General features: G+C 60.4%; 26 protein-coding genes. 8 read left to right on the top strand and 18 right to left on the bottom strand.

The window, feature by feature from the left end; translation table 11 throughout:
* A partial coding sequence (locus tag QMX88_RS16405; RefSeq protein ID WP_282371155.1) for a DUF6396 domain-containing protein occupies nt 1–237 on the top strand: 237 nt, incomplete at its 5' end.
* 51 nt (nt 238–288) lie between these two features.
* Nucleotides 289–1,326, top strand: a complete 1,038-nt coding sequence (locus QMX88_RS16400; RefSeq protein ID WP_282371154.1) for an SEL1-like repeat protein — start codon at nt 289–291, stop codon at nt 1,324–1,326.
* 327 nt (nt 1,327–1,653) lie between these two features.
* On the opposite strand, the gene QMX88_RS16395 is transcribed toward QMX88_RS16400, so the two are convergent.
* Nucleotides 1,654–3,126, bottom strand: coding sequence for an MFS transporter (locus QMX88_RS16395; RefSeq protein ID WP_282371153.1), 1,473 nt, complete (start codon nt 3,124–3,126; stop codon nt 1,654–1,656).
* A 54-nt stretch (nt 3,127–3,180) separates the two neighbouring features.
* On the bottom strand, nt 3,181–4,422 hold the full coding sequence (locus tag QMX88_RS16390; RefSeq protein ID WP_282371159.1) for a glutamine synthetase family protein: 1,242 nt from the start codon (nt 4,420–4,422) through the stop codon (nt 3,181–3,183).
* 354 nt (nt 4,423–4,776) lie between these two features.
* Here QMX88_RS16390 and vioA point away from each other — a divergent pair, with 354 nt between their 5' ends.
* Both vioA and QMX88_RS16380 read left to right on the top strand, forming a co-directional pair.
* Complete coding sequence (vioA, locus tag QMX88_RS16385; RefSeq protein WP_282371152.1) at nt 4,777–5,895, top strand: dTDP-4-amino-4,6-dideoxy-D-glucose aminotransferase VioA; 1,119 nt, start codon at nt 4,777–4,779, stop codon at nt 5,893–5,895.
* A 76-nt stretch (nt 5,896–5,971) separates the two neighbouring features.
* A complete protein-coding gene (locus tag QMX88_RS16380) occupies nt 5,972–9,481 on the top strand; it encodes a glycosyltransferase (RefSeq protein WP_282371151.1) in 3,510 nt (1,169 codons plus the stop codon).
* A 63-nt stretch (nt 9,482–9,544) separates the two neighbouring features.
* On the opposite strand, the gene QMX88_RS16375 is transcribed toward QMX88_RS16380, so the two are convergent.
* A complete protein-coding gene (locus QMX88_RS16375; protein ID WP_282371150.1) occupies nt 9,545–10,195 on the bottom strand; it encodes a NeuD/PglB/VioB family sugar acetyltransferase in 651 nt (216 codons plus the stop codon).
* A gap of 322 nt (nt 10,196–10,517) precedes the next feature.
* On the opposite strand from QMX88_RS16375, the gene QMX88_RS16370 reads away from it, so the two are divergent.
* Entirely contained in the window at nt 10,518–14,072 is a 3,555-nt protein-coding gene (locus tag QMX88_RS16370) for a glycosyltransferase family 2 protein (RefSeq protein WP_282371149.1), read from the top strand.
* A 16-nt stretch (nt 14,073–14,088) separates the two neighbouring features.
* Here QMX88_RS16370 and QMX88_RS16365 read toward each other — a convergent pair whose 3' ends face one another.
* Entirely contained in the window at nt 14,089–15,117 is a 1,029-nt protein-coding gene (locus QMX88_RS16365) for an AraC family transcriptional regulator (RefSeq protein WP_282371146.1), read from the bottom strand.
* Between the two features lie 188 nt (nt 15,118–15,305).
* Here QMX88_RS16365 and QMX88_RS16360 point away from each other — a divergent pair, with 188 nt between their 5' ends.
* Both QMX88_RS16360 and QMX88_RS16355 read left to right on the top strand, forming a co-directional pair.
* Complete coding sequence (locus QMX88_RS16360; protein WP_282371144.1) at nt 15,306–16,490, top strand: acetyl-CoA C-acyltransferase family protein; 1,185 nt, start codon at nt 15,306–15,308, stop codon at nt 16,488–16,490.
* Between the two features lie 12 nt (nt 16,491–16,502).
* Nucleotides 16,503–17,354 carry a 3-hydroxybutyryl-CoA dehydrogenase gene (locus QMX88_RS16355; protein ID WP_282371142.1) on the top strand — a complete coding sequence of 284 codons (852 nt, stop codon included), beginning with the start codon at nt 16,503–16,505 and terminating at the stop codon, nt 17,352–17,354.
* 172 nt (nt 17,355–17,526) lie between these two features.
* Here the strand turns inward: QMX88_RS16355 and QMX88_RS16350 are convergent, their stop codons facing one another.
* From QMX88_RS16350 to gabT, 14 genes are all read right to left on the bottom strand, one after another.
* Nucleotides 17,527–19,908, bottom strand: coding sequence for an efflux RND transporter permease subunit (locus tag QMX88_RS16350; RefSeq protein WP_282371140.1), 2,382 nt, complete (start codon nt 19,906–19,908; stop codon nt 17,527–17,529).
* 26 nt (nt 19,909–19,934) lie between these two features.
* Nucleotides 19,935–20,900 carry a WD40/YVTN/BNR-like repeat-containing protein gene (locus QMX88_RS16345; protein WP_282371158.1) on the bottom strand — a complete coding sequence of 322 codons (966 nt, stop codon included), beginning with the start codon at nt 20,898–20,900 and terminating at the stop codon, nt 19,935–19,937.
* 460 nt (nt 20,901–21,360) lie between these two features.
* The gene (locus QMX88_RS16340; RefSeq protein WP_282371138.1) at nt 21,361–22,320 is read right to left on the bottom strand and encodes an omptin family outer membrane protease; all 960 of its coding nucleotides are present in this window, start codon (nt 22,318–22,320) and stop codon (nt 21,361–21,363) included.
* A gap of 227 nt (nt 22,321–22,547) precedes the next feature.
* A complete protein-coding gene (locus QMX88_RS16335) occupies nt 22,548–23,285 on the bottom strand; it encodes a hypothetical protein (protein WP_282371136.1) in 738 nt (245 codons plus the stop codon).
* A gap of 104 nt (nt 23,286–23,389) precedes the next feature.
* Nucleotides 23,390–23,689, bottom strand: a complete 300-nt coding sequence (locus tag QMX88_RS16330) for a hypothetical protein (RefSeq protein WP_282371135.1) — start codon at nt 23,687–23,689, stop codon at nt 23,390–23,392.
* A 23-nt stretch (nt 23,690–23,712) separates the two neighbouring features.
* Nucleotides 23,713–24,792 carry a surface-adhesin E family protein gene (locus QMX88_RS16325; protein ID WP_282371134.1) on the bottom strand — a complete coding sequence of 360 codons (1,080 nt, stop codon included), beginning with the start codon at nt 24,790–24,792 and terminating at the stop codon, nt 23,713–23,715.
* Nucleotides 24,793–25,149: 357 nt separating this feature from the next.
* Nucleotides 25,150–26,019 (bottom strand): PoNe immunity protein domain-containing protein, encoded by an 870-nt coding sequence (locus QMX88_RS16320; protein WP_282371132.1) that lies wholly within the window; start codon nt 26,017–26,019, stop codon nt 25,150–25,152.
* A complete protein-coding gene (locus QMX88_RS16315) occupies nt 26,016–29,822 on the bottom strand; it encodes a DUF637 domain-containing protein (RefSeq protein WP_442969465.1) in 3,807 nt (1,268 codons plus the stop codon). The genes QMX88_RS16320 and QMX88_RS16315 overlap by 4 nt, the downstream gene beginning before the upstream one ends.
* A gap of 559 nt (nt 29,823–30,381) precedes the next feature.
* On the bottom strand, nt 30,382–30,945 hold the full coding sequence (locus tag QMX88_RS16310; protein WP_282371131.1) for a hypothetical protein: 564 nt from the start codon (nt 30,943–30,945) through the stop codon (nt 30,382–30,384).
* Nucleotides 30,942–45,674: a two-partner secretion domain-containing protein gene (locus tag QMX88_RS16305; protein ID WP_282371129.1), complete on the bottom strand. Its 14,733-nt coding sequence runs from the start codon at nt 45,672–45,674 to the stop codon at nt 30,942–30,944. The genes QMX88_RS16310 and QMX88_RS16305 overlap by 4 nt, the downstream gene beginning before the upstream one ends.
* 21 nt (nt 45,675–45,695) lie before the next feature.
* Complete coding sequence (locus QMX88_RS16300; RefSeq protein ID WP_442969464.1) at nt 45,696–47,396, bottom strand: ShlB/FhaC/HecB family hemolysin secretion/activation protein; 1,701 nt, start codon at nt 47,394–47,396, stop codon at nt 45,696–45,698.
* A gap of 240 nt (nt 47,397–47,636) precedes the next feature.
* Entirely contained in the window at nt 47,637–48,125 is a 489-nt protein-coding gene (locus tag QMX88_RS16295) for an Lrp/AsnC family transcriptional regulator (protein ID WP_122534823.1), read from the bottom strand.
* A 44-nt stretch (nt 48,126–48,169) separates the two neighbouring features.
* Entirely contained in the window at nt 48,170–48,844 is a 675-nt protein-coding gene (locus tag QMX88_RS16290; protein WP_282371123.1) for a 2-haloalkanoic acid dehalogenase, read from the bottom strand.
* A 51-nt stretch (nt 48,845–48,895) separates the two neighbouring features.
* The gene (gabT, locus tag QMX88_RS16285; RefSeq protein ID WP_282371121.1) at nt 48,896–50,194 is read right to left on the bottom strand and encodes a 4-aminobutyrate--2-oxoglutarate transaminase; all 1,299 of its coding nucleotides are present in this window, start codon (nt 50,192–50,194) and stop codon (nt 48,896–48,898) included.
* 214 nt (nt 50,195–50,408) lie between these two features.
* On the opposite strand from gabT, the gene QMX88_RS16280 reads away from it, so the two are divergent.
* Complete coding sequence (locus QMX88_RS16280; RefSeq protein ID WP_282371119.1) at nt 50,409–51,335, top strand: 2-hydroxyacid dehydrogenase; 927 nt, start codon at nt 50,409–50,411, stop codon at nt 51,333–51,335.
* Nucleotides 51,336–51,508 lie beyond the last annotated feature (173 nt).

The raw sequence follows: 51,508 nt of genomic DNA, 5'->3' as shown, positions 1-51,508 counted from the left end.
CTTATAAGTAACTTTTTGAAAAAAAACCACCACCTCGGCGCCAAAGGCCCGGACATCGACCAGATCGTCCCCCTCCCCCCCGCCAAACTCCCCGATTGGGACGAAACGTTCGAATGGAAGCGCAAACGCGACGCCGCCGTGCCTCCTTCTCCGCCTAGCGAAGAATTGATCGCGCGAATGTGCGAGGAGAAAGGGCTTGATCCCGCTACCGGCTGGCCGTTGAGTGGGTTGAGGTAATATTCCTCGCTACATAAGTAATCAAAGCAAATAGTAAACACAAGGAATGATATGAACTACTTCGGATCAGCAGCGTTATTAATAGTGCTGTCTTTGACAGGCTGCGACGCGAGCGATACCAAAATTACGAGACTCGTTCCTGAAAAAGCCGATTACGACGCTGCTTTCAAGCATCTGGAGTTCGAATGTATTCATGAGGCTGATCGCCTACCCCCATTGGATCCCGACGCCGAACTGTTGTATCGCTATGGGTTGCATCTCGAACAAATAAAGGGGCCGAAGCAATTTGATCTTGCTGCGCGCTATTACAGAATTTCGGCTGCACACGGTCATTACCGCGCAGCCACTAATTTGCAAGCTCTGCTATCACAAGAATTAACAACTGCCACGCAGCCAGCGAAAGAAACAATAAACTTAGTAGAAGGGTTAATGAAGGATCATATACCCGGTGCATTCTACGATATGGGGCATTACTTGGAGCTTGGCTATGGCGTTAAGCAAGATCCATCCGCCGCACGCTATTACTTCCGACGCTCCGCCGAGCTGGGAAACCCTGAAGCACAATATTACGTCGCCGAGTTGCTGGTGCGAATTAAAGGAGCCGGGATAGTAGCGTCCCAGATGCGGCGCTGCGCAATGGAGCAAAACCATCCTAAAGCGGCATTTGCTTATGGCATCGCGCGACAAAACCAGAGGGAATACCGTGCAGCCTTGGAGGCGTATCAGATTTCCGTAACAGCAGGCTATCCTACCAGCGCGCTGATACTTGAAGATGGCTTCAAAGTGATTAACCCAGAGAGTAATGATTATCTGGGCGTAGAGGAAGACTTGGAGAGATCCTACCGTTACGAACTGATCGGGGCTTTCCTGAGCAGATACGAACACCTCGGCGCCAAGGTCCCCGACATCGACCAAATCGTCCCCCTCCCCCCAGCCAAACTCCCCGAGTGGGACGAAACATTCGAATGGAAGCGCAAGCGCGACGCTGCCGTAACTCCGCCGCCACCCAGCGAAGAACTGATCGCGCGGATGTGTGAGGAGAAAGACCTTGATCCAGCAACGGGCTGGCCGTTGAGCGGATTGAAGTAATAGCACTCGGCGCAGATTGTCGGCTACATGTACTAGCGCGCTTGCCCGCGAATGGGGCCAGCCAGACAAAATCCATTTCGCAGACAGATCGCCTTCGCGAGCAAGCTCACTCCTACAGTGGCTTGTGTCGGCCAAAGTTTGAGGGTGAGACGCGGAACCTGTGGGAGTGAGCTTGCTCACGAATGCGACGGGTCAGGCAAATTCCCCATCACTGACACACCGCCTTCGCGAGCAAGGTGAAGCGCCACCCCGGTCGCCCCCACAGAGTGCTACGGCGCAGGGGAAAAAGTGGATCGCAGCAAGATCAAAAAGATCAACAAGCCTCCATCACAAAGGCCGATCCACCCCAACATCCCGACGCACTTCAACCGCCTCCTCCGGCCCAGCCGCTTCAGGTTCAGCAGCCACTTCCTCATCCATAATCGCCACCGGTCGCACGACGCCTTCACCCGACGCCACAACCCGCTCCACCATCTCTGGCTGCACTTCAGATTCAGCCGCCACATCCGGCGCCACATCCGACGAAACCTCAGGCTCAACGTCCTGCATCTGATCCTGCACCACCTGCTCATCAACCCGAGGGTCAAGGGCAACTACCAGCGGGGAGCTGGACATGCTGTCGGGCATCGCGATGTGGTGCAGCGGGGCGTCTTCGACCTGGTGCAGGTTGGTGACGGCTTTCGGACGAATACGCAGCACCAGCACAAGCGCCACGAAGCAGACGAAGGCGTAGAGCATGTTGCTGCCGAACATCTTCATCAGCACGCCGGACACCAGGGGGCCGGCACTGGCGCCGACGCCGTACGTCATCAGCAGCATGGCGGTCAGGGACACGCGGCGTTCGCCTTCGACGTGGTCGTTGGAGAAGGCCACGGCCAGCGGGTACAGGGAAAACTGCAGCAGCGAGGCCAGGAATCCCACCGCCAGCAACAGCTCCATCGGCACGCTGGGGAGGATCGCCAGGGGCAGCGAGGCCAGCACCAGCAAACCTGCTACGCCGCGAATCAGCCAGGCGCGGTCGTAGCGGTCTGACAGCTTGCCCAGCGGTCCTTGCACGATAAGGCCCGCGCCGATGCAGCTGGCCATAAACAGGCCGACATGCTCGGTCGACAGCCCCTGTTGCGCGGCATACAACGGCGCCAGACCGTAGAACGAGCCGATGATCATGCCGGCGCTCAACACGGTGGTCAGGGATTGCGGCACCCGGCGCATGAAGAACAGCGGTTCCAGCGGTGCCGGGTGCATCGGTGCCGGGTGAATGCTGCGGGTCATTGCCACGGGCACGAGGCAGAGGGCAAAACACATCGCCACGAGCATCAGCAGCTCAGGGCCCAGTTGCGGGTGGATGACCAGAATCAGCTGGCCGAGCACCAGCCCGAGGTACGACGCGATCATGTAGAGGCTGAACACCGTGCCGCGCTGCTTGGGCGAGGCCTGCTCGTTGAGCCAGCTCTCGATGACCATGTACTGGCACATCATGCCCAGGCCGACAATCATCCGCAGGAAAATCCACGCCGGCAGGTAGTCGAACAGCCCGTGGCCCAGCACCGCCGCGCCGACGATCCCGGCGCAGGTCGCGTACGCGCGAATGTGCCCGATCCGGCCGATCAGCCGGTGGCCGATCTTGCCGCCCAAGGCCAGACCGACATAGTTCGCGGCCATCAACGCACCCACCCATAGGCCATCGACCTGATCGGCGGCCAGACGCAAGGCAAGGTAGGTGCTGAGCAGGCCCGAGCCGATCAACATCATCAGCGAGGCAAAATACAGCGCTCGAAAGGACTTCCAGATTTGGCGCATAGCTTTCCAAAAGACGGAAACCCTCGATTCCAGAGGATTTCCGAACAGCGATTCTTAAGCCTGAGCGGCCAGAACGCGGCGCTCCCAGGGGGTGATTTCGTTGAAGAAGCTGGTCAGTTCCAGGGTCTTCGACGCGACGTAGCCTTCGATGAATTCGGCACCAAACAGTTCCTTGGCCAACGAGCTGCGAGTCAGACGTTCCAGGGCAGCGTGCAGGGTACATGGCAACGACAGATTATCGGGCACAACGAACTCGCCCTGGATCGGCGGTGACGGTTCCAGCGCGTGCTCGATGCCATAAAGCCCCGCAGCGAGACTGGCCGCAATGGCCAGATACGGGTTGGCGTCGGCGCCGGGCAGACGGTTCTCGACCCGACGGGCGACCGGTGCGCTGGCCGGAATGCGCAGCCCCGCCGAGCGATTGTCGTGGGACCAGCACGCGTTGTTCGGCGAGGCGAACGGATGGCACAGGCGCTGATAGGAGTTGACGTTGGGCGCAAACAACGCGGTGAAATCGGCCATCGCCGCCTGCTGCCCGCCGATGAAGTGATGGAACAGCTCGGTCGTCCCGCCCTGCTCATCGCTGAAGATGTTCTGGCCTGTGATGGTGTCGACCACGCTCTGGTGAATGTGCATCGAACTGCCGGGGGTGTGCGCCAGCGGTTTGGCCATGCACACCACGATCAGGCCGTGCTTGAGCGCGACTTCCTTGAGCATGTGTTTGAACAGAAATGTCTGGTCGGCCAGCAGCAGCGGATCGCCGTGCAGCAGATTGATCTCGAACTGGCTGACGCCCATCTCGTGCATGACGGTGTCGCGGGGCAGGCCAAGCGCAGCCATGCAGGCGTAGACCTCTTTGAAGAACGGCCGCAGGCCGTTGTTGGAACTGATGCTGAACGCCGACTGGCCGTCCTCGCGACGACCGTCCAGACCGACCGGCGGCTGGAAGGGCTGGCTCGGATCCGGGTTGGCGGCGAAGACGAAGAACTCAAGCTCAGTGGCCACCACCGGTGACCAGCCATGCCGGGCGTAGCGGGCGATCACAGACTTGAGCTGGCCGCGGGTGGACAGCGGCGACGGCTGGCCGTCGAGCTCGTCGGCGTCGCAGATTGCGAGGGCGCGAGGCTCGTCGCTCCACGGCAGACGGTGGATCTGCTGCGGGTCGGCGATCAAGGCCAGGTCGCCGTCGTCGCTGCCGTAGAATTTTGACGGCGGGTAGCCGCCCATGATGCATTGCAGCAGCACGCCCCGCGCCAACTGCAACCGACGGCTTTCGAGAAAGCCCTCCCCGGTCATCACCTTCCCTCGTGGCACGCCGTTCAGATCCGGCGTGACGCATTCAATTTCATCAATGCCCATCAGTCGCTGCGCGAGTGAATGGTGGTCATCGCTGCTCATGACTCAAATCCTTTTTATGGGGCAGGCCGCAGGGCGGCAAGGCGTACAAAATAAGCGTCAGGCGTTCGGAATATCAAGCGCATCTTTGCAGCATGGCGGGTTGGCCGGGTTCTTGCTTTTTTCGGTGCCATAGCGCCGCAAACGCCATTTCGATGACGGCGAGCGTTCGACGACGCCAGCCATCACAGCGCGGGCGTTTCGCCGTGCGTCAACGCGCACAGCCCGCAGCGCGTCAGAGAGCACAGGAAGCTTATGAGTAAAACGATCCCGGTCACCCAGCCGCTGCTGCCTCCGCTGGAAGAGTTCATGCCGTATCTGCAGCAGATATGGGACAGCAAGCGCCTGACCAACGCCGGGCCGTTCCATGAAAAGCTGGAGAAAGACCTGGCCGCGTACCTGGGCGTCGACCACTTGTGCCTGTTTTCCAACGGCACGCTGGCGCTGCTCACGGCGTTGCAAGCGTTGCGCGTGACCGGCGAAGTTATCACCACGCCCTACTCGTTTGTCGCCACCGCCCATTCGCTGCTGTGGAACGGGCTCAAACCGGTGTTCGTCGACATCGCGCCGGGCACCTTCAACCTCGACCCTGACCGCATCGAAGAAGCCATCACCCCGGCAACCACCGCGATCATGCCGGTGCATTGCTATGGCATGCCGTGTGACGTCGACCGCATCCAGCAGATCGCCGACCGCTACGGCCTGAAAGTGATCTACGACGCCGCCCACGCCTTCGGTGTGCAGCACCAGGGGCAAAGCCTGCTGCGCAACGGCGACCTGTCGGTGCTCAGCTTCCACGCCACCAAAGTCTTCAACACCTTCGAGGGCGGCGCGATTGTCTGCCCGGACGCGAAAACCAAAAAACGCATCGATTACCTGAAGAACTTCGGTTTCGCCGATGAAGTGACCGTCGTTGCCCCCGGCATCAACGGCAAGATGAGCGAGATCAACGCCGCGTTCGGCCTGTTGCAGCTCAACTACATCGATGGCGCGCTGGAACGCAGAAAGCAGATCGACACGATGTACCGCGAAGCACTGACGCAAATACCGGGCATCGATTTGCTCTGGAGCCCCGGCGAGCATCACAACTATTCGTACTTCCCGGTGCTGGTGGGCGACGCCTTCCCCATCAGCCGAGACGCCTTGTTCGAGCGCTTTCGCGAGCAGGACATTCTGGTCCGGCGCTATTTCTACCCGTTGATCTCGTCTTTCCCGATGTACCGCAGCCTGGAATCCGCCAAACCGGACCGCCTGCAGGTGGCGAGCGATGTGTCGAATCGGGTTCTGTGCCTGCCGATCTTCGATAGCCTCACCCCGGATGAATTCGCCCGCATCATCGCGATCATGCAGACGGTGCTGGCCGAGCACCGCTGAGCCGCGCCCACATTCACATCGCCGGTCCGCCCCATGAGCGTGAACCGGCGCCCGTCATCCGTCGCAAGGTAACCCGATGAGCGCTTCACGCCTGGTCAGCATCGTCATTCCCGCCTACAAACCCACGTACTTCGAGTTGGCGCTGCGCAGCGCTTTTGCGCAGGACTACGATCAGCTGGAGATCGTGATCTGCGACGACTGTCGTGACGGCGGCATTCGCGCGCTGGTGGATCAGTTGACGCCGGAAAGCCCGTTCCCGATTCGTTATTTCTTCAACGAACATTCGCTGGGCGAAGCGCTGAACGGCGCACGCGGGGTCAGGGAGGCGCGGGGCGAGTACATCAAGTTTCTCTACGACGACGACCTGCTGGAGCCCGAGTGTGTCAGTGCGCTGGTCGAGCTGCTGCATGGCCATCCGGACATCACCCTCGCCGCCTCCACCCGACGCCTGATCGACGAAAACGGCGACTTTCTGCCGGATACCCTGGTCACGTTTTTCCCCTTCAAGGAAGACGTGGTCATTCACGGGCCGGAACTGGTGTCGTTGCTGTCGGAAATCCCGCTGACCTTCATGGGCGAACCCAGTTCGGTGATGTGCCGTCGCGATGACGTGCTGGCCCATGGCGACGACATCATGTCGCTCAAGGGGCAACCGATTATGTGGCTGGGCGATGTCAGCCTGTACGTCAAGCTGTTGCGAGCGGGCAACCTGGCCATGCTGGGGCGCCCGCTGTCCCGGTTTCGCATGACCGACACCCAGACCAGCAGCATCACCCGCGCTGCGCCGCAAATCGCCAAAGAAGGCCACGCCCATTTTTACCGCATCACCCAGGAGCTGGAGTGGCGCCGGGAATCCAGGCGCAACGGCGACGTGAAGATAGCGCCCCTGCGTGATCGCGAGAACTTCTCCAATTTCAACCTGCGTGCCTGGTTCTTGCAGAAGTCGGCTGCCGACCTGCGCAATGACCAGATTCTGGACTGGGCCGGCAAGCGTCGCCCCACCGGGCCGCAGAAACCGCACATCGTGCAGTATTTTCAGCAGCACAACGGCGCGCCGGCCTTTGCAGTGATCATTTCGGATCTGCACAACCGGCAGCAGGCGCTGATCAAGACGCTGGTGAGCGTCGAGGACGCCACCCGAGGCTGGATGCCGCCCAAGGTCTTCGTGCTGTACGACGGCAGTGTTGAGGCACCGCGAGGCGAGGCCGATGGCACAGCCGTGTACGTTCCGGTCACCGGGCAGAATCGGGCGCCGCAACTCAACCGGCTGATGGATGAGCAGAGTTTCGACTGGTTTCTGATGCTCGATGCCGGCGCCACGGTGCATGTCGCCGGGCTGTTCAAGGCGGCTGTCAAGATCAGCGAGGGGCCGACCACCCGGGCCTTGTTCGCCGATGAAATCGCCCAGACCCAGGAAGACAAGCTGGAAGTCATGCTGCGGCCGGACTTCAGTCTTGACTACCTGCTCAGCTGCCCCGCCGTCACCAGCAAGCACTGGATCTTCAACCGCTATTCGGTGATCGATGCCGGGCGGTTTGACCCGCACTACCCTCAGGCCCTCGAACTGGACCTGATCCTTCGCCTGATCGAGCACGACGGCATGGGCGGCCTTGAGCACATTGCCGAGCCGCTCGTTACCCACCGAACGGAAGCGCGCGAGTCGAACCTCGATGAAGGGCGAACGCTGCAGCGCCACCTGCTCGTCCGAGGCTATGAAAACGGGCAGGTGATCGAGACGAGTCCGCGCCAATACCGGATCAATTACGGCCGCACAGGCCATCCCAAGGTGTCGATCATTGTTGTCGCCCGGGATCAGATCCTGCTGCTGCAGCGTTGCGTCGAGAGCATTCTGGAAAAGACCACCTACCCGGATTACGAGATCCTGATCGTCGACAACGACAGCCAGGCGCCGGAAGCCGTTGACTGGCTGAATGGCGTCGCGGCCATGGGGCTGGATCAGGTCCGTGTCCTGCGCCAACCCGGTGATTTCGACCGCTCGGCTCTCTACAACAGCGCCGCACGCCAGGCGACCGGCGATTATTTGTTGCTGCTCGACAACCGCACCGCCGTGTTGCACGGCGATTGGCTCGACAGCCTGCTCAATCATGCGCAGCGGCCCGAAGTCGGCATCGTCGGCGCAAAACTGCTGGCGCCGGACAACACGATCGCCCATGCAGGGCTGATCCTTGGGCTTCACGATCCGGTCACCTCGATCTTCAACGGCCAGAGCGGCGCCAGTGAAGGCTACATGCAGCGACTGGCGGTGGATCAGAACTACAGCGCGGTCAGCGATGCCTGCCTGATGATCAGTCGGGTCCTGTTTGAGGCGGCGCAAGGGCTGGATGAAACGGCGCTGAACAACCGCTATCGCGGCATCGACCTGTGCCTGCGAGTGAAGGAATCCGGGCGATTGATTGTCTGGACGCCCCACGTGGTGCTGCTTCACGAAGCGGCCCAGACCGATCTGCCGAATGAAGGTGAAAAGCACGCGCTGTACAACAAATGGCTGACGTACATCGCCCACGACCCTGCGTACAGCGATAACTTCTCGGCGCGTGCTCAGGGCTTGCAGCTCGAAACCAACACCGAGTTGACGTGGCGGCCGCTGTCGTGGCGACCGGTGCCCATCGTGCTTGCTCATCCGGATGAGCTGTCCGGATCAAGCCAACGCCTGACGGGTGCCCTGGATGCATTGGCTGAAGCGCTGCTGATCGAGCCTGTCTCGGTTTCTGCAACACTGACCCTCGGCGAGTTCGCCCGACTGCGCCCGGAGACGCTTATCCTACAGAGGCCGTGGAACCAGGCGGCGATCCGGGACGTGGCGACCATCAAGTCCCACGCAAACGCGCTACGCCTCTATGACATGGATGAATACCCGCCCTCAGCCGAGCAACTGCCGGATGCCCCTTCTGTGCAGCAGGTCCGTGCCGACCTTCAGGCCGGTCTTGCGCTGATGGACAGGGTGGTGGTTTCCAGCGCCGGGCTGGCGGATGAACTGGGCGCCTGCCACGAGAATATTTACATCATCGAAACCCGGCTGGCGGAGCGCTGGAAAACGGTGCAGTGCGTCTCCCTGCCCCACCGCAAACCCCGGGTCGGCTGGGTGGGCAGCGTTACGGACTTGCCTGCGCTGGTGTTGATCGCCGACGTAATAAAGGCCCTCGCCGAGCAGGTCGAGTGGGTGATCATGGGCCCTTGTCCGCAGGCGTTGCGCCCTTACATTCACGAATGGCGCAGCGCGGTCGAAGGCGAGTTATACCCCGGCGTGGTTGCTTCACTGAATCTCGCTGTCGCCCTGATTCCGGCCAGCCAAGACAGGTTTGGCGAGCACAAGAGCTGCCGTCTGGCCCTGGAGTTCGGCGCCTGTGGTTATCCGGTGATCGCCAGCGACGTGCAGGGCCTGCGTAACAACCTGCCACTCACGCGGGTGCAGAACACAACGGCCGCCTGGACCGATGCCATCGCCTGGCACCTCAATGATCTGGACGAGTCGGAACGACTTGGCCAAACCTTGAAGCAGCAGGTGCTCAGTGACTGGATAATCGATGAGGCTTATCTGCAGCGCTGGTACCAGGTCCTGGTTTAACTGCTGAAGTCGACAGCCCGCTTTTCATCTTGTCGCGGGCAAGCGCTGAAGGGTCGGGAGCCGCTACACATTCTGCGAGGTCATCTCCCTAGCGGGCACTCCCACCACGACGCTTCCCGGCGCTACATTTTTCACCACGACACCTCCAGCGCCTACCACCGCCCCACGGCCAACTCGAACTTTGGGCAATATGGAGACACGGGATCCGAGGAAAACTTCATCCTCCAGAATCGCCCCGCCCGTTACGTCGCAGTGCAGACTCAAGGTTGAAAAATGACCAATGTAGGCGTCATGGGAAATGGTGCACAGGGTATTAACCGTCACAAAATCACCGATTTCGAGATCGGCGGACAGTACCGAATACGGGCAGATAAGCACCCCTTGGCCGATCTTCACGTTGTCTCCCACAATCGCTGTTGAGTGGATCAAGGTAAAAAACTGCGCGCCTTTTGCCAGCAATTTTTCCACGACATATTTCTTGTCAGAGGGCTTGCCGATAGCGCACAGCAGGAACTCATCTGCTTTGGGCTGATAATCCTCGATGGTAGAAATGATATCGGCGTAGTGATTGAAGCGATTGAGCGACAAGCTTCCATCATCGAGAAAACCACCTATGACATGGCCAGGATGATGAGCCATCCAGTCCTTTAACCAGAAGTGCACTTCTCGGCCCAAGCCACCCGCACCTACGATGATGAGTTTTTTTACGTTCATGGGAACAGCCACCTGATCAACAACATTCGGCTTACGTTTAGCCAAAGGTAATAGGCTGCGTTCAAGCAAAAAACAGACCATCAGTCAGCAACTCGGCTGCGAGGGGCTTCGCGCCTGACGCTCCGGATCCAAGACATCACTGAACCGATGCCCAACGTCAAAAAAGAGACGTAAGGATCACGCCGTTTTCTACTTTCTAACCTGCCCCGAAGGGCTGACCATCGGTATTGATCCGCTCCTTTGGCCGGGATATTGCTTCACCCGTCGCTCATGCCTTGAGCGTCATTTTCATGGCAGATTCTTTTATTTACCGGATACCCCCATGGATTCTCAACGACTGGTTAGCGTCGTCATCGCCGTCTGCCGCACCGAGTTTTTTGAAACCGCGCTGAGCAGCGTGATCGGGCAGACCCACGATGCGATCGAAATCGTGATCTGCGACGACGCCACGGACGGTCTGGCAGAAACCGTAACGGACCTGTACCGGGCGTCGTGCCGCTGGCCGATTCGCTACCTGCGCAACGAGTCTCCACTGGGCGCCGAGGCTTGTTTCAACCGCGGCGCTGCCGACGCTTGCGGGCGGTACATCAAGTTCATGGCGGGTGACGCCGTGCTGGCGCCGGACTGCATTCAGCAGATGGTCACGGCGCTGGAGGTCAATCCCCAGGCCGCACTGGTGGCTGCGCACCGCCAATGGTTGAACGCCGAGGGCGTGGCGCTGCAGGAGAATCTGGCGACACGCTTTCGCGTCACCGAGCCCACGGTATTCAACGGGCCTGACGTGGTTGCGCTGCTGGGGGAGTTCACCTGCAATTTCATCGGTGAGTTGAGCAGCGTGCTGTGTCGCCGCGATGACATGCTGGCGTTGGGCGCCGATCTGTTTTCCCTCAACGGTGAATCCGTCGGCCCGCTGGGGCACTTGGCGCTGTACGCCAATTTGCTGCACGACGCCGAGCTGATCCTGCTGCCGGCGACGCTGACGGGCACACGCATCGCGCCGCAACAGCTGACCGAACAAGGCATCGAAATTGTCGGCACGGACAGTGATCACCTGCCCGTGTTTCATCGGCTGATCCGTGAAGCCGGCTGGGCCAGCACGTCGCTGGACAACGGCTGGGTCGGCGCCCGCCCGTTGTCGGCAACCCAGGGGTTTACCGATTTCAACCTGCTCGCGCAGTTGTCCGCGCCGTTGCCGCAACGGTTGAACCCGCAGCAGGTCGAGGCCTGGCTCGGTCATCGCGTGCCGACGGCCGACCAGCAAACGCAGATCGACCAGCACCTGGCCGACGTCGGCGCGCCTTCGCTGTTGGTGGTGATCAAGGATGTTGCCAACGCCCCGGAAAAGATTCAGCGCAGCCTCGACAGCCTGGCCCGCCACGGCGCCCTGCACGCTGCCATAAACGTCGTGGTGTTGACCGACGCGACCGAGCGGCCGGCCACCTTGGTCGGCCCTAGGGGGACCACCCTTGCCATCGGCGCTATGAACACTGCTGCGCTGCTCAATCAGGTGGTCGAAAACCACCGTTTTGACTGGCTGATCGTGATTGACGCCGGCACCCAATTCACGGCGTTCGGCCTCGCTGCCAGCGCGCTGAAGCTGCTCGATTCCCCTGACGCCCGCGCCGCCTTCGCCGATGAAATGCACCGGCGGCCTCGGGGTGGCTTGAGTTCAGCCATGCGCCCGGACTTCAACCTCGATTATCTGCTGAGCTACCCGCTGCTGACCGCAGGTCATTGGCTTTTCCTGCGGCAGACCCTGGTGGACCTCGGCGGCTTCGATGAGCGCTTCGCCGATGCCGCTGAATTCGACCTGATCTTGCGGTTGTTCGAGGGTGAAGGCGCCGGGCAGATCGTTCACATCAGTGAGCCGCTGCTGGTCTGTGACCTGCCGGAAGCGGTGGATAATCCTGACGAAATCGCCACATTGCAGCGCCATCTGCAGGTGCGAGGTTATCCGCGCGCGGTCATCGAACACACCCTGCCCCGCCGCTACCACGTGCGCTACGGCCACAGCGATCAACCCTTGGTGTCGATCATCGTCCCGACTAAGGATCAGCTGCCGTTTCTGCAGCGCTGCGTCGAAACCCTGCTGCACACCACGCGCTACCTGAATTACGAACTGCTCATCGTCGACAACAACAGCGAAACCCCCGAAGCCCTCGAATGGCTGGCGCGCATCGACGCCCTGGGCTCGGCGCAGGTGCGCGTGCTGCGTTACCCGCACCCGTTCAACTATTCGCGCATCAATAACGTCGCTGCGGCCCAGGCCAAGGGCGATTACCTGGTGCTGCTGAACAACGACACCGCCATCGTCCATACGCGTTGGCTGGACGAATTGCTCAATCACGCGTTGCGGCCTGAGGTGGGTGTGGTCGGCGCCAAGCTGCTGTTCCCCAACGGACGCATGCAGCATGCCGGCGTGCGCTTGGGCATGGACGGCCCGGCCGGTCACCAGCACATCGGTGAGCCCGGGCACATTCAGGGTTACATGCAGCGCGTGCAGGTGGATCAGGACTTGAGCGCGGTGACAGCGGCGTGCCTGATGGTTCGCCGCTCGATTTACGAGGCCGTCGGCGGGCTAGATGAAGAGGCCTTCGTCGTGTCCTACAACGACGTCGATCTGTGCATGAAAGTCGGCGCCCTCGGCTACCTGAATGTCTGGACACCCCACTCGGTCTTGATCCACGAGGGCAGCGTCAGCCAGACCCACGTCGACACCGCCACGCAGCAGGCCAAGCGCAAGCGCTTCGTCGGCGAGCAACTGGCGATGTACCGCAAATGGCTGCCGACCCTGGCGAACGACAGCGCCTTCAACCCCAATCTTTCGTTCGACCTGCAATCAGTCGAGCTCGAACTCAACATGCCGCTGGTCTGGCGGCCGATGGCCTGGCGCCGCGATCCGGTGGTGCTGGCCTACCCCGCCGGCCTCTGGGCCTCGCCCCATGAGCGGGTGATCGCGCCGTTCGAGACGCTGCAAGCCGCCGGTGTTGTGGACGGCATGCTCAGCAGCCAGGCGCTGTCGATTCCTCAGGAGGGTCGCTTCAAGCCCAACGTCGTGGTGTTTCAGGCCCGGCTCGACGCCGATCACCTGCAAACCATCGCCCGCGCCCAGCTGTTGCCGGATGCCTTCGTGGTGCTCGACATCAATGACCTGCAACTGGGCTCCCGGACGCCGGGCGAAGACCCGTTCGCCTTTGATGCCGAGTGCGTCGATCTGCTGCAGAAGAGCCTGCACCAGGCCCATCGCGTGATCGCTTCGACCCAAGTCCTCGCCGATATCGCTCGCGAATTTCACGCGGACGTGCGGCTGCTACCTTCGCGCCTGTCGCCTCTGGTCTGGGGCCACCTCGTCTCGCGCCGTGGCGTGGGTGGCAAGCCGAGGGTCGGTCTGGTCAGTGATCGCTGGCAGCCACAGGATCTGCACATGATGCTCGCCGTGGTCGAGGCCCTGGCAGAAGAGGTGGAGTGGATCGTGTTGGGCGATGACCAGGGCGTGCTGCGCAGTCATGCCCATGAATCCCACGACCGGCCGCCCGCCGAGCAATACGCCACAGCCGTCGCCGACTTGAACCTCGACCTCGCCCTGCTTCCCGCCGTGGATAACCTGTTCGGCGCCTGCAAGAACAACATCACCCTGTTGCAACTGGGCGCCTGCGGTGTGCCGGTGATCTGCAGCGACGTTCGCGCCTACGCCGGCGACTTGCCGGTGACGCGGGTGCCGAACACGCTGGAGGCCTGGGTCAACCTGATTCGTGCCCACACGATGGACCTGACCAGCGCCGCGCTGCTCGGCGACGACTTGCGCGAGCAGGTGCTTCGCGACTGGATGTTCGACGACGCGGCTGTTCAGGCCTGGCGCGAGGCGTGGCTGCCCTGACACCGGCGGCGGCTCATCAGTCCGCCGTCATTGAGTCGCTGGCGGTTTGCTTTCTGCGGTAGCCGCCCGGACTTTCCCCGGTCCATTTCTTGAACGCCCGGTGAAACGCGCTGGGCTCCTGAAATCCCACCAAGGACGCGATCTCCACCACGCTCAGCTCGGTGTCGCGCAGCTTCTGTTGGGCGATGCCGCGGCGAACGTCATCCTTGATCCCTTGAAACGCGCAGCCCTCGCGCTCCAGCCGACGGCGGAAGGTGGTGGCACTGAGTTTCAGTTCATCGGCCATTTCCAGCAGCGTCGGCCAGTGGCCGTAATGGCTGTTGCGCAGGCGCTGATAAACCTGCGCCGCCAGCCCGCGCTGGTTGCGGTAGCGAATGACCAGCCACTGCGGCGCGGTGCGTAAAAATGATTTCAGCGACGGCAACGACTGCACCACCGGCAGACGCAGGTAGTGGCTGGAGAACTCGATTTCGGTGCGTTGCTCGCCAAAACTCAGGTTGAACCCCCACAGCAGTGAGTCGTCGCTGAGGCGCTGACGGCGCTGGCGAAACTGTGCGCGGTCGATGCTGATGCGGCGCCCGCCGAGCCAGCACAACAAGCTGATCATCAGCAGCAAAAACGTCTCTTCACCGAAGCGCTGCCGGACCGGGTCGTCTGTCGTGGTGTCCACCGCGAGCACGGCGCGCGCGCCGCGAACAATGAGGCTGCCGCGAAAATCGCGCAAGAACAGGCCGAAATTGCTCAGGCACTGGCGCAGGGCCTTTTCCAGAGTGGGTTCCTGAATCAGCCCCCGGCAAATCAGGGCGAAGCTGCCCAGGGGCATGCCGTGGGAATCGAGGCCGAAAAACTCGTCGCCCAGTTCCTTGATCTGAATCAGCCACAACGCCGCAAACGCGCTGGCCGAAACCCGCGCCGTGGGGTCGTCGAGCAGCGCCATGTCGATCTCCGCCGCCTCAAGAACCGACTGCAAACGCAGTGGCTGGTCGCGCAGCGCGTGGACGATCAACTGGACGAAGTAGATCGACACTGAATCCTTTTCCCGCATGACCGCCTTTCCCTTCTTGAATGGTGCACCACGGATCAGGCGCTGATGGTAAAGAACGCCAGCCCATCTGGACAGTTTCGGCATAGGCCCGCCCCGAACGCCGATCTAGACTTGCCCGCAGTCAGCACCGGCCGAAACGCCATTTCGCCGTGCCGCCCCCATAATTCCAATACGTGTCAGGAGTCCCCATGAGCACACCCGAAGTTTTCGTCGTCAGCGCACTGCGTACCGCCATCGGTGGATTCGGCGGTTCCCTCAAGGACGTCTCGCCCATCGAACTGGGCACCCAGGTCAGCCGCGCCGCATTGGCCACATCCGGTATCGCACCGGAGCACATCGGCCATGTGGTCATGGGCCACGTGATCCCCACCGAAGTACGCGATGCCTATCTTTCCCGGGTGATCGCCCTCGAAGCCGGCCTGACCAAAGAAACCCCCGCCATAAACGTCAACCGCCTGTGCGGTTCGGGGTTGCAAGCCATCGTCTCGGCGGCGCAGTCGCTGATGCTCGGCGACGCCCAGGCCGTGCTGGCCGGTGGCGCCGAATCCATGAGCCGTGGCGCGTACATCATGCCCCAGGCCCGCTGGGGCGCGCGCATGGGCAACGTGCAGGCGTATGACTACATGCTCGGCGCGTTGCACGACCCGTTCGCCAATATTCACATGGGCATCACCGCCGAAAACATCGCCGAGCATTACGGCATCACCCGTGCCGATCAGGACGCCCTGGCGCTGACCAGCCAGCAGCGCGCCGCCCACGCCATCGCCGAGGGCCGTTTCGAGGGCCAGATCGTGCCGATCGAGATCGCCACGCGCAAAGGCACCGTGACCTTCGCCCAGGACGAACACGTGCGTGGCGACGTGACGGCCGAGCAACTGGAGAAGATGAAGACCGCGTTCAAGAAGGACGGCACCGTCACCGCCGGCAACGCGTCCGGCCTCAACGACGGCGCGGCGGCGCTGGTCATGGCCAATGGCGACATGGTCCGCGCGAACGGCCTCAAGCCGATGGCGCGTCTGGTGGCGTATGCCCATGCCGGGGTTGATCCGGCGATGATGGGGTTGGGGCCGATCCCGGCCAGCCGCAAAGTACTGGAGCGCGCCGGCCTGACCGTGGCGGATCTGGACGTGATTGAATCCAACGAAGCCTTCGCCGCCCAGGCCTGCGCCGTTGCCCGTGAGCTAGGCTTTGATCCGGCCAAGGTCAACCCGAATGGCTCGGGCATCTCCCTCGGCCACCCGGTGGGCGCGACGGGGGCGATCATCGCCACCAAAGCGATCCACGAGCTGCACCGGGTTCAGGGCCGCTATGCGCTGGTGACCATGTGCATCGGCGGCGGTCAGGGCATCGCCGTCATTTTCGAACGCGTGTAAGGAGGCTTGTCGATGAGCATGCAACACATCGCCGTGATCGGCGCCGGCACCATGGGCAACGGCATCGCGCAGGTCTGCGCGGTGGCCGGTTTCGACGTGACCCTGCTGGACATTTCCGACACGGCACTGGAGCGTGGCATGGCGACCGTGCGCAAGAACCTCGAGCGGCAGGTGACCAAGCAGACGGTCGCGGCCGATGTCGCCGAAGCGGCCCTGCGGCGCATCAGCGTCACCACGGACTACGACCAATTGAACGGCGCTCAGTTGGTGATTGAAGCCGCCACCGAGAACCTGGAACTGAAGCTGCGGCTGCTCAAGCAAATCGCCAGCCATGTCGACCGCGAGTGTGTGATCGCGTCGAACACCTCGTCGCTGTCGATCACGCAACTGGCGGCCAGCGTCGAGCACCCGGAGCGGTTCATCGGCCTGCACTTCTTCAACCCGGTACCGATGATGAACCTGATCGAGGTCATTCGCGGTTTGCAGACGGCGGACACCACCCACATCGCGGCGATCAAGCTGGCCGAGCGGTTGAACAAGACCGCGATCACCGCCGGCAACCGCCCGGGTTTTGTGGTCAACCGGATTCTGGTGCCGATGATCAACGAGGCGATTCTGGTGTTGCAGGAAGGCCTGGCCACTGCTCAGGACATCGACGACGGCATGCGCCTGGGCTGCAACCAGCCCATCGGCCCGCTGGCGCTGGCTGACCTGATCGGGCTGGACACCTTGCTGGCGATCGTCGAAGCGTTCAACGAAGGCTTCAACGACAGCAAATACCGCCCCGCGCCGCTGCTCAAGGAAATGGTCGCGGCCGGGTATCTGGGACGCAAGACCGGACGTGGTTTTTTTGTTTATAACTGAATGAATCCGGATGTGGGACAGCGTGTTTCTGGTAGGACTGGCTTTAGCCGGGAAAGCGTCGGTGGTCACACCGCTAAATTGATGGCGGTCAATCCGGCCTCTTCCCGGCTGAAGCCGGTCCTACATAACGCGTTCGCCAGCAAACGCGCTCCGACGACCTAAATGTCGCCACTCAATGTGAAAACAGCGAATTCCCGACCTTGCCCGCCATCTTCTCCGGCCTGATCAGGAACCGCGCCAGCGCCGGCAACAGCCACAGGGCGCCGAACATGTTCCACAGCAGCATGAAGGTCAGCATCAGCCCCATGTCGGCCTGGAACTTGATGGCCGAGAATATCCAGGTGCACACCCCGATCGCCAGACACAGGCCAGTGAACAACACCGCTTTGCCGGTGGATTTCAGCGTCTGGTAATACGCTTCCTGCAACGGCAGTCCCGCCCGCAGGAAACTCTCCAGTCGGCTGTAGATGTAAATCCCGTAATCGACCCCGATCCCCACCCCGAGCGCCACCACCGGCAGCGTTGCGACTTTCACGCCGATGCCCATGAACGCCATCAGCGCGTTACCCAGCACCGACGTCAGCACCAGCGGCAGGACGATGCACAGCGTCGCCGCCCATGAACGGAAGGTGATCATGCACATCACCGCCACGCACACGTACACCAGAATCAGAATGGTCAGCTCGGCCTGCTTGATGACTTCGTTGGTGGCCGCCTCGATCCCGGCGTTACCCGCCGCCAGCAGAAACTCCAGGCCGTCCTTGTTGTTCTGCTGCGCGAACTCCTGCACCGCATGCACGGCGCGATCCAGGGTTTCGGCCTTGTGGTCGTTGAGGAAAATCAGCAAGGGCGCCAGGGAACAGGTGTTGTTGTACAACCCGTCAGCGCGGGAAATCGAGCTGTTGAGCACGTCCTTGTTGCGCGACAGCGACTCCCATTTCAGGTTGCCCTCGTTCATCCCCTTGATGACCTGCTTGGAGACGGTCACCAGGGAAATCGCCGACTGCACCCCTGGCGTGTTCTCCATCTTCCACGACAGCTCGTTCATCGCCGACAGCGTCTGGTACGCCGAACAGCCTTCGGGCGGCGTCTTGACCATCACCACCAGCACGTCGGAGCTGGTGGAGTAATTGTTGATGATGAAGCTGTTGTCCTGGTTGTAGCGCGAGTCCGGCCGCAGTTCCGGCGCGCCTTGATCGAGGTCGCCGATCTTCAGGTTATGGCCGTACCAGAGGCCGCCCACCAGCGCGACCAGGGCCAACGTCACCGACACGCGGGCGACTTTTGGCGCGGCGAAGTTCGACAGCAGACGCCAGAACGGGTGCTCACGCACGGCATCCTCTTTGCTGCGCACCACGGCTTTTTTGCTGATGCCAACGTAGGAAATCGCCACCGGCAGGAGGATCAGGTTGGTGAACACGATCACCGCCACGCCAATGGACGCCCCGATGGCCAGCTCGCGGATCACGCCGATGTCGATGATCAGCAACGTGATAAAGCCGACGGCGTCGGCAAGAATCGCGATCATCCCCGGCAGGAACAACTGGCGGAAGGTGCGACGTGCTGCGGTGAGCGCACTGTCGGCATCACTGGATTGCAGGGCGATGCCGTTGATCTTCTGCACCCCATGGGAAATCCCGATGGCGAAGATCAGAAACGGCACCAGCATCGAGTAGGGATCAAGCCCGAAACCCACCACATGCATGAGGCCCAACTGCCAGATCACGGCGATCAACGTGGTGCTTAAGACCGCGATGGTGCTGCGGGCGCAGCGGGTGAACCACATCAGCAGGACCAGTGTGATCAGGAACGCGATGCCAAAGAACATCACCACCATGATCAGGCCGTCGATCAGGTCGCCGACCTTCTTGGCGAAACCGACGATGTGAATCTCGACATTGGGGTTCTGCGCTTCGTACTTGTCGCGAATCTTCTCTTCAAGCTGGTGGGAGAACTGACGGTAATCCAGCCGCAGCAGTTTGCTCTGGTCGTTGGGGTCAGGATAGAACTCCTGCAACGGCACATCGACGATGCTCGACTTGAAGTTGTTGGAGACCAGACGCCCAACCTGCCCGGACTTGAGAACGTTATTGCGCAGCGTGTCGAGGCTCTGTTGCGAGCCGTCGTAGCTCTGCGGAATCACCTCGCCGCCGGCAAAGCCCTCCTCCGTCACTTCGGTCCAGCGCACGCTGGGGCTCCACAACGACTTGAGGCCGGAGCGGTCGACACCGGAGATGTAGAACACCTCGTCGTTGATCTGCCGCAGGGTCTCCATGTACTCCTTGGAAAAGATGTCGCCCTGCTTGGCCTCCACCGAAATGCGCACGGTGTTGCCCAGGTTCGCCAGGTCGTTGCGGTGCTCCATCATGTTCTGAACAAATGGATGCCCCAGCGGAATCATTTTTTCGAAGCTGGTGGACGGGCGCACCAGCGTCGCTTGCCAGAACAGAAAGATGCTGACCAGCAGGCAGATGCCGATCACCGTCTTGCGGTTGTTGAAAATCAACTGCTCCAGGCGCGTCGGCTTGTCGTGGTGTTGTTGAAGGTTGCTCATGGAAACGTGTCCTCGCCTGCTTGTTCTTATTGTTGAGCGCTGTCAGCGCCCGTCGGCGAGGTGACGCGAACGCCGCCCTGTCCCACCAGAACCAGATTGCCCTTGTCGTCCTCGGCTACGCCGGACAACGAAAGCCGGTCCGGGCGATTGGCAACCGTGAAGCTTTCGCCATCGTCCGTGCTGCGCATGACGCTGCCGCCGTTGCCGACCAACACGATGGCGTTGTCCGGCATCAGCGAGGCATTGGCGATGCTGAATTCCAGCGGGCCGCGCTCACCCTGTAACGGGACGGGCTCCCAGGTGGTGCCAAAATCGGTCGAACGAAACAGATTGCCGCGCAAGCCGTAAACCAGCAGCGTGTTGGATTCCGCCGTGCCTAGCGCACCGAACAACGAGCCCTGATAGGGGCCCTCAAGCTTTTCCCACGTCTGGCCGTCGTCCGGGGAGCGAAACATGCTGCCCTGTTCCCCGACCACGAACAGGCCGGCGTCCTTCACGTACGCAATGCCGTTGAGGTGAAACTGGTCTTCGTTGTCCAGCCGGTCGCCGATGTCTTCCCAGTGCTGGCCGCCATCGGTGGTTTCCAGCACCGCCCCGTAGGCACCCACGGCAATCCCGGTGGTCAGGTCCTTGAACCAGACATCCAGCAACGGCGCTTCGCGTTTGAGGTCTTCGAACTGTTTGGTCCAGGTGGCGCCGGCATCGCTGCTGGCCAGGATCTGTGCATCGTGGCCCACGGCCCAGCCGTGTTGCTCATCGACGAAATAAACTGCGGTAAGCATCTGGCGCGTCGGCACTTTGGCCTGGGTCCAGGTTTTGCCCTGGTCGTCGGAATAGAGAATGTGGCCGCGATCCCCCACCGCGACCATGCGCTTGCCGGCATGGGTTACGTCCAGCAGCAGGCTGCGGGAGGCTTTCGCGGACTCGAGGGCGTAGACGGCGGAATCGCCAGCGTTGGCAGGTGCGTCGGCGGGCGCGCTGTCAGCGGGCATGCCATTAGCGGGCGTGCCATTAGCGGCCAGGGCTGCGCCGCAGAAGTTCGAGGAGAGAAGCAGGGACAGAGCAGCGTAGAGAGGCAGGCTCTTGAAAAGCATCCGGGCGTTGAAATGGCCCCGAATGACCGCCAACCGAGTGCGCCGAATGACGGGCTCACGCATGAAGCTACCCCTTTCTTTATTTTTATTGGGTGCTTCAGAAGGCCGTTTCCACCGCGCAGACGCTCTAGCCTGCACGCGACGTGGCCGTACCGAAGCGACCCCATCCTAGTCAGCTTTGGAAACGTATGACAATCGACATGACGTTATCTTTTGTTAAGCAGCGAGCGCTGATTGGCGTGTTATCACTGGGAGTGATTGAGTTAATTCACCGTGTGTAGCATCGCTGGGCCGTGGAGCTCCCATTCAGGCGTCAACCGTGCCGGGCCGCTCGGCACAGCACGGTTGTCGGCTTGGCTCAGAAAGCGTAAGTGAGCGCCAGCGTGGACATCGTCGTCCTGGCGGACTGACTGCCCGCGTCACCTGCGATACGGAAGCGATCGCCGCTGTGGGTGTCCTTGATCAGCGTGCTGCCTTTCGCCTCGGCGTACACCTGATGATCCACACCCGCCCTCACCGAAAGCTGCGGACTCACACGGTAACTGAGCGCAACCGCCAGACTTTGCATGCGGCCGTCGTTCCCGTAGTCACCGTCGTAGGTAACGCCGGTGACATGATGCCGATCGTGATCCCGCGCCCGAACCCACTGGCTATATTTGAACCTGCCTTCCAGCGTCCAGTTGCGGAAATGGTAGAGACCGACCAGCCCCAAATAAGGCGTGTCGTAGGTCTGCTGATAGGAAATGCCTTTCTCACCTGCCGGGAATTCTCCGGACTCGTCGCGGAACCCCTCGTCCGACGAATAAGTATAACGCCCGCCTTTCGCCGACCAACCAAACTGGCTGCGCTGATAACCGAGCATCACACCCAGTGCCACATCCTCACGCTTGAGCGCCCACGCGGTGGCGGCGAAATCGGCCTGCCAGGCTTTGCTGACCTGAGTGTCCGGGTGATCGGAATAGTGGCTCCAGTCGCCGCGATCTTCCTCCAGCCAGTCGTAATCCTTCAGATGCCCATCGCCCTTCGCCACCCGCGTCCAGCCGTTCAGATCAAGGGACAGCCAGTTTATCGGCTGGTACTTCACGCCCAGATGCAGCGTCGGCACCTGCTTCATGCTCCAGTTCAACTGGCTGATCTTCTGCCCGCTTTCAACGTCGTACACCTTTTCCCGCGCCTGACCATTCAACAGCCCGACACCCAGACTCACCCCAACCGCCCCCAGCTGGAACTGCTCCTCGCGGGTTGTCTGCGCCTCGGCCAACGCCTCGGCGTTAAACGCAGCCAGCCCTACCCATAACAGCGTCTTCCTGCCCTTCATCACCCACTCCGCACTCTTCTTATTGAGATTTTTGTCCAGCGCCGTACGCCGCTGAACAAGGAGCGAAAGGATGAAGCGCCGCGAAGGAAATCTCTGCCGGGCGGTTCTGAAGGAACTGCGTGAAAGCTAAACCTTGGCGTTGGGAAATTGCCTACAAGCGAGCCAGGGTGATGGCCGGGCAGGTTTGTTTCGGACGCTGCAATTCAGACCTGCCATTCATCCAGGCTTTAGAGGCTCAGGTCTTTCACGATGGCCTCATCGACGATTTTTGAAATGCCATCAAGCGCGGCGCGTAAAAGCTCCGGCTCCGTGCGGTAACGTTTGGGCTCGTAGCCGAACGTGTTGCCGCCGTTGAAAGGTGTGACGTATTCGGTCCGCTGCCAGATCAGCTGGTCGCCGCGCTTCAGGCTACCGGTGACATTGATGGTCGGATAAACCACGCTGCTGAAACCCTGCGTCAGCGCAAAGCCCCAGTTGTTGACGGTCAGAAGAATCTCCGCGTCCGCCGCATCATGCTCGCCAACCACCTTGAAACGGCCGGTCCCGGACAACTGCTCTTCGAATCGCTGCTTCACCATGCCGCCAAGGTCGATGTTGGCGGTGTTGAGGTTGTAAACGATCGCCTCAACCGTCGACATCGATGCCAGGTCACCGGCTTTATACCCCGCCGCAAAACCGGCGCCGCTCATCGCAGCCGTTGCCAGGTGAGAGGCGTTCGTAGCCGCTCCCACCGCCACGCCCGCCCCTGCGCCCAGCGCCGCACCCCATGCCTGCTCTCTGCCCATGTAGGTGATGTCTTTAGTGGACCAGACGACTGGGAGGATTTTGACGGTGTGGATCTGGGCACGGTATTCAGGTTTGAATTTCTGGTTGGTGCAGCCGGTGATGACCAGTGTGAAGAGAGCCAGGGTTGCTAGTTTGTGGAGCAGACGCATTTGTTGACATCCTGTGGGTTTAGTTGACATCTCGTCTGAGATCGCAGCGAGGAAATGGAGCTATTAGCTCCGTGCGCTGAGGAATTGATTCCCGCTCTAAGAAATCGGCCGACCTTCTTTTTTAGCGCAATCGTTCAGCGAACGCTCAGAATATGAACTTCATCACCAGAGAGCGAATTGCTCTGCTTATCCCACGCCAAAAAATAGCCGTAGTCAGCCAGATAATAAAATTTGCTAACGATTGCGTTCTTGTCGCTTTGAGTCGTGCAGCCCATTTCCTTGGCTTTTCCTGTCAGTCCAGCACTGAGCTCATCGGCGTTAAGTTCGCGCTTTACAGTGCAGTCGACCGCGTAGCCTTTCCTGTCGCTCCAACCTTGCTCAGCGCCGTGCTGGCGCCCCTGAGCGGAGTAGCTCAGGAGAGAGCCTATGGGCATACGCTGCCAATCCCCGGAAAAACTCAGCTTTTGAGTTCATAGGTGCCCACTTTCTGGTCAAACGTAGTGATGGTACTGGCGAGCATAATCAACCCCCGCCAAGTAACTCTACGTGTCTCGTACGTCTCACTGCGTAGATCGACAACTACCTGCCCGCTCGCCGAGTCCGTGGTGAGGAAATTTTCTTCGTACACCAGCGAAGCACCACCCTCGCGGGTGGGTGTCCGGCTCGTCGCAACATAGCTGAGTTTTTTGGCTGCCGGTTGCAGATTAAGGTCGTTGATTGCAGAAAGCACTGGCGTACCCACGCTATATGGGCTTGGCACAGCACGCACTTTGTAGCGCGGTTTATACGTGGGCAGTTGGTTCAGTTGTTCAGTGCCGGCGCACAGGGTCTTGAACAAAAGTTTGTAATCATCGCTGGCTTGCGAAACAGGCTTGACGACTGGATCATGTGGGGTCTCACCTTCTATCGCACTGTTAAATATATCAACGTCATAACTGGCCAGCCGACGAAACTTCTGCTCGGTGCAATCGACAGCATAGTGTTCACGCTTTTGGGCAGACGGCGTGCCCTGCGACGCATCCGTCACTATTTTTTTATTGTCATACGCCCCCCAGAACATCGTTTCAGAGCCTTGCTGATTGATGCTATGTCTATCAAGCATCACCCACTGGTCATCCTCTTTTAGGTTGACGACTCTCCAGTCGGGCTGCGGTGTCTTAGAACAGGCGTGAATGAAACTCGGGTTACTGGTTAGCCCTGAGTAAAGGGACGACGTCAGGGGGCGTGCGCCCACGTACACCCCGTTTTGCCGATTGATATAAACCCGTGCCAGGGGAGCATCAATGTAAGCGACACGCAGTTGCGCCACGCTGCAAGACGCCTCCATTTGCACAACGGTGCGTTCCGGCTTTGCATCTGTTTTCGGCGCGACGAGCTGGAAATTCAATCTGTCTCCGTCACGGAATACCGTATCAGCTACCACAGGTTGACCCAGAAAAACGTCATATGCCTTCACGGCACTTTTGCTAAGCGACACTGGCTGACTGACACACCCACTGACGGCTGCCATAGAAAGCATTAACGCAATTCGTTGCACAGGTATTCCTTAGAGAAGTTCTGGATTAAGCGCTGTTTTTTTCACAGTCATCGCGGTGACTCGCCGTACTTTGCGCATCGTGACCGGTCATTTGGCTACCGGTAAAACCAACTCCTTCTGCCCTTCCACCGTCACGTCATAAACCTTCTCGCTACAAACCGAGAACCCCTGCTAATATTAAAGTGAACGTCCCCTTTTCATCTCAACAAAAAGGGTCCGCACCCTTTATCTTCTAACCCAACACAAATGCATCACACTTCATTCCCACCCTCACGATATCTTATGATATTAAGGGGTACTCCTACTTTTATTTCAACCTCGCTCCAGCTAGTTTTCCGTCGCATACTGATAACATATTCATTTTAAAAGCTTCGATAACCAGTTCTGTTTTTTTTGTGCCCGTACTAAATGCGTAGAGGGTCCGATAGGGCGCAGCAGATCTCCTGGGTAATTATCTAAACCCAAGCAGAGGCTATCATCCAAGTCGAAAGCTTTGACCGCGGCCACAGCCTCTACACACCAACGTCCGAAGTAGCTACCCATTGAAAGAGGGTTTTTTTCTGGATCGCCAAACGTATACCAATAGGGTTCAATAGTTGGCGACTTTCTATTACGTGGCATAGGACGCCTGAGTTCCGCATACCAATGCTGCACAAACTCTCTCAACAACTGAGGTTGATGAGGAGCATCTGCAGTGACACAGCGAAATAGTCGACCATAAGGTGCTTTATGAAGCAGGATTTTACCTTGCGGTCTATCCAGATCTCGGGAGGCAATCACTGCATCCAGCAGAGCATCTTCACCCGCACCACCAATGAGTGCCACCATCCTATCCCACTGCGCACTTGGTACTCCCAAGCTTAAGGCTAATCCCACTAAATTAAAGCACCAGTTGTAATGGTTTAAATTACTTAATTCAAATATCCAATCTCGACAGCTTTGCACATCATTCTCAACACAAACCTGATTCGCCTTGTAATTAGAGCGCTCCCAAGCAGTCAACAACCCAGGAAAATATTGGGCAAGCTCCCCAACGTCGTCGCCTTTTGAATAGCGCCTTAGCATCAAACGCAAATGGCGTTCAGCTAGATCGAATAAGTACTGAGGTTCGTATGCTGGATTAGCAACGTTGGTCAATAAAAGCTCTACACTGGCAGCGATAGAAGCTATATCCGCCTCTACTCGACTAGACCAATACCGCTCATCGCCTAATGGATCTCTGATCACAACTGCGCTCCCGTGAGATTTCCTCTTGCTGACAAAATTTTCGACGTATCCACTGACTTAGCTTTACCAAGCGAGTCTAGAACCTCGACGATTGACGAGCCGTCCGGTCTGGTAGTCACTACCCAGGTCTCTGTACGATTTGCTAGCATCGCACTCTTGACCTCTGAAGCCATATCATCGCCCACCGATTTCTCCAGTCTGCCACCACCCAAGATCCAACCGTCACTTCCTTGTCCGCCATCCAGGGTATCACCTAGCCTAGTGCTTCCCTTGCCAGTGCCGCTGCCCACAAACTTATACTCAATTACTACAAAATCGACATCGGGATTGTCAATTTTGTATAGATCGTCAAGCCCTGTCTCGCCAATGGCTGGTGCCCGTGCAATTTTAATACCGTCAGGAATAATTTGTTTTACCGTATTTTCTCCGAGCAGTTCTCCAAGCGAACCTTTTTGCTGGTTGGTAAGCTTCGAAAGATCGAGCAAAGGCAGGCCGTCGGAGCCGAAAGCACCGCCGCTTCGCATGAGAGTTTGCTCGGCCATGTCATCCAATACGCCGCGCAGCTTTTCAGTAACCGCCGCTGTGACTTTGCCCGTCAATGCTTCGCTCGCTGAACCCGCGAGTTTCGCTCCACTAACCGCCGTGAGGATGCGGATTGCTAAGAGCGCCTGCTGCGCAGTGCTTACATCCTGGCCATAAATTGCGTTTAGCTTATCGGCAATATCTGCGTTTAAGGCCACCGCTGCCCCTTCGCCGATCGCCTTACCACTCTCCTGAAAACTCTCAAGAGCGCCTGCCGGCACATCCTTCAAGCTGGACAGAATGCCGCCAAATACGGCGCTTGGGTCTTTCTTGGCAGCGTCATACAGACTAACGGCACCTTCCTTCAAGGCAATACCAGAGTCTTTCAACTCCTTTAGCAATCCGCTACTCAGGTCTCTGCTGATACCGCTCTGCACGAACTCTTTATAGAAGTTCGGGTCTGCGGTGTCCGCGAACATCTCCGGACGGAAGAGCTGGTTCCCCGATGTGGTGAACAGTTGCTGCTTGTTTCCCAGTTCGTTAGTGAACGTCTGGCCCGCGTTTGCCAAGAAAGTCTCGGCAGCGCTGTCAGTTCCGTCGCTTAATACCGAACGCCATAGTATGTCGGTGTCTTTAAGCGCCTGCTGGCTAAGCCGCTCCATCGCCGCCTGCTCGGTGATTTCATACTTATCAGCGAACGTCTTGGCGTTATCTTCTAACCATTTCTGCTCTTCAGCATGCAATTGACGGTTGTACGTCGTCGCGTACTGTACAACTTGCGCACCTTTCGCGACGTCACCACCCACTGCGGCCGCAGCCACAATCCCCGTCAGCTGCGATGCCATCACTTCGAGTTGTTTGTCACCTCCGACCATGCTGCTCAGTACATTGATCAGTGCCTCGTTAGCACCAGCAGCAGCGGCTCCTGTTTTGAAGTCCCCGCCGGTGGCTTCGGCGAGCAACCCGCCCACCAGCGCGTGCGCCATCACTTTTTGAGGGCTGCCGTCGGCGTATTTCCCTAATGCCCAGTCGCCGACCATCTTGAAGCCGATCGCCATGCCAATATTGCTAGCCTGTCCTACCAGCGCATTTCCGAGATTGTCGGAGTAACTGCCGCCGTTAATGACGGTATTAACAAAAGCGTCAGAAGCGGACTTCATCAAGACGAGCTGGGCGCTGCTGAGATTGAAGCCTAGCGAAGCAGGGTCATAGCCAGGCATGACACCGGCCATCGCCGCAGAGGTGAGATATCCCTTCATTGACTGGGCGGACGTAATGTCTTTTACCGTCGCCCCGAGGTTGCCTTTGTTATTGATGACGCTGACGGCTGCGGTGCTCGCCATCGAGGTTAAGGCGGCAGTTGCCATTACGTTCCCGAGCCCAGCGGCACTCGCTGCGGTACCAGCAGCCATCACAGCGCCGCTACCTGCTTCAGCACCTGCCATCACCCCAACAGCTCCGCTAGCGGCACCAGCGGTAAGAACGGTCACGATAATGATGATCGCCAGCATCGCGCCCTGGCCCAGGCTCGAGTTGCTGTATTTATAGGCGTCGTGGGTTTCCTTGATCAGCTTCCAGTCAACGTCCCCCCGCTTTTCAGCATCCTTCAACCAAGCCAGTTCAGGATCAGCCTTGACCATTGCATCAATCGCTTGGCTCACCGTCTGCTGGTTAACCTGCTTGACCTCGATATGCAGGCCGTCCACCGCGTTGATTGCAACAGCACCTTTGGCGATCAGCTCACTCTGGCGCAGCGTCTCATCGGTCTTGCCCTTGCCGGACATGGAATTCCACGCGAGGCTGGTGTTGCTCTTCTCATGACTCTCCTGATGCAGATCCTTAACGCCCTCAAAGTTGATCGCCCCGCCGCTGTTGATCGTCAGGTCTTTGCCGCTGTTAAGTTTGGCGAGCTGATAGGTCTGATCGCCGCCGCTCACCAGCACAAGATCGCCGCCAGAGGTAATTTCGCTGCTGACGTTGGTGACTTGCGTCACTTCGTCGTGCTTGGTTTTCTTGGCGCCGAAGGAGCCTTTTTTCTTCATGTCGTACAGCGAGTAGTCGTTGTCCTGCGCAGCGAGGACTTCGAGTTTGTTGCCTGCTGCCAGATACGCTTCGTCGTTGGCGGCGATGCGGCTGGAGGTGACGGCCAGGTTTTGCCCGGCACTCACAGCAACACTGCCACCCGCCGTGATTTCGGTCTGAACCTGGCTGACGTGGTCTTCCTGCTTTTTGACCTTCTTGCTCTTGCTGTACGAATGCTCTTCATCCGCCGCCGAGCTGATGGTCACGTCTTCGGTCGCGGCCATGGCGATGTCGCGTTTGGCGTCGATCTGGCTGGCGATGGCGTTGATGTCGCGCCCGGCCTGGACCGACAGGTCCCGACCTGCGCTGACGGTCGAGCCGATCTGGGTGATGTCGCTGCTGGTGTGTTTGCTGTTCAGCACGAGGCTGTCAGTCAGTTGGGTTGCGGCGGTGTTGACGTCTCGGCCGGCGTTCAACGCCAGGTCGCGACCGGCTTGGAAGGTGCTGCCGATGTTGTTGATGTCGCGGCCAGCCGAAACGCTCAGGTCATTGGCGGCTTCGATGCGGGCGGCGTTGTCGGCGTATTCCTTGTGCAGTTGGCCCCGCACGTCGCTGTCGAGCGAAGTGACGCTGCGCTCGTTGGTGACATCGCCGCCGATGGCGGTCACGGTGACGTCGCGACCGGCGATGATGCCGCCCGCTTTGTTGGTGACGTCGTTGCCCGCAAGCAGGTCCAGGCGGTTGCCGGCTGAGATCAGGCCGCTGTTCACTAGGTCATTGCCGGCGGTGGCGGACAGGTTGTTGGTGGCCTTGAGGGTGCCGACGTTGTCCAGGTTCTGGCCGGCGATGAGGGTCACATCCTTGCCGGCGATCAAGGCGCCGTTCGGGGCGAGACGGCCATCGGCCTGAGCCAGATACAGCACCGGCACCAGCACGTTTTCGCCATTCACTTCGCGCTCTTCGAGCCAGACGATGTCGTGGGTGAGCGCCGCCACTTGCTCGGAGGTCAGCGAGACGCCAACGGTCAGGTTGAGCTGGGTTTTGCTGGCGATGGCGTTGTTCATCAGGTACTTGAACTGATCCTCGTTGGAGGTCTGTCCATCGATGAAGGCCTGGCCGGTGCGCGAGGTGACGGCTTGTTGCACGAGACGCTGTTCGTAGAGGCCGTCGCCGAGACGCTTGGCGCTTTCGTCGGGGTTGTAGCCGAGGCCCGCGAGCAGGTAATCCGAGCTCATGAATTGCTTGAGGTCGGTGAGCACCGGGTTGGTTTCGATCAGGTATTTGCCGGTGCGAGGCGTGGCTACAATAAAGGGGTCCGTCCCCTTTTATCCGTCCCCTTTTTTATTGTCGATTGCCTGAGTACCATTCACAACAACAGGATCGGTAACTTCGAGCGGAGTACCTGCACCTTTTGCACTAAGGGAAGGGACTAAAACCTCTTATCTTAAGTTCGGCCTAAAGCTGGATTGCCACCTCATCTGCGAACGCCCGCAATCGCATCGAGACATCAAAAAACCTCACTCTAATTTAACACGCAATATGTCGACAGAGAGCTCTCTGGTACATTCCAAATTAACGCCAATCCACATGAAATAAATTCACCCAAGCTCTTTGGACGTAACTTTCAAATCAATGGACTCGAAATTGTTAACTTGCTCGCTCATTTCTTCGACACCTGAGATTTAGTATCGCTACCCCAACCTATGAAACAGATCCACCCCCTTTTATCGATACTAAAACAAGCAGTCCACCACCTTTAATCTTCAATTTTTTCCACGACTCGGGAGGACTAAGGATCCGAGCCCTTTTATCCATGAATCATCCCTCAATTACGCAAATAGCTGTAATTAGCTGATTTGGATGATCTTCAAGAGGAACGCCCCATCCCGTAATTTCAAGGCCACTATAATCATGACCGGCGTAGAACCACTCCTCGGCCTCATCAAATTCTAGGCTCGTAAATGCTAGCACATCAGATACAGGGCTTCCCAAACCAATACATCCCGACCAAAGCCCTTTGTAAAAGAACTCACTCGCAAGATCACCTGAAAAACTAAAGTCATAAACTTTAAGTGCAAACACTCTCCCACCACGAACAAGAACAGATAATGCAGGAATCCCTTTTTTGAACTCACTGACTATGTGATCTTCAAAAAGTGAAAAAACATAACCTCCATTACCCGATTCATCCAGACTACAGCCTCGCAAACAGAGGTCTGGCCCCCTATCAAACCTGTATTTCAGCGAAATCTTATCAACCAAATACCTCGAAAACACAGCCTCAAGATCGACGGCACTAGCATGCAATGGTATCCCTGCAAGCGACACACCCGGAATGATGGGTGCATCCCAAACCACAGAAAAAAAATCTAATTCCATCATTCGGGTCTCCACACGTTGGTAACAGAGTTAAATTTCACTTTCTGACCCTGCGGATTCAAGTATGTAGTATTTGCATCGTAAATGGGCTTAGAGGGCCCCTCGAATGTTGGCCTGTAAGTCTCAGGATCAATAACCTTTGCCTTAGTACCATCAACGTATGTGATTTTATAATACTCACCCACATGCGTTGACTTGACTGCTGCATCAGCTGTTGATGGGCTGTATTGTATCTCTTTAATGCCAGTTGTGCCGCCTTCAACTTTGTACACCTGCGCATTACCCGATGTTCCAGTTTTCGGTGGCACGTATTTGAGCTCGGCGCCATCCATCTTAAATGACTGCTGAATGTCATCAATGGATTTTCCCCAAACATTCGCCGGAGCCTCTACCAAATTTCGCGGGATTCCAGCCTGCTCCGCGAGCTCTTCCCGCAGTCCGACCCGTGCAGTTGCTGAAGTTGCTGGCACATTAGTCGCGCCGGCACCCTTTGCACCCACAACAGGTCGGCCGGTTCTCATCATGCCCATCGAAGCAATTCCACGCAACGATTCGCGGATGCCAACCATCTCCGCGTCGCTCATCCCCCACTTATCTTGTAGCGTCTGGGCTATCGCATCCGCTGACTGGCCTGCTGTCACGCTGGCCAGCATGTTCTGGAACTCAAAGTTTTCTGCTACCAAACGTCCGTAAGCCTCTTGGGCTTGTTGTGACGCTCCACCCACCAAGTCTTTGAGGTGTTCCTGGTCGGCTTGGGCCTCTGCCGCCAGACTCGAAGACGTTTTGCAAGCAGCGATACCTGCTGCGCATGCGTTAATAGCCGCGATCTCTCGTTCGCGACTGAGGTCCATGAAGGTTTTCTGCGCGGTCTGAACGCACCCGGCATCACCTTCGGCGCAAACATTGAGTGAGTTGGCAGCTCTCTCCAAATCACTGTGCGTGAGGTAATTATATTGCGTTGCGTTGGCCGCAATATTTGCGGCGATTTCAGGATCGCCTCCCGTGACCACTGTCGTTAACACAGCAACCAGCTGAGACATGGCGACCAAGTTCGCCTGCGCCTGGACCGATGCCGGACTGGCCGGGTCATATCCTTCTGGCAGTACCAATTTTGCCAAGTACTGCACTAATCCTTCGTTCGCGCCCCCAGCAATTGCACCAGTTTTGAAATCGCCCCCCATTGCCATCGACTTCAATCCGCCTAGCAAGGCGTGGGCAGCTATTTTGGTCGGACTTCCATCCGCGAGCGTTGTGTTACCCAAGCGCTGCGCGCCTATGGCGCCGGCAATATCGATGACAGCACTCAGTGCGCCATCGCTAAGGCTGTCAGTCAGACTCCCGCCGTTGATCACGGTTTTCACGAATGACTGGGCCACTACGTTCATTGCCACTTTTTGGGCACTGGCAAGATCGAAGTTCAACTTCGTAGGGTCGTAGCCAAGCTGCGACGCGACGCCAGCAGTTGCGGCGGAGGTCAGATAGCCTTTGATCGCGCTGGAAGAGGTGACATCCTTGAATACAGCGCCGAGATTCCCGCGGTTATTGACCGCGCTGACTGTGGCGTTCGTCGCAGCGCCAGCCGCTACAGCTCCGACCATTGCAGCCCCAGTCCCAGTGCCTACCATCGCTGCAGCAGCGGGCCCAACGAATGCAGCCATGAGGATAGCTATCGCTAGTTGTGCCGCGACGCCCAATCCCGAGTTACTGTATTTATACGACTGATGTATTTCCTGCACCAAACGCCAGTCGACATCACCCCGCTTCTCCGCATCCTTCAGCCACGCCAGATCAGGGTCAGCTTTGACCATCGCATCAATGGTTTGACTAACGGTTTGCTGATTCACCTGCTTGATGTCGATGTTCAAACCACCAACTGCGTTGATGACCAGATTTCCTTTCGCGGTCAGTTCGCTTTGGCGCAGGGTTTCATTGGTGCTGCCTTTACCGGACATCGATTTCCAGGCGGCATTACTATTGCTCTTCTCATGACTCTCCTGATGCAGGTCCTTAACACCCTCGAAGTTGATCGCCCCGCCGCTGTTGATCGTCAGGTCTTTGCCGCTGTTGAGTTTGGCGACCTGATACTGCTGATCACCGCCGCTGACGAGCACGAGGTTGCCGCCAGAGGATATTTCGCTGCTGACGTTGGTGACTTGCGTCACTTCGTCGTGCTTGGTTTTCTTGGCGCCGAAGGAGCCTTTTTTCTTCATGTCATACAGCGAGTAGTCGTTGTCCTGCGCGGCCAGGACTTCGAGTTTGTTACCTGCGGCCAGATACGCTTCGTCGTTGGCGGCGATGCGGCTGGACGTGACGGCCAGGTTTTGCCCCGCACTCACAGCCACACTGCCGCCAGCGGTAATCTCGGTCTGGACTTGACTAACGTGGTCTTCCTGACGCTTGACCTTCTTGCTCTTGCTGTACGAGTGCTCTTCATCCGCCGCCGAGCTGATCGTCACGTCTTCGGTCGCAGCCATGGCGATGTCGCGTTTAGCGTCGATCTGGCTGGCGATGGCGTTGATATCTCGTCCGGCTTGTACCGACAGGTCGCGACCTGCGCTGACGGTCGAGCCGATCTGGGTGATGTCGCTGCTGGTGTGTTTGCTGTTCAGCACGAGGCTGTCAGTCAGTTGGGTCGAGGCGGTGTTGACGTCTCGGCCGGCGTTCAGCGTCATGTCGCGACCGGCTTGCAAGGTGCTGCCGATGTTGTTGATGTCACGCCCTGCCGAAACACTCAGGTCATTGGCGGCTTCGATGCGCGCTGCGTTATCGGCGTACTCTTTATGCAGTTGGCCCCGCACATCGCTGTCGAGCGAAGTGACCGTTCGCTCGTTGGTGACATCGCCGCCGATGGCGGTCACGGTGACGTCGCGACCGGCGATGATGCCGCCGGCCTTGTTGGTGACGTCGTTGCCCGCAAGCAGGTCCAGGCGGTTGCCGGCTGAGATCAGACCGCTGTTTACGAGGTCATTGCCCGCGGTGGCGGACAGGTTGTTGGTGGCCTTGAGGGTGCCGACGTTGTCCAGGTTCTGGCCGGCGATGAGGGTCACATCCTTGCCGGCGATCAAGGCACCGTTCGGGGCGAGACGACCGTCAGCCTGGGCCAGATACAGCACCGGCACCAGCACGTTTTCGCCATTCACTTCGCGCTCTTCGAGCCAGACGATGTCGTGGGTCAGTGCCGCCACTTGCTCGGAGGTCAGCGAGACGCCAACGGTCAGGTTGAGCTGGGTTTTGCTGGCGATGGCGTTGTTCATCAGGTACTTGAACTGATCCTCGTTGGAGGTCTGTCCGTCGATGAAGGCCTGGCCGGTGCGCGAGGTGACGGCTTGTTGCACGAGACGCTGTTCGTAGAGGCCGTCGCCGAGACGCTTGGCGCTTTCGTCGGGGTTGTAGCCGAGGCCGGCGAGTAGGTAATCCGAGCTCATGAATTGCTTGAGGTCGGTGAGCACCGGGTTGGTTTCGATCAGGTATTTGCCGGTGCGGGCCGTGGCTGCGGTGGAGGGCAGGCCTTGAACCCTGGCGACCGTCTGCGCGGTCGCCGACTGGCTTGTGCTGATGCCGGTGGGGGTGGCGCCACCGATGACGCTGATCCCAGGAATGGGGTTAACGCCTGTCGAGCCCAGAATTCCCGAGACGCCAGTAACGCTTGCTGCGCCTGTGACACCGTTAATGCCGCGGACACCTGCTACGCCCCCAACACCCGTGACGCTTGCGGCACCTGCGATCTGGTCGACGGCGGCAATGCCGCCAGCGCCGGTCTGGTGGCTCGGAACCGAGAACCCGCCGCTGCCGGAATCGCCCGGTGTGGAAAAGTTGAAAGCCGATGCATCGGCATTGATGCCTGACGGGTTTCGAGTTGAATCGCCGAGCTGCCGGCCGGTGGTGAGTGCCTGATTCGCGGAGGCGATTTGCAGGCTGCTGCCCTGTCCAACGGGAAGGACCTGGTCGCGCTGAGCGGTTGAAACACTGGCGCCTGTCATGGTCCAGCTTTGTGGTGCGGTGGTGGGTGCAGCGACAGCGGCGTTACTGCCGCCCTGCCCGCTCAGGCGGAACAGGCCGTTCTGCCCGGAGGGAAGGCTGAATCCCGGGAGTGCGGTGGGGTCGACCTGCTTTTGCGCGAGGTCGGGCGGCAGTTGCGCGTTCAAGCGAACCACGACGGTCTGACCGGTGCCGTTGGCATGGGTGTCGCCGACTTTGTTGGTGCCGCCGGCCGAGGCGTAGTCTTCGTGGATGACACTGTTTTGCAGGTCTTTGGTGGCAGTGATCGCCACGTTTCCGCCGGCCTGGATGACGGCGCTGCGGCCGGCGTTGCCGGTGCCGTCTTTGGCCACTTCGACGTCGCTGACCAGCGTCATGGCGGTGATTTGGGTGGGCAGCTGCAGAAGGTTGGCGGGGTCGTATTGGGAGACCGGTTTGGAACCGAATGCGTAACCTGTAAGCGTGTTGGTGACCGCAGCTCCTGTTATCGCATCCGTGATTGAAGTCACTTTTACGGTGCCGCCGTCATGCCCCGGCTCCCGGCCGGTTTTATAGGTGACAACCGCAAGGCGCAGCTCCCCCGACGGGGCCACGTAGTAGATCTTTGGAAAGTCGGGATTGTCGCGCTGATTGTAGGCATCAACCGTAGGCAGGAACCCTCTGACCGTCCCATCCGTAGAACCCCCATGGAAGAACGTCCGTGTGCGCTCAACCGTCCCGCTCACCGCGCCGATGTTCTTGACGTTATCCGCCTGGATCGAAATGCTGCCGACCGCACTGATCGTGCTCTTGCTGTTGATAAAGCTGCCGCCGGTGAAGTTGAAATTACCACCGGAAGTCATCAATGCCGAAGCGCTGGTGTCGTTGTCCTGGCCTGCGTTGAAGGTTTCGCGAGCGATATAGTTGACGTCATAGTGATCGCCGCTGCAGTCAACGCACTGCACCGCGATAAAACCGCTTACCAGGGTGCGGCCAACCGCAAAATCCTGCGCGCCGCCGGAACCTTCGGTGCGGTTCTCGAACGCCGTGGCATTGATGGTGAAGGTGCCACCGCTCTCCATCGAACCGGAGACGTTGGAGACCTGGTCGGCACGGGCGGTACCGTAACCACCGATGGCGAGATCACGCAGGCTGTAGAAATCGCCCTTCGTGTTGGTCAGGGTCCCGGTGTTCAGCTGCATGTTCGCGCCGCTGAAGATAAGCCCCTGATTGTTGGTCAGCGAAGGCGTCGTAATGGTGAGGGATTGACCCGCGCCCAACGTGCCGTAGTTGGTGACGCTGCCCGCGTTGACGAAGAGGTCCGCACTTGAAGTCAGGCGACCGGCGTTGACCACAGCCCCCGCCACATTGATATCCGTCCGCCCACCCCCTGCAATCGAGGTCGGCGCATTCAGATCCAGTCGATTCGCGCTGAGGCCCAGCGTCCCCAGACTGGTCAGTCGGCCGTTGCCCGAATACCCGCCCGACAACGAAACATTCATCGCCCCGTCACTGGCAATCAACCCATCGTTGATCCAGTTCCCGCCGGTCCCGACAAACGCGTTCGACGCCAGCAATTGCCCCGCCGCAGTCTGGGTGAAGTTGTTGACGTTGACGTTCAACGTGCCGGCCTGAAGGACGCTGCTGTTAGTCCAGGTGTCGGCGTTGAGGGTCAGCACGCCGCGGGTGACCAGGCTGCCGCCGGCGTTCATGACGTTGTCGGTGGACACGCCGAAGTTGCCGCTGCCGACGTGCAGAATGCTGCCGCCACCGTTGAGCAGGCTGCCGACGCCCACCGCGAGGTCGGTGTTGGCGGTTTCCAGGGCGCCGTTGCGGTTGTCGAACAGGCCGCTGATCTGCAGGTTGGTCAGGCCGCTGGTGCCGAGGGCGCGCAGTTTGCCGGTCTGGTTGTCGAGGCTGGCGGCGCTGATGCTGAGGGTGCTGTCGCTCTCGATGATGCCCAGTCGGTTGTTCAGCGCGCCGGCGAGGCTGAGGTCGATTTGTTGGCCGGCAATCTGGCCGTCGTTGTCGCCGCTGTTGTTGAAATTGTTCCCAGTGACGTTGATCCGCTGTCTGGCGTACAGGCCGCCGTTGCGGTTGTCGAAGTTGCCGCTGCCGGTGTTGATCAGCGCGTCGCCGCCCTGGGCCGACACCCGGCCGCCGTAGTTGTCGATGCCGGCCAGCGAGCGGATGTCCAGGCTCTGCGCCTGGGTGATGCCGCCCTGACGATTGACGTCGTAGCCGTTTCTCAGCACGCCGGTGATGCGCCCAACGAAAGCACTCTGCAGGCTCGACAGCACGCCGCCCCGGTTGTCGACGTTGTTGGCGGTCAGGTTGAGGTTGCCGGCCTGGGCGATGATCCGGCCGTTCGGGCCGTCGATGTCGCCGTTAACGGTCAGGTCCAGCGCGCCCTGGCTTTGCAGGGTGCCGCTGGCGTTGGCAAGGCTGGCAGCTTGCAGTCGGAGGTTGGCGTTTTTGCTGTAGATCAGGCCGTCGTTGGCGTTCTGCACGGCGCCGCTGGCGTTGACCTGAAGCTGATCGTTGGCGGCCACGGTGCCGCGATTGCTGTTGTCCAGACCACCGGTGGTGAGGGTCAGCGCCCGCTGGCTGGCCAGTTGACCACCCTGGTTGTTGATCTGGGCGGCGCGCTGGATCAGCAGATCCCCCGCGCTGGCAAGCTTGCCGTTGCTGTTGCTCAGGGTGCCGAGCAGGTCGAGGGTGACGGCGGCGTTGCCCGCGACCGTGCCCGCGCTGTTGTCCAGGTCGGTGCCGGTGAAGCTCATGTTCTGTTGCGCGTTGACCGTGCCTGCCGCGTTGCCGAGCTTCGCAGCATTGATGGTCAGGGCTGCGCCGCTGTCGATCAGGCCGTTCTGGCTGTTGTCCAGCAAGCCGCCGACGTTGAAGGTCTGGCCGCCGCCGCTGGACAGAATCCCGCCACGGTTATCGACGCTGGCGGCGCGAACGCTGAGGGCTTTCTGGCTGACCAGCGCCCCGGCTGCGCCATTGAGTAGCGCGCCCGTCAGGTTGACGCCGACGTCGCCGCTACGGCTGGAGAGTGTGCCGCTGTTGCGGTTGTCCAGCGTTGCGCCACTGACGTTCAGCCCTGCCCAACCGGAGATGAGGCCGGCCTGGTTGACCAACGTGTTGGCGTTGAGGAGCAGGTTCTGGTTGCTGATCAGTCGGCCGCTGCTGTTGTCCAGCGTGCGCCCGGTTAACGTGAAACTCTGGGCGCTGGACATCTCGCCAGCCTGGTTGTTGAAGTCGCGCATCCGGTTGACGGTCAAGGCGCCTTTGGCGGTGATAAGCCCGCGCTGGTTGTTCAGGTCGGCGCCGTTGAGATCCAGCGTCACGGCGCCGTCACCCAGCAGTCGTCCGCCGTTCTGGGTCAGGCTGTTGAGGGAGAGGGTCATGTCGCCCTTGGCCGAGACTTCACCGCCGTCGCTGGAATCCAGCGACTGAGCGCTGAGGTGCAGCGTGCCCTTGCTGTTGATCAGCCCGGTGGTGCGGTTGTCCAGCGAACCGGTGTGCAGCGTCAGGTCAGTGCCGGCCAGCAGCAGACCGCCGCGGTTGTCGAGATCGACGGCGGTGGCGTCGAGCGCACCGGTCGCGTTGATGAGGCCGTTGTTCTGATTGGTCAGCAGGCCGTGAACAGTCAGGCCGAAGTCGCCGCGGCTGGTCAGGGTCCCGGCGCTGTTGTTCAGCGAGCCGGCGTCGATGTTCAGGCGGGCGGCGGCGATCATGCCTTTGACGTTGGTCAACGCCTGGGCGACGCGGACGACCAGCGGCTGGTTGCTGAGCAGCTTGCCGTTGCTGTTGTCGAGTCTGTCGGCGCTGAAAGTGAAGCCCTGGGCGCTGGAGATTTCACCCTGCTGGTTGTTCACGCCGGCCAGATTTTTCAGCAACAGAATGCCGGGGGCGTTGATCAGACCGTTCTGGTTATTCAGCTGGCCGTGATTCACATCGAGGGTCAGGTCGGTATTGCTGAACAGCATCCCGCCTTGTTGATCCAGCCCGGTGACGCTGGCCGAGAGCGCGCCGTTACTGCCGATGCTGCCGCCGTCGAGGTTGCTGACCTGAGCCGCCACCATCTCCAGGGTCGAGGCGCTGCTGACGCGGCCGTTCTGGCTGTTGTTGAAGTTGCCGGTGTGCAACGACAGCGCGCCTTTGCCGCTGATGCTGCCGCCATGGCTGTTGTCGAGGCTGCTGCTGTTGAGGGTCAAGCCGCCATCGGTGACCAGCTTGCCGCCCTGGTTGCTGATCGCGCCGCTGCTGTTGACAGTCAACGCACCGGCACTGGATAGACTGCCGCCGTCGTTGGCCAACGAAGTGCTGCGCACGTTCAGCGTGCCTTCGCTGTCGATCAGGCCCTGGCTATTGAGCAATGCGCCGCTGAGGCCCAGGTCGATTTTCTGCTGGCTGACCAGATTGCCGCCGCTGTTGTCCAGCTGCGTGCCCGTGACCGTCAGCAATGACTTGCCGGACAACACGCCGTTGGTGCGGTTGAGCAGTTGATCGACGGTGAGGGTCAGGGACTTCTGGCCGATGACGCGGCCTGCGTCGCTGTTGTCCAGACCCTGGCCGGTGACGCTGATGTCGTCCTGGCTGGACAGCTCGCCGCCGCGGTTGTCGATGCTGCCGACGTTCAGGGTCATGACGCCGTTGGCGCTGACCAGGCCGTCCTGGCGGTTGTCGAGGCTTGCGCCGGTGAGGTTCAGCGCGCCGAGGGCGATCAACTGGCCGCCTTGCTGCTGAAGACCGCCGATATTGGCGATCAGATCCTGTTTGCTGGCGATCTGGCCCAGGCCGTTGTCGACGCTGGCGGCATTCAGGGTCAGCTTGCCGTCGGCCACCAACGTGGCGTTGTGGTTGTTCAGGCCGTTGCTGACGGTGATATCAAACGCACCTCGGCTGCTGAGCAGGCCTTCGGTGTTGTCGAGGCTGTCGCTGCGGGCGTCGAGGGCCGCGGCGGAAATCACGCCTTTGACGTTGTTGAGGGCCTGAGCCACGCGCACGATCAGGGCTTGATCGCTGAGCAGTTTGCCGTTGCCGTTATCGAGGCTGTCCGCGCCGAAGGTGAAGCCCTGGGTGCTGGAAATCTCCCCGTTCTGGTTGTTCACGCCGACCAGATTTTTCAACAGCAAGGCGCCGGAAGAGTTGATCAGGCCATTCTGGTTGTTGAGCTGGCCGTGGTTCAGATCGAGGGTCAAGGCGCCGTTGCTGAACAGTTCACCGCCCTGTTGATTGAGGCCGGTCACGCTCGCGTTGACCGCTTTGGTGGCGGCGATGCGCGCGCCGTCCTGGTTGGTGACCTGGCCTGCGCTGAGGGTCAGGGTGTCGGCGCTGGTGAGCTGTCCGCCGTGGCTGTTATCAAAGGCGCCGGTGTTGACCGCCGCGCTGGTTTTGCCGGAGATCACGCCTTGATTGCGGTTGTCGAGGCTGGCACTGGCGAGGGTCAGGCCGCCATCGGTGGTGATCGAGCCGTGCTGGTTATTGACCGCGCCGGGGGTGGCGATGGTCAACGCGCCCGCGCTGGACACACTGCCTGCGGCGTTCGACAGCGATGCCGCCTTGAGGCTGAGCGCCGCTTCGCTGCTGAGCAACCCGGCGTCGTTGAGCAACACGCCGCCAAGGTCGACGGCCAGACCGTTCTGGCTCGCCAGGGTACCGGCGTTGTTGTCCAGCGTTGAGCCGGTCAGTTGCAGGGTGTCGCCAAACAGCATCCCTTTGGCGCGGTTGATCAGACGATCAACGTTGAGCTGCAGCGCCGTGCCGGCGATGACTTTGCCAGCATCGCTGTTGTCCAGTTGCTGCGCGGTGATCGTCACGTCCTGCTGGCTGGACAGCTCGCCGCTACGGTTATTCACGTTGCCGACGGTGAGTTTCAGCGCTTTTGTTGCGCCGACCAATCCTGCGCCGCTGTTATCAAGGGTGTTGCCGGAGAGCGACAGATTGCCCTGAGCGACAAACTCACCGCCCTGCTGTGTCAAGTCGCCGACGCTGGCGAACAGGTCGGACTGACTGGCGATGCGGCCCGCGGCGTTGCGCACGCTGTCGGCCTGAATCTGCAGCAAACCGGCGGCATTGAGCAGGCCGCTCTGGTTGTTCAGTTGCTGACCGAAGAACGCAATCCCGCCCTTGCCGGTGATCAAACCCTTTTGGCTGTTATCCAGCGCATCGATGAACAACTGCATGTCCTGGGTGGCACGCACCGAGCCGCCGCGGTTATCGACCGTGGCGCTGCGCAGGGTCAACGCGTTCTGCGTCGACACAACGCCGCTGCGGTTGTCCAGGGACAGGCTTTGCAACGCCATTGCGCCTTTGGCCTGAATGCTGCCGCCCGCCTGATTGTTCAGCGCGCCGGTCAGGGTGAGGGTGACATCGCCATCGGACACCACTGTGCCCGACTGACTGTTGTCCAGACTGCTCGCGGTGACGGTCAGGCCATCGGCGGCACCCAGTGTGCCGCCCTGACTATTGATCGCGCCGCTAACACCCAGGGTCAGGCGTTCATCGGCAGTGATCTGCCCGCCGGCGTTGTTCAGACTGGCCGCCGTGACGGTGCCGACTTGCGCAGCGGACAGCTCGCCGTTCTGGTTCGACAGCGCACCGTCGACCACAACATTCAACGCCGCATCGCTGCTGACGCTGCCGTCGTCGTTGATCAGCGAACCCGCGTGCAGGTCGATGCCCTTGCCGGAGATCAGCCCGCGCAGGTTGCTCAGTTGCCCGTTAACCCGAACGATCAACGCCTGTTTGCTGATCAGCGAGCCGTCATCGTTTTGCACGTCGTCGGCGGCGAGGGCGAAGGCGTTGAGGCTGGAAATCTCGCCCGCGCGGTTGTCGACGCGGGTGAGGTTTTTCAGCAGCAACTGACCCGGCGCGGTGATCAAGCCGCCCTGGTTGTTGAGCAGCCCACCGTGGAGGTCCAGGCTGACATCGCCGTTGCTGTAAAGATGGCCGCCGTTGTGCTGGTCCAGCCCGGTGACAGAGGCCGTTAGTGCCTTCGCACTGGCAATGCGACCTGCGTCGCTGTTATCGACGTGCTGCGCCGTAAGCAGCAGCGCGCCGGTGCTGGTCAGTGTTCCGTTGCGGTTGTTCAACCCGGCGGTGTTGAGGGTGACGCCTGCCCCTGCGATTCGACCGCGGTTGCTGTTGTCCGCCTCGCCGGTTTGCAGGTTCAGGTCACTGACACTGGTCAGCTCGCCCCCGCGGTTATCCAGACTGGCAGCGTTGATGCGGGTGCTGCCATTGGCGCTGACCGTTCCCGAGCCGTTGAGCAGTTGCCCGGCAATGTCCGCCGACAGGGCGCCAACACTGGTTACCTTGCCCTTCTGGCTGTTGTCGAAGGTTTGCGCCGTCATCGCCAGATTGCCGTTGCTGGTGATCAGGCCACCGCTGGCGTTCCACAGCTGACTGGCGGCTATCGTTAGATCGCCCTGGCTCAACACCTGACCGGCCTGGCGGTTATCAAGAGTGGCTGCCTTGAGCTGCACCCCGTTGGCGGTGATCACCCCGGCTTGATTGAGCAACTGCCCGGAAATGTCCGCAGACAAAGCGGCAACGCTCGATACTTTGCCCCCCTGGCTGTTGTCGAGATCCTGCGCGGTGATCGACAGAGTGCCGTTGCTCGTCATCACACCGCCGCTGGCGTTCCATACCTGAGGGGCTGAAATGGTCAGCGCGGCCAGACTCGCCACCTGACCTGACTGGCGGTTATCCAGGCTGGTCGTGTTGATCTGCACACCACTGGCGGTGATCAAGCCGCCGCCGTTATTCAGCAGTGGACCGGATATGTCCGCGAACAAGGCCGCAAGACTCGACACCTTGCCCTGTTGGCTGTTGTCGAGGTTTTGCGCTCTGATCAACAGGTTGCCGTTGCTGGTGATCACACCGCTGCTGGCGTTGCGCAGCTGACTGGCGACTATTGAGAGAATGCCCTGGCTCAACACCTGACCACCCTCGTGGTTATCCAGGGCCGTCGTGTTGATCCGCACACCGTTGGCGGTGATCGACCCGCCGCCGCTATTGAGCAGCTGTCCGGCAATATCCGCTGACAACGCCGCCACGCTCGATATCTTGCCCTGCGTGCTGTTGTCGAGGTCTTGCGCGGTGATCGACAGATTGCCGTTGCTCGCAATGAGACCACCGCTGGCGTTCCATACCTGGGTGGCCGCGAGAGTCAGTGCGCCCTGACTCGACACCTGACCGCCCTGGCGGTTATCCAGGCTGGCTGTTTTGACCTGCACACTGTCTTTGCCGGTGATCGACCCTGCGCGGTTGAGCAATGCTTCGGAAATGTCCGCGGTCAACGCCGCCGCACTCGACACCTTGCCCTGCTCGCTGTTGTCGAGATTTTTGGCGGTGATCGAGAGGTTACCGTTGCTGGAGATGACCCCACCGCTGGCGTTCCACACTTGAGTGGCCGCAAGGTTCATACCGCCCTGACTCAACACCTGACCCGCCTTGCGGTTGTCCAGGCTGGCGGCCTTGAGCTGCACGTCGCCGTTGGCCGTGATCAACCCGCCGCCGTTGTTGAGCAGCTGTCCGGCGATATCCGCTGACAATGCCGCCACACTCGAGATCTTGCCCTGAGTGCTGTTGTCGAGATTTTGCGCAGTGATCGCCAAATTGCCGTTGCTGGCGATCACGCCACTGTTGGCGTTCAACAGCTGACCTGACGTGATGGTCAGACCGCCCTGACTCAACACCTGACCGCCCTGGCGGTTGTCCAGTGTCGACGCCTTGATCTGCGCGCCGTTGGCGGTGATCACACCGGCGCTGTTGAGCAGCTGCCCAGCAACGTCCGCGGACAAGGCCCCAACACTCGAGATCTTGCCCTGAGTGCTGTTATCGAGATTTTGCGCAGTGATCGCCAGATTAGCGTTACTGGTGATCAGCCCGCCGCTGGCATTCCACAGTTGGCCAGCGTTGAGGGTCAGACCGCCCAGACTCACCACTTGACCGGCCTGGCGGTTGTCCAGGGTCGACGCGGTGATCTGCGCGCCGTTGGCGGTGATCACGCCAGCGCTGTTGAGCAGTTGTCCGGAAATGTCAGCCGTCAAAGCTGCGGCGCTGGAGACTTTGCCCTGCTGGCTGTTGTCGAGGTTTTGCGCGGTGATGGACAGGCTGCCGTCGCTGGCAATCTGGCCGCCGTTAGCGTTTAGCAGCTGCCCAGCGGTGACAGTCAAACCGCCCTGACTCAACACTTGACCGGCCTGGCGGTTGTCCAGTATCGCGGCGTTGATCCGCGCGCCGTGGGCGGTTATCACCCCGGCGCTGTTGAGCAGTTGACCGGAAATGTCCGCTGACAACGCCGCTGCACTCGAGATTTTGCCCTGCTGGCTGTTGTCGAGGTTTTGCGCGGTGATCGACAGGTTGCCGCTGCTCGCGATAAGGCCGCCGCTGGCGTTCCATACCTGAGCGGCCGCAAGGGTCAGGCCGCCCTGACTCAACACGCGACCGGCCTGGCGGTTATCCAGGCTGGCGGCGGTGAGTTGCGTACCGGCCTGGCCACTCAGCGTACCGCCCTGGTTATTGACGGATTGCGCCGTGCTGACCTGCAGCGTTCGGCTGGCGACCACGTTGCCGGCGTTGCGCAGGTCCTGGGCGCTGATCGTCACATCGCCGGCGCCGTTGCGGCTGTTGTCGGCATTTACGCCCGCTTCGACGATAGCGGTGTTGATCAACTGCCCACTGGTGGACAGCCTGATCTGATCGCGGGCGGCGACGTTCTGCTGGATGTTCAATCCATCGCGGCCTTGCAGGTCGACGCTGCTGCCGTACACCGGGCCCTGAACCTGGGCGTTGAGGGCCTTGACGTTGACGGCGCCGGTCGCAGCGGCCTGGGCCATGTTCAGCTGGCCGTTGGCATCGATTTGAATGTCGCCGGCGCTGGCCGCCAGATTGCCGGCCACTTTCACGCCGACCCCGGCTTCGGTACCCACCAAACGAATGGCGCCGGCATACATGCCGCCCAGCGCAGAACTGTCGATGGCCAGTTGCGGTTTGGCGCTGCCGTCGTCAGCCAGTGCCGTGGCGTTCAGGGTCTGCGCGTCGACGTTGTTGCGACCGGCGATGATGTTGAGTTTGTTGGCGTGCAGCTCGGCGTTGACCTTCGCGCTGCGGGTGATGATGTCGAACTGGTCGAGATTGCTGGCGTCCAGCCCTCCCCCTTCGATGGACACACTGCCGCCTTCGACGCTGAAATGATCAAGACGGCCGTTGTCCAGCACCGGCCTGCCGGTGGTGAGGGTCGCCCGCGGCGTGTTGATGAAGCCGCAACCGTTGCAACTGATGCCATAGGGGTTGGCGACGATGACGTGGGCGGCCTGCCCGGCCACTTCGGTGTAGCCATTGAGCTGGCTGGCGTTGGCGCCGGTGACTTCGTTGAGAATGATCGACGCGGCGCGACCGTTGATGTTCGGGTTGCCGACCACGATGCCGCCCAGTTGCGTGCTCTGGGTGCGGGCGGTGGCGTTGTTGAGGATCACGCCCTGGGTGCCGACGTTGTACTGCTGGTACTGGTTGTGGGAAAGACCGCTGGCATTGGGCGCCGCGATGTTAACGATCGGCACGCCGTTCCCTGCCTGACCCAGGGTGGTGTTGGTGGTGCCGCTCACCGCGATGCCGTCGGCCTGGGCCAACAACGGTTGCCAGAACATGGCGTTGGCCAGAATCAAGGCGATCCCGCGCTTGGGCATGCCCCAGAAACGCGGGCGCTCAGTCAGCGCAGCGGAAGGCTGACGCACGAGGAAATCGAAGTGGCGAACGTCCATGTCAGGTATCTCGGTCAAACGTTAGAGAAAAAAGTCCATGCGGAAATAGATCGGCGACTCGCGCTCGATCAGGCCGCCCGGGCGCTCCAGAGAGTGGGCAAAGGTGACCGTCGCGGCGACGTGCTGACCGCGGGCAAAGCATTCGAACGCATTGCTGGACAGGCGCCCGTGCTCGTCGCCGTTGTAACGATCGTTGGCGATCACGCCCTGGTCGTAAGACGCTGCGATGCCGTAATCGCTGAACGCGGGGCGCAGCCAGTCGAGGGTGACGGGGCGGGTCAGGCGCAGCTCGTTGCGCCAGTAGCCGCCGCTGTCGCCGGACAGCAGTTGGTCCTTGTAGCCGCGCACCGACGATGACCCGCCAAGGCTCATGCGCTGAGGGCTGAACAGCACATCTTCGCTGCGCTGCCCGGTGGCGAGGCTGGTGAAGGTGAAGCTCTCGTCCCACAGTTTGAACGGCTGCAGGTAGCTCACGGTGCCGGTGTATTTGCGATAGCGCGCATTCGCTTCGCCTGGCCCGGGGTGGTGGTTGTCCTGGGCGCCGAACGCGCTCATGCCCTGTTGCATGCCGAGGTCAAGGTTGAGAAACGCCGAGCCCACGCGGCGCCCGTGGTTGATGCCGTACTGCACTTCGCTGATGCGGTTGCTGCTGTCGGCCAGCCGGCTGCCTTCGATGTAGTTGTTGCTGCGCAGGTTGGAGACGCCGAGGTTCAGCGAGGTCTTGCTCAGAGCGTCACGGTAGATGACCCGCTCGGCGCGCAACTGATGGGTCTGGCTGTCGCCGTTCTGCTTGAAATCGAAGCCATTGGCCTGGGCCTGTGAGCGGTATTCGCTTTCGCTGTAGCTGTAACTGAAATTCCACCAGCCCCACGGCAGGTTGTAGGCCAGCCCGGTGTTGTGCGAGGTGTGCAGATGGTCGGTCATGGCGTCGTGGCCGCCGCGCAGGCTCAGCTGATCCGCGAGACCCAGCGGGCTGTCCCACTCAAGCCCGGTGTTCCACTGTTGCTCGCCGGTGCTGCGCTGGCCGTCGTTGTTGCGCGACAGGCTCACGCGCCACGGCTTTTGCGGGGTGTTCTTGACCAGCACGTCGCTGCCGCCGACTTCCTGGCCCGGCGTCAGCTCCATCTGCGCCTGATTGGACGGCAAACGATTGAGCTGATCGACCATCTGCTCGATCTCGCGCAGGTTGACCAGCTGCCCTTCCCGCCCCGGAAACGTCATGGCCAGCTCACGCTCGCTCAGGCCGCTGTCGGCAGCGCTGCGCAGTTTTTCCAGCTGGCCTTCGACCACCAGCACCTGCAGCTGACCCTTGGACAGATCCTGCTGGGGGAGGTAGGCACGACTGGTGACCAACCCTTTGGCGATGTACAGGTTGGTGATGGTCTTGAGCAGTTCGTTGAGCTGGGACACGCCCATGCACGTGCCCAGATAAGGCTGGGTCAGGCGCTCCCGCTCGGTATTGGACAGCGACGCGGCGCCTTTGAGCTCAATCGCCGTGATGGTGAAACAACGCGTATCGACAGGGGCCGCTGGCGTCACCGGCGCGGCCTGTTTGCCGGGCAGACTTTTGAGGTCTTCAAGGCGGCGTTGCTGCTCCTGGAGCAGTTGCTCCTGGCGGTCGCGCAACACATCCTGATCGCCCGGCGTGGGCGCGGCGCGAGCAGTGAGAGGCGTTGCGGCGAGCAGAAAAAGCAGCGCAACTCTTGGGGCGGAGAAATCCACGAAGCGTCCTTGCAATAGCACAGTGATATCAATAAACGGCGCGATGGTAATGAGCCATTAGACTGACGTCAATAAGCCGACTCCAAGTTTCATGTTCGCCCGACTCAGTGGTCGCGGACCTCTCGGATCTGACGTAATGTCGCCCCAAAAAAAGGCCGTCCGCGCGAACGGACAGCCTTTTCAGGCGCCCGCACTCCCTCCTCTCGGGGGATGCAGGGCGCGGTTTAAAACGGGTTTAACTCAATGGCGCAGCAACTTGCGCAGCGGCACCCCGTCCTTGAGCACCGGCGACTTGATGACGATGTAGCTGAAGTACTTGGAGATCCCGATGTTTTTGTCGAGCAGGCTTTCCACCACTTCCTGATAGTGCTGGATGCTGCGGGTCATGAAGCGCACCAGGTAGTCGTAGCCGCCGCTGATCAGGTGGCATTCCAGCACTTCGTCCACTAGACGGATGTTGGATTCGAACTTGGCGAAGTCTTCGCGCTTGTGGTCGCTGAGGGTGATTTCGGTGAAGACGGTGACCGAATCGGTGATCTTGCCCAGGTTCAGATGCGCTTTGTAGCTGGAGATATAACCGGCCGACTCCAGCCGTTTGACCCGCTGCAGGCAGGGGCTGGCAGAGAGGCCGACGGCATCGGCGAGGCTGACATTGGTCATGCGGCCGTCCTTTTGCAGTTCGACCAGGATGCTGATGTCGATCCGATCCAGTTTTACGAGCCCTTCCATCACGTACCTCTTGACTGCCGTTGTAAGACAATCTTCTAGCAAAATCAGCGCCGTAAAGACAGCTGATGCTGCGCCACCAGGTCGGCCATGCTGTTGATGCAGTATTCCGCCGCGCAGGGCGAAGGCTGACGCGCCCGGTGGCGGCCGATCAGGCAGCGGTCCAGCGCGGCGAAGGGCTCGACCGACGGTCGCGTTACGTGCAGGACCGGTTGCACCTGATCGCCCTGATCCGTGAGCCATTGCGGACCTTCGGCCAGGGAAATGAAATCTTCCGGTGCAATTCCCAGTCGCTCGCACAGCACGCCGCGATCCTCGGCATCACGGTCGCCGCGCACCAGCAGTCGATAGAATTTGCGCAGGTAGAGCATCGCCCCCGGCGCGTCTTCGAACAGAGACCAGTTGCCCGCTGAACGGGCAAAGCTCATGCCCTCCTCCCAACTGGCGTGCAGGCCCCACTTTTCGGCCAGTTGGCGATGGGCGAAGCACAACAGACCACTGAAGCCCAGCTCGGCGAAGCGCGGATACAGGCTCGCAACCACCGCGCTGAATTCGGCGAGCACGTCATCCCTGGCCGGCTGCCCGCCGCGGCTGTCGAGCAGCGGTTGCAGCGCGGCCCAGACACCCGAATCGCGATCCACCAGCACTTCATCGCAATCGATCAGTAACGCTCGGTACTCTGTCAGTCCAAATCCTGTCAGCCCCAAATCTGTCAGCCCCATGTGGATCGAACCTCCCGGATGCATCTGGCCCGTTACGGGCAAGGCGCTGCTTCAATTCGAGTTCAAGACCCGTGCCAAAGCGGCGTCGAGGATCTGCACGGCTTCGTCGACCTGGGCTTCTGTCGTCACCAGCGGGGCGAGGAAGCGCAGCACGTTGCGGTAAACGCCGCATTTGATGACCAGCAAACCACCGGCACGGGCTTCGTCGATCACCCGTGAATTGAGATCGGCGTCCGGGATGCGCGCGGCGTCATCCTTGACCAGCTCGATCGCCAGCATGAAACCGGTGCCGCGCACATCGCCGATGCGCGGGTAGCGCGCCTGCAAACCGATCAGGCCACGGCGCAGGCGCTCGCCCAAAAGCTGGCTGCGCGCGAGCAGCTGCTCTTCCTCAAATGCATCGATCACCGCCAGTGCCGCTGCGCACGCCAGGGCGTTGCCGCCGTAGGTGCCGCCGAGTCCGCCGGGCAGCGGCGCGTCCATGATGTGCGCCTTGCCGACCACACCCGACAACGGCAAGCCACCGGCGAGGCTTTTGGCGACGGTGACCAGATCAGGCTGGATGCCGGCGTGCTGGTAGCCGAACCAGGTGCCGGTGCGGCCGAAACCGGTCTGGATCTCATCGAGGATCAACACAATGCCGTGCTTGTCGGCCAAGGCGCGCAGTGCCTGGAGAAACTCCGGCGGCGCGGTAAGGAAACCGCCATCGCCCTGCACGGGTTCGATCAGAATCGCGGCCACGCGGTCCGGTGCCACTTGGGTGGCGAGCAATTCGTTCAGCGCGGTGATTGCGTCAACGCTGCTAACGCCGCGATACGCGTTCGGGTACGGCGTATGGAACACTTCCGGCGCAAACGGCCCGAAGTTCTGCTTGTAGGGTTGGCTCATGCCGGTGAGCGTGGTGCCGAGCAAGGTGCGTCCATGGAAGCCGCCGCGAAAGGCGATGACCGCTGAACGGTTGGTATGGGCACGGGCGATCTTCACCGCGTTTTCCACCGCTTCAGCGCCGGAGGTGAAGAACGCGGCCTTGTAGGCTTCCTGCCCGCCGATCATTTCGCACAGGCGCTGGGCCAGGTCGAGGTAAGGCGTGTAGGCCGCCACCTGGAAGCAGGCGTGGGAGACTTTTTGCAGTTGAGCCTGCACGGCGGCGACCACTTTCGGGTGGTTGTGGCCGATGTTGAGCACGCCGATGCCGCCGACGAAATCCAGGTAGCGCTTGCCATCCACGTCCCACAATTCGGTGCCCTGGGCGCGGTCGATCACCAGCGGGTGCGCGGTCACCAGGCCACGGGGCACAAATTGCTCGCGCTGACGGAGCAAAAGAGGGGTTTCGTCGACTTTGCTGTTCATGGCATTTCCCATCGTGAGTCCGGCAACCTGGAGGCGGTTGCGATGCTGTTCAGGTTACGGCGTGCGGGCAACGCACTTAGCCGAACTTGGCCCGTGAGAAATTCGGATCAACTGTTTTGGCCCCGCCTTTCAACAGATCCTGCGCCGGGCTTGGGGGATGATGTGGGCTGGTTCCCTACACTTCCCTCCAACGTCCTTTCAGCAGGAAACGCCCATGGCCTTGCTCTACAAAGCCGACCCCGCGCGCGCGCCACACTGGCAGACGCTGTTCGCCGAACACGCACCGGACATCGAATGGCGCGCCTGGCCGGACATCGGCAATCCCGAAGAAGTCGAGTACCTGGCCGCCTGGCAGGCGCCGGATGATCTGACGCAGTTGCTGCCCAATCTGAAGGTGCTGTTTGCGCTGTCGGCCGGGGTCGATCAGCTGGATCTGTCGCGGTTGCCGGCGGACCTGCCCGTAGTGCGGCTGCTGGATCCGGGCATTACGCGGGGCATGTGCGAGTACGCGACGTGGGCGGTGTTGAGTCTGCACCGGGACATGCTGCGGTACCGCGAGCAGCAGGCGGCGCGGCGTTGGCAAGCGCATCTGTTGCAGCCGGCAGAAAAGCGGCGCGTGGGGGTGATGGGGTTGGGCACCCAGGCGCAGCAGATTCTGGCGACGCTGGCGCCATTCGGCTTTGCCTTGTCGGGCTGGGCGCGCAGTGTTCATGAGATTGAGGGGGTGGACTGTTTTGCGGGTCAGGCGCAGTTGTCGGCGTTTTTGGGGCAGTGCGATATTTTGCTGTGTGTGTTGCCGTTGACGGAGCAGACGGAGGGGATTCTGGACCGGAATCTGTTTGCGTTGCTGCCGCGGGGTGCGGGGCTGGTGAATATGGGGCGCGGCGGGCATCTGGTGGAGGGGGATTTGCTGGAGGCGCTGGAAAGTGGGCAGTTGGGCGGCGCTATTCTGGATGTGTTGCAGGTGGAGCCGGCGGGGTCTGATCATCCGTTTTGGGGGCACCCGCAGGTGGTGTTGACGCCGCATGTGGCGGCGATGACGCAGCCGGCGAGTGCGTTTGGGGTGTTGCTGGAGAATATTCGGCGGTTTGAGCGGGGGGAGCGGATGGTCGGTCAGATAGATCGAAACCGCGGTTATTGAGATCCAGATCAAGATCAAGATCAAGATCAAGATCAAAAGCGTCGGCCTAACGGCCTCGGGTTTCGCCTTCGGCGAGTTACTTGGAAAAGCACCCCAAGTAACCAAGGGTGCTTGCTCCTGGTTGGGCCCTTCGTTCCTCAGGGTTCCTTCACTCCGGTCTCGCTCCGTGGGCC

The organism is Pseudomonas sp. PS02290 (assembly GCF_029960075.1).
Classification (GTDB): Bacteria; Pseudomonadota; Gammaproteobacteria; order Pseudomonadales; family Pseudomonadaceae; genus Aquipseudomonas.
The sequence above is the reverse complement of the archived record's forward strand: the minus strand, read 5'-3'. Positions and strand labels throughout refer to the sequence as shown.

Bases quoted from the DNA above. Each gene is read 5' to 3' on its own strand.
- QMX88_RS16310 (WP_282371131.1), bottom strand. From the start codon at position 30,945: ATGATGGAATTAGATTTTTTTTCTGTGGTTTGGGATGCACCCATCATT.
- gabT (WP_282371121.1), bottom strand. From the start codon at position 50,194: ATGAACAGCAAAGTCGACGAAACCCCTCTTTTGCTCCGTCAGCGCGAG.
- QMX88_RS16350 (WP_282371140.1), bottom strand. From the start codon at position 19,908: ATGAGCAACCTTCAACAACACCACGACAAGCCGACGCGCCTGGAGCAG.
- QMX88_RS16380 (WP_282371151.1), top strand. From the start codon at position 5,972: ATGAGCGCTTCACGCCTGGTCAGCATCGTCATTCCCGCCTACAAACCC.
- QMX88_RS16390 (WP_282371159.1), bottom strand. From the start codon at position 4,422: ATGACCGGGGAGGGCTTTCTCGAAAGCCGTCGGTTGCAGTTGGCGCGG.
- QMX88_RS16355 (WP_282371142.1), top strand. From the start codon at position 16,503: ATGAGCATGCAACACATCGCCGTGATCGGCGCCGGCACCATGGGCAAC.
- QMX88_RS16280 (WP_282371119.1), top strand. From the start codon at position 50,409: ATGGCCTTGCTCTACAAAGCCGACCCCGCGCGCGCGCCACACTGGCAG.
- QMX88_RS16295 (WP_122534823.1), bottom strand. From the start codon at position 48,125: ATGGAAGGGCTCGTAAAACTGGATCGGATCGACATCAGCATCCTGGTC.
- QMX88_RS16335 (WP_282371136.1), bottom strand. From the start codon at position 23,285: ATGTCAACTAAACCCACAGGATGTCAACAAATGCGTCTGCTCCACAAA.
- QMX88_RS16370 (WP_282371149.1), top strand. From the start codon at position 10,518: ATGGATTCTCAACGACTGGTTAGCGTCGTCATCGCCGTCTGCCGCACC.
- QMX88_RS16330 (WP_282371135.1), bottom strand. From the start codon at position 23,689: ATGCCCATAGGCTCTCTCCTGAGCTACTCCGCTCAGGGGCGCCAGCAC.
- QMX88_RS16345 (WP_282371158.1), bottom strand. From the start codon at position 20,900: ATGCCCGCTGACAGCGCGCCCGCCGACGCACCTGCCAACGCTGGCGAT.
- QMX88_RS16395 (WP_282371153.1), bottom strand. From the start codon at position 3,126: ATGCGCCAAATCTGGAAGTCCTTTCGAGCGCTGTATTTTGCCTCGCTG.
- QMX88_RS16375 (WP_282371150.1), bottom strand. From the start codon at position 10,195: ATGAACGTAAAAAAACTCATCATCGTAGGTGCGGGTGGCTTGGGCCGA.
- QMX88_RS16340 (WP_282371138.1), bottom strand. From the start codon at position 22,320: ATGAAGGGCAGGAAGACGCTGTTATGGGTAGGGCTGGCTGCGTTTAAC.
- vioA (WP_282371152.1), top strand. From the start codon at position 4,777: ATGAGTAAAACGATCCCGGTCACCCAGCCGCTGCTGCCTCCGCTGGAA.
- QMX88_RS16305 (WP_282371129.1), bottom strand. From the start codon at position 45,674: ATGGACGTTCGCCACTTCGATTTCCTCGTGCGTCAGCCTTCCGCTGCG.
- QMX88_RS16365 (WP_282371146.1), bottom strand. From the start codon at position 15,117: ATGCGGGAAAAGGATTCAGTGTCGATCTACTTCGTCCAGTTGATCGTC.
- QMX88_RS16290 (WP_282371123.1), bottom strand. From the start codon at position 48,844: ATGGGGCTGACAGATTTGGGGCTGACAGGATTTGGACTGACAGAGTAC.
- QMX88_RS16360 (WP_282371144.1), top strand. From the start codon at position 15,306: ATGAGCACACCCGAAGTTTTCGTCGTCAGCGCACTGCGTACCGCCATC.
- QMX88_RS16400 (WP_282371154.1), top strand. From the start codon at position 289: ATGAACTACTTCGGATCAGCAGCGTTATTAATAGTGCTGTCTTTGACA.